Origin of the sequence: Oceanobacillus halotolerans (assembly GCF_010993955.1) — a bacterium.
Classification (GTDB): Bacteria; Bacillota; Bacilli; order Bacillales; family Amphibacillaceae; genus Oceanibacillus_A; species Oceanibacillus_A halotolerans.
On sequence record NZ_WIXL01000017.1, the window covers coordinates 1 to 57,574 of the forward strand.

The 57,574-nt window shown below is 37.2% G+C and carries 56 protein-coding genes and 1 pseudogene; 36 read left to right on the forward strand and 21 right to left on the reverse strand.

The window, feature by feature from the left end:
• Positions 1-273: 273 nt before the first annotated feature.
• On the reverse strand, positions 274-405 hold the full coding sequence (yhfH, locus tag GHC26_RS14570) for a protein YhfH (RefSeq protein ID WP_163971986.1): 132 nt from the start codon (positions 403-405) through the stop codon (positions 274-276).
• Positions 406-504: 99 nt separating this feature from the next.
• Between yhfH and GHC26_RS14575 the strand changes: the two genes are divergently transcribed.
• The 5 genes from GHC26_RS14575 to GHC26_RS14595 all read left to right on the forward strand — a co-directional run bounded on the left by GHC26_RS14575 (position 505) and on the right by GHC26_RS14595 (position 5,493).
• Positions 505-1,236, forward strand: a complete 732-nt coding sequence (locus GHC26_RS14575; protein WP_163971987.1) for an MBL fold metallo-hydrolase — start codon at positions 505-507, stop codon at positions 1,234-1,236.
• A 79-nt stretch (positions 1,237-1,315) separates the two neighbouring features.
• Positions 1,316-2,311: a lipoate--protein ligase gene (locus tag GHC26_RS14580; RefSeq protein WP_163971988.1), complete on the forward strand. Its 996-nt coding sequence runs from the start codon at positions 1,316-1,318 to the stop codon at positions 2,309-2,311.
• A 739-nt stretch (positions 2,312-3,050) separates the two neighbouring features.
• Positions 3,051-4,589, forward strand: coding sequence for a fatty acid--CoA ligase family protein (locus tag GHC26_RS14585; protein ID WP_163971989.1), 1,539 nt, complete (start codon positions 3,051-3,053; stop codon positions 4,587-4,589).
• A 104-nt stretch (positions 4,590-4,693) separates the two neighbouring features.
• Entirely contained in the window at positions 4,694-4,849 is a 156-nt protein-coding gene (locus GHC26_RS14590; protein WP_163971990.1) for a hypothetical protein, read from the forward strand.
• Positions 4,850-4,977: 128 nt separating this feature from the next.
• Positions 4,978-5,493, forward strand: coding sequence for a competence protein ComK (locus GHC26_RS14595; RefSeq protein WP_163971991.1), 516 nt, complete (start codon positions 4,978-4,980; stop codon positions 5,491-5,493).
• Here GHC26_RS14595 and GHC26_RS14600 read toward each other — a convergent pair.
• Positions 5,447-5,836, reverse strand: a complete 390-nt coding sequence (locus tag GHC26_RS14600) for a hypothetical protein (RefSeq protein ID WP_163971992.1) — start codon at positions 5,834-5,836, stop codon at positions 5,447-5,449. The genes GHC26_RS14595 and GHC26_RS14600 overlap by 47 nt on opposite strands.
• A 212-nt stretch (positions 5,837-6,048) precedes the next feature.
• Between GHC26_RS14600 and GHC26_RS14605 the strand changes: the two genes are divergently transcribed.
• From GHC26_RS14605 to GHC26_RS14675, 15 genes are all read left to right on the forward strand, one after another.
• Positions 6,049-6,687 (forward strand): TVP38/TMEM64 family protein, encoded by a 639-nt coding sequence (locus tag GHC26_RS14605; RefSeq protein WP_163971993.1) that lies wholly within the window; start codon positions 6,049-6,051, stop codon positions 6,685-6,687.
• Between the two features lie 311 nt (positions 6,688-6,998).
• Positions 6,999-10,502 (forward strand): helicase-exonuclease AddAB subunit AddB, encoded by a 3,504-nt coding sequence (gene addB, locus GHC26_RS14610; protein WP_163971994.1) that lies wholly within the window; start codon positions 6,999-7,001, stop codon positions 10,500-10,502.
• Entirely contained in the window at positions 10,496-14,218 is a 3,723-nt protein-coding gene (gene addA / locus GHC26_RS14615; protein ID WP_163971995.1) for a helicase-exonuclease AddAB subunit AddA, read from the forward strand. The genes addB and addA overlap by 7 nt, the downstream gene beginning before the upstream one ends.
• A gap of 825 nt (positions 14,219-15,043) precedes the next feature.
• Entirely contained in the window at positions 15,044-15,208 is a 165-nt protein-coding gene (locus GHC26_RS14620) for a hypothetical protein (RefSeq protein ID WP_163971996.1), read from the forward strand.
• Positions 15,209-15,224: 16 nt separating this feature from the next.
• A complete protein-coding gene (locus GHC26_RS14625) occupies positions 15,225-15,686 on the forward strand; it encodes a cytochrome c oxidase subunit II (protein WP_205599232.1) in 462 nt (153 codons plus the stop codon).
• 14 nt (positions 15,687-15,700) lie between these two features.
• Positions 15,701-17,368, forward strand: a complete 1,668-nt coding sequence (locus GHC26_RS14630) for a cbb3-type cytochrome c oxidase subunit I (RefSeq protein ID WP_163971997.1) — start codon at positions 15,701-15,703, stop codon at positions 17,366-17,368.
• Positions 17,369-17,680: 312 nt separating this feature from the next.
• Positions 17,681-18,313 carry an SCO family protein gene (locus tag GHC26_RS14635; RefSeq protein ID WP_163972040.1) on the forward strand — a complete coding sequence of 211 codons (633 nt, stop codon included), beginning with the start codon at positions 17,681-17,683 and terminating at the stop codon, positions 18,311-18,313.
• A 3-nt stretch (positions 18,314-18,316) separates the two neighbouring features.
• Entirely contained in the window at positions 18,317-18,874 is a 558-nt protein-coding gene (locus GHC26_RS14640; protein ID WP_163971998.1) for a hypothetical protein, read from the forward strand.
• 509 nt (positions 18,875-19,383) lie between these two features.
• Positions 19,384-20,565 carry a DUF418 domain-containing protein gene (locus GHC26_RS14645; RefSeq protein ID WP_163971999.1) on the forward strand — a complete coding sequence of 394 codons (1,182 nt, stop codon included), beginning with the start codon at positions 19,384-19,386 and terminating at the stop codon, positions 20,563-20,565.
• Positions 20,566-20,657: 92 nt separating this feature from the next.
• Positions 20,658-21,134 carry a helix-hairpin-helix domain-containing protein gene (locus tag GHC26_RS14650; RefSeq protein WP_163972000.1) on the forward strand — a complete coding sequence of 159 codons (477 nt, stop codon included), beginning with the start codon at positions 20,658-20,660 and terminating at the stop codon, positions 21,132-21,134.
• A gap of 18 nt (positions 21,135-21,152) precedes the next feature.
• Positions 21,153-21,749 (forward strand): DNA-3-methyladenine glycosylase, encoded by a 597-nt coding sequence (locus tag GHC26_RS14655; RefSeq protein WP_163972001.1) that lies wholly within the window; start codon positions 21,153-21,155, stop codon positions 21,747-21,749.
• Positions 21,750-21,950: 201 nt separating this feature from the next.
• Positions 21,951-22,904, forward strand: a complete 954-nt coding sequence (locus GHC26_RS14660) for an alpha/beta hydrolase (protein ID WP_163972002.1) — start codon at positions 21,951-21,953, stop codon at positions 22,902-22,904.
• Positions 22,905-23,074: 170 nt separating this feature from the next.
• On the forward strand, positions 23,075-24,409 hold the full coding sequence (locus GHC26_RS14665) for a CoA-disulfide reductase (protein ID WP_163972003.1): 1,335 nt from the start codon (positions 23,075-23,077) through the stop codon (positions 24,407-24,409).
• Between the two features lie 423 nt (positions 24,410-24,832).
• Entirely contained in the window at positions 24,833-25,063 is a 231-nt protein-coding gene (locus GHC26_RS14670; protein ID WP_264175962.1) for a helix-turn-helix transcriptional regulator, read from the forward strand.
• Positions 25,064-25,082: 19 nt separating this feature from the next.
• The gene (locus GHC26_RS14675; RefSeq protein WP_163972005.1) at positions 25,083-25,481 is read left to right on the forward strand and encodes a hypothetical protein; all 399 of its coding nucleotides are present in this window, start codon (positions 25,083-25,085) and stop codon (positions 25,479-25,481) included.
• Between the two features lie 816 nt (positions 25,482-26,297).
• Here GHC26_RS14675 and GHC26_RS14680 read toward each other — a convergent pair.
• A complete protein-coding gene (locus GHC26_RS14680; protein WP_163972006.1) occupies positions 26,298-27,494 on the reverse strand; it encodes an ornithine--oxo-acid transaminase in 1,197 nt (398 codons plus the stop codon).
• A gap of 177 nt (positions 27,495-27,671) precedes the next feature.
• Between GHC26_RS14680 and GHC26_RS14685 the strand changes: the two genes are divergently transcribed.
• Together GHC26_RS14685 and GHC26_RS14690 are read left to right on the forward strand one after the other, a co-directional pair.
• Positions 27,672-28,025, forward strand: a complete 354-nt coding sequence (locus tag GHC26_RS14685; RefSeq protein WP_163972007.1) for a YisL family protein — start codon at positions 27,672-27,674, stop codon at positions 28,023-28,025.
• Between the two features lie 378 nt (positions 28,026-28,403).
• Positions 28,404-29,870: an alpha-amylase family glycosyl hydrolase gene (locus GHC26_RS14690; RefSeq protein ID WP_163972008.1), complete on the forward strand. Its 1,467-nt coding sequence runs from the start codon at positions 28,404-28,406 to the stop codon at positions 29,868-29,870.
• Between the two features lie 114 nt (positions 29,871-29,984).
• On the opposite strand, the gene yppF is transcribed toward GHC26_RS14690, so the two are convergent.
• Together yppF and GHC26_RS14700 are read right to left on the reverse strand one after the other, a co-directional pair.
• Positions 29,985-30,170: a YppF family protein gene (gene yppF, locus GHC26_RS14695; protein WP_163972009.1), complete on the reverse strand. Its 186-nt coding sequence runs from the start codon at positions 30,168-30,170 to the stop codon at positions 29,985-29,987.
• 123 nt (positions 30,171-30,293) lie between these two features.
• Positions 30,294-30,695 (reverse strand): hypothetical protein, encoded by a 402-nt coding sequence (locus GHC26_RS14700; RefSeq protein ID WP_163972010.1) that lies wholly within the window; start codon positions 30,693-30,695, stop codon positions 30,294-30,296.
• 689 nt (positions 30,696-31,384) lie between these two features.
• Between GHC26_RS14700 and GHC26_RS14705 the strand changes: the two genes are divergently transcribed.
• The 3 genes from GHC26_RS14705 to GHC26_RS14715 all read left to right on the forward strand — a co-directional run bounded on the left by GHC26_RS14705 (position 31,385) and on the right by GHC26_RS14715 (position 32,630).
• Positions 31,385-31,756 carry a hypothetical protein gene (locus GHC26_RS14705; RefSeq protein ID WP_163972011.1) on the forward strand — a complete coding sequence of 124 codons (372 nt, stop codon included), beginning with the start codon at positions 31,385-31,387 and terminating at the stop codon, positions 31,754-31,756.
• 139 nt (positions 31,757-31,895) lie between these two features.
• The gene (locus GHC26_RS14710; protein WP_163972012.1) at positions 31,896-32,135 is read left to right on the forward strand and encodes a hypothetical protein; all 240 of its coding nucleotides are present in this window, start codon (positions 31,896-31,898) and stop codon (positions 32,133-32,135) included.
• Between the two features lie 210 nt (positions 32,136-32,345).
• Positions 32,346-32,630: a hypothetical protein gene (locus GHC26_RS14715; protein WP_163972013.1), complete on the forward strand. Its 285-nt coding sequence runs from the start codon at positions 32,346-32,348 to the stop codon at positions 32,628-32,630.
• A gap of 726 nt (positions 32,631-33,356) precedes the next feature.
• Here the strand turns inward: GHC26_RS14715 and GHC26_RS14720 are convergent.
• From GHC26_RS14720 to GHC26_RS14730, 3 genes are all read right to left on the reverse strand, one after another.
• On the reverse strand, positions 33,357-34,574 hold the full coding sequence (locus GHC26_RS14720) for a hypothetical protein (RefSeq protein ID WP_163972014.1): 1,218 nt from the start codon (positions 34,572-34,574) through the stop codon (positions 33,357-33,359).
• 326 nt (positions 34,575-34,900) lie between these two features.
• Positions 34,901-37,135, reverse strand: coding sequence for a beta-propeller domain-containing protein (locus tag GHC26_RS14725; RefSeq protein WP_163972015.1), 2,235 nt, complete (start codon positions 37,133-37,135; stop codon positions 34,901-34,903).
• A gap of 305 nt (positions 37,136-37,440) precedes the next feature.
• Entirely contained in the window at positions 37,441-38,301 is an 861-nt protein-coding gene (locus tag GHC26_RS14730; protein WP_163972016.1) for a DegV family protein, read from the reverse strand.
• Positions 38,302-38,442: 141 nt separating this feature from the next.
• Between GHC26_RS14730 and GHC26_RS14735 the strand changes: the two genes are divergently transcribed.
• Complete coding sequence (locus tag GHC26_RS14735) at positions 38,443-39,285, forward strand: YitT family protein (protein ID WP_163972017.1); 843 nt, start codon at positions 38,443-38,445, stop codon at positions 39,283-39,285.
• Between the two features lie 16 nt (positions 39,286-39,301).
• Positions 39,302-39,745, forward strand: coding sequence for a putative periplasmic lipoprotein (locus GHC26_RS14740; protein WP_163972018.1), 444 nt, complete (start codon positions 39,302-39,304; stop codon positions 39,743-39,745).
• A 200-nt stretch (positions 39,746-39,945) separates the two neighbouring features.
• Here GHC26_RS14740 and GHC26_RS14745 read toward each other — a convergent pair whose 3' ends face one another.
• The 4 genes from GHC26_RS14745 to GHC26_RS14760 form a co-directional block, all read right to left on the reverse strand.
• Positions 39,946-40,209, reverse strand: a complete 264-nt coding sequence (locus GHC26_RS14745; protein ID WP_163972019.1) for a NifU N-terminal domain-containing protein — start codon at positions 40,207-40,209, stop codon at positions 39,946-39,948.
• Between the two features lie 187 nt (positions 40,210-40,396).
• Entirely contained in the window at positions 40,397-40,606 is a 210-nt protein-coding gene (locus GHC26_RS14750; RefSeq protein ID WP_163972020.1) for a DUF3813 family protein, read from the reverse strand.
• 1 nt (position 40,607) lies between these two features.
• Positions 40,608-40,757 carry a hypothetical protein gene (locus tag GHC26_RS14755; protein ID WP_163972021.1) on the reverse strand — a complete coding sequence of 50 codons (150 nt, stop codon included), beginning with the start codon at positions 40,755-40,757 and terminating at the stop codon, positions 40,608-40,610.
• Positions 40,758-40,929: 172 nt separating this feature from the next.
• Positions 40,930-41,763, reverse strand: coding sequence for a Cof-type HAD-IIB family hydrolase (locus GHC26_RS14760; protein WP_163972022.1), 834 nt, complete (start codon positions 41,761-41,763; stop codon positions 40,930-40,932).
• A gap of 301 nt (positions 41,764-42,064) precedes the next feature.
• Here GHC26_RS14760 and GHC26_RS14765 point away from each other — a divergent pair, with 301 nt between their 5' ends.
• The 6 genes and pseudogenes from GHC26_RS14765 to GHC26_RS14790 all read left to right on the forward strand — a co-directional run bounded on the left by GHC26_RS14765 (position 42,065) and on the right by GHC26_RS14790 (position 47,334).
• A complete protein-coding gene (locus tag GHC26_RS14765; RefSeq protein WP_163972023.1) occupies positions 42,065-42,826 on the forward strand; it encodes an alpha/beta fold hydrolase in 762 nt (253 codons plus the stop codon).
• 261 nt (positions 42,827-43,087) lie between these two features.
• Positions 43,088-43,399 carry a metal-sulfur cluster assembly factor gene (locus GHC26_RS14770; RefSeq protein ID WP_163972024.1) on the forward strand — a complete coding sequence of 104 codons (312 nt, stop codon included), beginning with the start codon at positions 43,088-43,090 and terminating at the stop codon, positions 43,397-43,399.
• 82 nt (positions 43,400-43,481) lie between these two features.
• On the forward strand, positions 43,482-44,021 hold the full coding sequence (mobB, locus tag GHC26_RS14775) for a molybdopterin-guanine dinucleotide biosynthesis protein B (RefSeq protein WP_163972025.1): 540 nt from the start codon (positions 43,482-43,484) through the stop codon (positions 44,019-44,021).
• A 12-nt stretch (positions 44,022-44,033) separates the two neighbouring features.
• Positions 44,034-44,510: a molybdenum cofactor biosynthesis protein MoaE gene (locus GHC26_RS14780; RefSeq protein WP_163972026.1), complete on the forward strand. Its 477-nt coding sequence runs from the start codon at positions 44,034-44,036 to the stop codon at positions 44,508-44,510.
• Complete coding sequence (gene moaD / locus GHC26_RS14785; RefSeq protein ID WP_163972027.1) at positions 44,503-44,736, forward strand: molybdopterin converting factor subunit 1; 234 nt, start codon at positions 44,503-44,505, stop codon at positions 44,734-44,736. The genes GHC26_RS14780 and moaD overlap by 8 nt, the downstream gene beginning before the upstream one ends.
• Positions 44,737-45,970: 1,234 nt before the next feature.
• Positions 45,971-47,334, forward strand: a pseudogene (locus GHC26_RS14790) (IS3 family transposase).
• A 133-nt stretch (positions 47,335-47,467) separates the two neighbouring features.
• Here GHC26_RS14790 and GHC26_RS14795 read toward each other — a convergent pair.
• From GHC26_RS14795 to GHC26_RS14820, 6 genes are all read right to left on the reverse strand, one after another.
• Positions 47,468-47,770, reverse strand: coding sequence for a metal-sulfur cluster assembly factor (locus GHC26_RS14795; protein ID WP_163972028.1), 303 nt, complete (start codon positions 47,768-47,770; stop codon positions 47,468-47,470).
• A 19-nt stretch (positions 47,771-47,789) separates the two neighbouring features.
• Positions 47,790-49,028, reverse strand: a complete 1,239-nt coding sequence (locus tag GHC26_RS14800) for a hypothetical protein (protein ID WP_226376957.1) — start codon at positions 49,026-49,028, stop codon at positions 47,790-47,792.
• A gap of 4 nt (positions 49,029-49,032) precedes the next feature.
• Positions 49,033-49,248 carry a DUF2249 domain-containing protein gene (locus GHC26_RS14805; protein ID WP_163972030.1) on the reverse strand — a complete coding sequence of 72 codons (216 nt, stop codon included), beginning with the start codon at positions 49,246-49,248 and terminating at the stop codon, positions 49,033-49,035.
• Positions 49,238-49,492, reverse strand: a complete 255-nt coding sequence (locus tag GHC26_RS14810; protein WP_163972031.1) for a DUF2249 domain-containing protein — start codon at positions 49,490-49,492, stop codon at positions 49,238-49,240. Before GHC26_RS14810 ends, GHC26_RS14805 begins: the two co-directional genes overlap by 11 nt.
• Before the next feature lie 1,324 nt (positions 49,493-50,816).
• Positions 50,817-51,179 (reverse strand): hypothetical protein, encoded by a 363-nt coding sequence (locus GHC26_RS14815; RefSeq protein ID WP_163972032.1) that lies wholly within the window; start codon positions 51,177-51,179, stop codon positions 50,817-50,819.
• A 777-nt stretch (positions 51,180-51,956) separates the two neighbouring features.
• Positions 51,957-52,649 carry a Crp/Fnr family transcriptional regulator gene (locus GHC26_RS14820; RefSeq protein ID WP_205599233.1) on the reverse strand — a complete coding sequence of 231 codons (693 nt, stop codon included), beginning with the start codon at positions 52,647-52,649 and terminating at the stop codon, positions 51,957-51,959.
• A 393-nt stretch (positions 52,650-53,042) separates the two neighbouring features.
• Here GHC26_RS14820 and GHC26_RS14825 point away from each other — a divergent pair, with 393 nt between their 5' ends.
• Both GHC26_RS14825 and GHC26_RS14830 read left to right on the forward strand, forming a co-directional pair.
• Positions 53,043-53,285 carry a DUF2249 domain-containing protein gene (locus GHC26_RS14825; protein ID WP_163972033.1) on the forward strand — a complete coding sequence of 81 codons (243 nt, stop codon included), beginning with the start codon at positions 53,043-53,045 and terminating at the stop codon, positions 53,283-53,285.
• Between the two features lie 334 nt (positions 53,286-53,619).
• Positions 53,620-54,756: a TIGR04053 family radical SAM/SPASM domain-containing protein gene (locus GHC26_RS14830; protein ID WP_163972034.1), complete on the forward strand. Its 1,137-nt coding sequence runs from the start codon at positions 53,620-53,622 to the stop codon at positions 54,754-54,756.
• 181 nt (positions 54,757-54,937) lie between these two features.
• On the opposite strand, the gene GHC26_RS14835 is transcribed toward GHC26_RS14830, so the two are convergent.
• Together GHC26_RS14835 and GHC26_RS14840 are read right to left on the reverse strand one after the other, a co-directional pair.
• Positions 54,938-55,642 carry a Crp/Fnr family transcriptional regulator gene (locus tag GHC26_RS14835; RefSeq protein WP_163972035.1) on the reverse strand — a complete coding sequence of 235 codons (705 nt, stop codon included), beginning with the start codon at positions 55,640-55,642 and terminating at the stop codon, positions 54,938-54,940.
• A gap of 80 nt (positions 55,643-55,722) precedes the next feature.
• Positions 55,723-56,538 carry an undecaprenyl-diphosphate phosphatase gene (locus GHC26_RS14840; RefSeq protein ID WP_226376958.1) on the reverse strand — a complete coding sequence of 272 codons (816 nt, stop codon included), beginning with the start codon at positions 56,536-56,538 and terminating at the stop codon, positions 55,723-55,725.
• A gap of 137 nt (positions 56,539-56,675) precedes the next feature.
• On the opposite strand from GHC26_RS14840, the gene GHC26_RS14845 reads away from it, so the two are divergent.
• Positions 56,676-57,017 carry a hypothetical protein gene (locus tag GHC26_RS14845; RefSeq protein WP_163972037.1) on the forward strand — a complete coding sequence of 114 codons (342 nt, stop codon included), beginning with the start codon at positions 56,676-56,678 and terminating at the stop codon, positions 57,015-57,017.
• Between the two features lie 117 nt (positions 57,018-57,134).
• Here GHC26_RS14845 and GHC26_RS14850 read toward each other — a convergent pair whose 3' ends face one another.
• Positions 57,135-57,311 carry a YjzD family protein gene (locus GHC26_RS14850; protein WP_163972038.1) on the reverse strand — a complete coding sequence of 59 codons (177 nt, stop codon included), beginning with the start codon at positions 57,309-57,311 and terminating at the stop codon, positions 57,135-57,137.
• Positions 57,312-57,574 lie beyond the last annotated feature (263 nt).

Below are 57,574 nucleotides of genomic sequence, written 5' to 3' on the forward strand. Positions count from 1 at the left end.
CCTACGCTCCAATCAACTATTGTATTAGCATTAATGATGATATTAATAAGAAATAGAACACGAGCTAGCGTAGTGTTTTTCCGAAGCGGTGCAATGTGCATATTCTAGCTATTGCGCATAATCTATATTATATGCAAGACGGTTCATACTAGAAAGCTACAATCTCTTAGAGAACAGCCTCGTAGAATAGTTGAGAAAGATAGAAAGATAGGTGTTGTGTTATAGTACAGAGTCATCAAGTAGAAATACTTACATTTTTACGTTATACTAAGTTTAGCGTGCTGGATGGTCACATTCATCACATAGATTTCCATAGCAGTCTGCTTTCTCAAGCATGTCTTGGCCACATTGACTACATTTTTTGCTAGGCAAGTTACGGAAAAACTCAACGATACTAGTTAGCATGTAATACATCCCCCTTTGTATTAGTACACCTATTGTATTATAACAGTATGAAAAATGTCAATATTGTGTTACAACAATCTAACATTGAGGTGAAAAATAATGAAAATGACGGTATTAGGATTTTGGGGAGGCTACCCGGCTCCAGGTGGTGCAACATCTTCTTATTTAGTGGAGAAAAATGGGTTCACATTGCTCATCGATGCCGGTAGTGGGTCCTTATCAAAGCTGCAAAACTATAAACATGTCATGGATTTGGATGCAGTTGTTTTATCTCACTATCATCATGATCACATTGCAGATATTGGTGTGCTACAATATGCATGGTTGGTTCAATCTTATCTCCGAGATAAAAAGGAGATTTTATCCATTTACGGTCACACAGAAAATAAAGCTCGCTTTGAGTCATTGACCCATGAATGTGCAAAAGGGGTTGCCTATGATCCAGATCAACCCCTGCAAATTGGGCCATTTACCATCACCTTTATGAAAACGAACCATCCTGTCCCATGTTATGGCATGCGAATTACGGATGGTGAAGATGTGATCGTTTATACAGCAGATACAGCGTACAAAGAAGAATGGAAAAAGTTTGCCAAAGGTGCTGACTTACTCATTACTGATTGTAATTTCTATGCCGATCAAGACGGTTCAAAAGCAGGTCATATGACGAGTGTGGAAGGTGCAACCATTGCAAAAGATGCTGGTGTCAAACAGCTTCTACTGAGCCATTTGCCACAATATCGCGATACCAATGATTTAGTCCAAGAAGCACAACAAGTATTTAAGGGAGATATCCAATTAGCAACAGAAGGATATATTTGGAGGAAGTAGTACAGTAGTAGTCATTAATTGCGGTGAAAAATGATATAGGCTACACTTAATGTAGAAACAATGATAGGGAGGCTAGAATATGAAATTTATTGATAATAAAGGCATTACAGATCCAATGATCAACTTAGCAATAGAGGAATATATATTAGAAAACTTCGGGGAGAAGGATACATATTTACTATTTTACGTGAACAAACCTTCTATTATTATTGGTCGAAATCAAAACTCTGTTGAAGAAATTAATACAGAATACGTTGATAAGAATGGCATTAAAGTAGTCCGCCGACTTTCTGGTGGTGGTGCAGTATACCATGATGAAGGAAATTTAAACTTCAGTTTTATTACAAAAGATGATGGGGAAAGCTTCCATAACTTTGCAAAATTCACCCAGCCAATTGTGGAGGCGCTAAACAAATTAGGTGTTCCTGCCGAAATGCAAGGAAGAAACGACCTTGCAGTAGAAGGACGAAAAATATCTGGTAATGCTATGTTTTCAACCAAGGGACGCATGTTTAGCCATGGTACATTAATGCTTGATTCAGAAATTGAACATGTTGTTTCCGCATTGAATGTACGAAAAGAAAAAATTGAATCAAAAGGAATTAAATCAGTTAGAAGTCGTGTTGCTAATATTTCGGAGTATCTTGATGAAAAAATTTCGATGGATGAATTTAAAGAGCTGATCTTGCGCCATGTCTTCGATGTGGAAGATGTTAAGGATGTACCACAATACGAATTGACAGATGAGGATTGGGATCGAATTCATCAGATTTCAAAGGAACGATACCAACAGTGGGATTGGAATTTTGGAAAATCACCAGCATTTAATATCCAAGAATCACATAAGTTTGATGGTGGATTAGTTGATGTTCGTCTAGATGTCAAAAAAGGAGTCATTGAAAACTGTAAAATTTATGGGGACTTCTTTGGACTTGGAAGTATTAAAGATTTAGAAGAAGCACTAATTGGTGTTCGACATGAACGTAAAGCGATTGAAGAAGCATTAGCGGATGTGGATGTTTCCCATTATCTTGGACGCATTACCAAAGAGGAGTTTATTAACTTAATTTATTAATAAAATATTAGCTGCACCCCAATTGTTCCACTAATAGGGGTGCAGTTTTTGGGTCACTTCATAGCCATTGTGAAATATTGGATCAAACTATTCGTCGAGATTGATCCATGTTTTTTCATCTGTATTATACGGACAGGTCCTGGAGAGGTGTTAGTGGGTAACCTTTCATAAGGCTTTCGTTATGTCCTATAGATGTAAGGTTGTTTTCGCTATTAGCGGAATGAGGAACCGCCTACTTTCACGGGATGAATCCTCATTCCGTTATTTCCTGAAAAACCCCGTTTGTAGCATGGTCGCGGATCCATTATATGTATGTGAACATTGATAGCAAATTTATTCCCGTCGAAAGTGAACAACTTGTCCGAAACGGAAATCAACGACGCAATTTACGTCGCAATTTATATCAACTATTCATTAAAGTTTATATTTGAAAAAGCAACAATCATCTAGAAAACACCTTTTGGATATTCGTATATTAACATATAAATACAGAAATCTTTCTATCTAGCAAGTAGGCCTTGTTAACGCTTCCACTTGAAAAAGGTGTATATGGTGTCTTATACTAAAAGAAGGGTTAAAATTCAGAAGGGTTGGACAATATTCGATTCCATATCAGTATCACCTGGTTGCAATAGCTATTGTCTGTTAGGAATAGAGACGAATCCTTCCATAACCCTGCTAATTTTTCGCTATATAATGAATGACTATTCATTCACTATATTGTGAAGGGGGAGAGAATGTGAATTTAAGTGATCAATTGTCAATCACAGCTAAGAATCACCCAGATAAGACAGCATTAGTTTTTCAAGACAAAGAAACAAGTTATCGAGAATTAGAAGGCGCAGTAACTAAATTTGCATCAAGTTTATCAGAATTAGGATTTCAAAAAGGAGATCATTTGGCATTAGTAGTTGGAAATAGTCCTTATTTTGTTATTGGACTATATGGTGCATTGCGATTGGGTGCTGTTGTCATCCCGATTAATCCATTGTATACAGCACATGAAATGACCTACATTCTAAAAAATGGGGATGTGAAAGGTGTTATTACAATGGATGTGTTATTGGAGAAGTTTGAGGCGATAGCGGATAAACTACCTGGTATAAAGCATTACATATCATGTGAAAGTGGTGCGGATATTTCACTCGAGGATCATAAGCTTGCTCCGATTCAATCTTTTACTAAGCTCGTACAGGCTGGAAGTGTTGAATTTTTAGCACAAGTACCAACACTTGAACCAGAAGAAACAGCAGTTATTTTATATACGTCGGGTACAACAGGAAAGCCAAAAGGTGCTATGTTAACACATCAAAACCTGTATTCTAATGCAAAAGATGTGGCTGACTATTTAGCAATAAATGGTGAAGACCGTGTTATCGCTGCATTGCCAATGTTTCATGTCTTTTGTTTAACGGTTGCATTAAATGCACCACTTATGAATGGTGGGACAATATTGATTATGCCAAAGTTCTCGCCACAGGACGTGTTCCATATAACAAAAGAACAACAAGCAACTGTGTTTGCTGGCGTACCAACCATGTATAATTATTTATTACAAGCTGCTCAAAAGGAACAGGTTGATCTTGCGGGGATTCGCTTGTGTATCTCGGGAGGTGCGGCAATGCCTGTTGCATTATTAAAAGGATTTGAAGAGGCCTTTGATGTACAGGTATCAGAAGGATATGGTCTCTCAGAAGCATCTCCTGTAACATGCTTTAATCCATTGGATCGACCACGTAAGCCTGGATCTATTGGCCAAAACATTGTGAATGTCGAAAACAAAGTAGTGGATGAGTTTGGGGAAGAACTTCCAGTTGGAGAAGTTGGTGAACTAATTGTACGTGGTCCGAATGTGATGAAAGGCTATTATAAAATGCCAGAAGAAACAGCTGTTGCATTACGAGATGGTTGGTTATATACAGGGGATATGGCACGAATGGATGATGAAGGTTATTTTTACATTGTCGACCGTAAGAAAGATATGATTCTAGTTGGCGGCTATAATGTATACCCAAGAGAAGTAGAAGAAGTAATTTACCAACATCCAAGCGTCTCAGAAGTTGCTGTGATTGGAAAGCCAGATCCTAACACTGGTGAAGCTGTTATATCATTTATTGTGACAAATGACCCTATCAAGGAATCGGAACTAGCGGCTTATTGCAAGGAGCACTTGGCAAAATATAAAGTACCAACTGAATTTGAATTTTTAGACGAACTCCCAAAAAATACTACGGGAAAAATACTGCGAAAAAATTTACGTGAAAAAGTGAAAAGCTAGTAAAGATTAAGATGAGAAGTGTCCTTACGTTTTCGGGACACTTTTTCCATGTATTATACGAATCAATTATTGCCATACTAGTGAAAAGAAAGGATTGATTCGTTATGACACAATCTGATCGGACGCCAGAATTAGCGACATTTACTATCTTAAATCCAGACTTCCATATGATGGATGATGTGTTGAACATGAATCCCCCAATGGAACAATCTATAGAACAACATCACGCAGATCACAATGACTCAAAACGTGACCAATAGTCACATATATATGGATAAATTGTGAACTTTTTGAATATAGTAAATTTGTATTATCTTTTTATTTAAAAATTTGGTAAATTAGTACATAAGCCTCTTCCTTTTCATGTAAAATTGAAAGGGAGATTAAAATGTTCAAAAATTATTTTATTTCATCTTATGAAATTACACCAGTAACCTTAGCTGTCATTGCTCATGTTGATGCAACTGGAAACCATGTGTCATATGTTTTAGAAGAAGAGGGGGATTATTATGTGAGTGTATCCCCTACCAAAATTATAGATCATGCATGTAAATTCTTCGGTTCTAGTTTACGAGGAAGGCAGGATGGGACAAAAGAGATTTGTGGTATCACTCATAAGGCACCTATTTCCATTGATCCGATTAGTGGGATGTATTTTTTTCCAACCTCTTCTCCATCAAGTAATAAATGTTCGTGGATTTCCCATTCCCACGTGACACATGTAAAACCAAGAAATCAGAAAGGCACTGAAATTGTATTTAAAAATGGGAAAACAGCACTGTTGGAAATGTCTCATGGATCAGCGATGAATCAATTGCATCGAACTGCTGAATTTCGCTATCGACTGGATGCTCGGCTTAAGCATTTGCGGAAGCATAATCCTGATATGGTTGCAGAGCCTTAAGCATAAATTCATGGATGAGACTTTCCACTTTTTTACGAATTGCTGGATTAAAGTAATTCCGCTTTTCTTCTCGACCTTGACAAAGAAACAAAAAGGATGTAAAGGAATCATTTTTGTTTAACGTAATCACTTGGATGTCTTTGGCTTTCATTTTTTTACGTAATTGTTTTCGTTCCTCAGTTGCTTCTGTCGTCATCGTCCCTAACAGCTCCATATATGGTTCTTTAATTTTAAAAGCACCTTCTTGAATGTGTTGTGCATCTTGTTTCATTACAACAATTGCCATAGAAAGAAATAAAAATCGTGAAGCTAATTGTAATTCTTCCTCATTGAGATAACGCATAAGGGATTCCTCCTCTGTCGGTCGAACATAAGTTCTATAATTCATTATATGATAAATGGAGAAAAAAATACACTAAAAAAATGAATAGTGAAATGGAAGAGGCATTTATGACATTTGACTAGGCATATGAAATTATTTCGCTTAAAATAAAAGGGGATCGAATAAACTATAGAGAATACGTTTTTTACATATGGATGAGGAGAATAAACAGTATGTTTCTTTACAGCATCATTTCGAATTGGAGAATTATGTATGAAAAAGATCAATTAGACGAATACATTATGCAATTATTAAAGGACTATGAAGCGTTAGGCCCTTTACCTGGCATTATATTTCCTTTTACGGAGGCGTTTCTGCCGTTTCTCCCTTTAGTCGTCTTCGTATTGGTAAATGGTGCAGCATATGGCCCGTTTGAAGGGTTTCTCTGGTCATGGATTGGTGCTAGCGTTGGGGCGATTCTTGTGTTTTTAGTTATTCGTCGATTTCGAGACAAACGTTTTATTAAGGCTGTTCGTCGCAATAAGCAGGTACAGCGCGTAACAGCTTGGTTAGAACGACATGGGTTTGGCCCACTATTCTTATTAATGTGTTTTCCATTTTCCCCTTCGTCAGTCATTAATGTGGTATCTGCGTTGTCCAATATTAGTAGACAACAATTTATTTTAGCTGTTTTACTTGGGAAGTCCGTCATGATTTTTTCGATTGCATATGTTGGGTCTAGTATCGTGGAATTTGCACAGAATCCAGTGAAGACAATTATCGTTGGGATTTGTATTGTTTTATTTTGGGTCGTAGGAAAATATTTAGAAAAACGGTTGGAGAAACGTGCCGAAAAATCCACAACGGAGTGAGAGAAGACGTAAAGACTGTCATACATTGTAAATGTCAATATATGTCGCATAACTTCTATCTTTGGTAAAATGAAGAGATAGAAGTTTTTAATGTCTAAAATGATTTTAATGAGTAGCTGATGTAAAATGCGACGTAACTCACCGTTCCGGCAGAACACTTCGCTTTCACACAGCGTCGGTTTAGTGCTTACCTTATAAGGGATATGGAAAGAAGTCACATTAAAGTTACGACGCATTATATCTAAATTATCACAGGCTATTTGAGATATAAAGCAAGATTAAACTAATCGGAAACGTGAAAGGGGATTGTAATGGGGATCCGATTTATTACAGGAAGAGCAGGTACAGGAAAAAGTGGCCGTTCATTAGATGAAATCAAAGAAAAAATTATAGAGGATCCACAAGGTCCACCAATATTTTATATCGTTCCAGATCAGATGACATTTCAACAAGAAGCTGCTCTGTTTCATGATGAAGCATTAGAAGGGAGTATTCGAGCGCAAGTGGTTAGTTTTTCTCGTCTTGCTTGGCGTGTCCTGCAAGAAACAGGTGGGGCTACAAGAAAGTTTATCAGCTCATTAGGAATTCAAATGATATTACGTAAAATTATTGAAGAGCGAGAAACAGATTGGCATGTATTTCAAAAAGCGATAGAAAAACAAGGATTTTTAGAGCAAGTGGAAGGAATGATTACGGAATTTAAACGCTACGATGTGACGCCAGAAGTTCTTCGGGGACAAATTGAACAAATTAATCAGTTTGTCCATAAGGAAGCAGAAGAAGTGGCATTACACGATAAACTAAAGGATTTAGTTTATATTTATGATCGTTTAACGGCTCACCTGAAAGACCATTACATCGATAGTGAAGACCAGTTACAACTGCTGGCAGATAAGATAAAAGAAGCATCTTTCTTAGAAAATGCGGAAATCTACTTTGATGGTTTTCATCGCTTTACACCAAAAGAATTGCTTGTTGTGGAAGCACTTATGAAAAAAGCAAAGCGTGTTACAGTTACATTGACAGTGGATCAACCAGATCAGAGCGAATTATCGGAACTGGATTTGTTTTACCAAACGAAAGAAACGTATCAATTGTTAAAAACAGTAGCCAATGAGCATAATATAGCGATTGAAAATGACATCGTATTGGATGTAGAAAAGGGACGGTTTCAGGACAAACCAGCCTTTCTTCATTTAGAACGTTATTTTAATGAACGTCCTGCACCATCGTTTGAAGGACAGGTCCCCATTCAAATTGCAGAGGCAGTTCATCCACGTGCAGAAGTAGAAGGGGTAGCACAAGAAATTATTCGCTTAATTCGAGAAGAGAACTATCGTTTTCGGGATATGGCTGTTTTTATTCGACAAACCGATATGTATCATGACTTAATTGACACCATCTTTGAAGATTATGGTATCCCAGTTTTTATCGATGAAAAGCGGCCAATGTTACATCACCCATTAATCGAACTAATTCGGTCTGTATTAGATATTGCGGAAGGGAATTGGCGGTATGATGCGATTTTCCGTGTGTTAAAGACAGGCTTTATTCCCGCAACAGATTCAAATTTCCCACTAGATAATGATGCGATTGATGAACTGGAAAACTATGTATTAGAATATGGCATTCGTTCACGAACGAGTTGGACAAAGAATGGGGACTGGATTTTTCAACGATTCCGTGGGTTTGATCAAGCTGCTCAGACTGATGAGGAAAAACGCATACAAGAACGGATTAATGCATACCGGAAACAAGTTGTCCAAGCATTAAAGCCTTTTGATGAAGCCATACGCAATGTAACGACAGTACAAGAACGATGTGAAGAAGTATATTTATTATTAGAGCACCTAGGTGTACCAGAACGACTAGAGGGAATGCGAACATTTTATGATGATATTGGCCAATTAGAAAAAGGCCGTGAACAGGAACAAGTATGGGATGCAGTCATTCAACTATTAGATGAAATGGTTGAAATGGTAGCGGAAGAGGCCATGACCTTGTCCACTTTCCGTTCGACATTGGAAGCTGGGTTTGAATCATTGACCTTTTCCCATGTTCCACCAAGCATGGATCATGTCATTGTTGGTACGATTGATCGCTCCCGTATAAGTGGGGTCCGTAGTGCCTTTTTACTCGGTGTGAATGATGGGGTATGGCCAATAAAGCCACAATCAGAAGGGATGATTAATGAACAAGAACGTGAATTACTGCGTGATCATGGCTTACAGTTAGCTGAGAGTAGTAAACGACAATTATTAGATGATTGGTTTTATATGTATATAGCCTTTACAGCAACTAAGGATCGTTTGTGGGTTAGTTATCCACTAAGTGATGAAGAAGGGAAGGCAAAGATGCCATCTCAATTAGTGAAACGACTGGAGGATTTATTCCCAGTTTGCCAAGATCACTTGCTTTTACAAGACCCAGATGAGTTAGTAGATGCTGAACGCTTTATCACAACACCATTGAAAACACGTGCAGCGTTAACAGCACAATTAGCACGTGAACAAAAGGGATATCCAATCAAACCCGTATGGCGACATGTTTTAAACTGGTATGTGACACATCATGAGAAATATGATACAACCTATCGTATTTTACAAAGCTTATTTTATCAAAATCAGCCAGTCAATTTGGAAAAAGAAACAACAGAACAATTATATCCGAAACAATTAAAGGCTAGCGTTTCTCGATTTGAAATGTATCATCGTTGTTCCTATCAGCACTTTGCCAATTACAGCTTGGGCTTGGCAGAACGTAAAACGTATAAGCTTGACGCACCAGATATTGGTCAGTTGTTCCATGAAGCATTGAAAAAAATTATGGAATGGATTCAAGCGGAAGGAAGAGAATTTGCTAGCTTGACGAAAAAAGATACCAATCAGTATGCACAAAAGGCGATTACGAATTTAGCACCAATTTTGCAACACCAAATTTTACACAGTTCGAATCGTTATCAATATATTCAACGGAAACTACAGGAAGTCATTGCGCGTGCTACCTATGTGTTGAGTGAACAAGCAAGACATAGTGAATTTTCGCCAGTTGGACTTGAGCTTGGCTTTGGGATGAATCAACAAGATAGCCTACCACCAATTACCTTATCCTTGGCAAATGGCTATGAGCTTTTGTTACGAGGTAGAATCGACCGTGTTGATAAGGCACAGTATGAAGATAAGCTAATGCTACGAATTATTGATTATAAATCAAGTGAAAAAGACATTAATCTAGTGGAAGTATATTATGGACTAGCCTTACAGATGTTAACGTATTTAGATGTTATCTTAACACATTCGGAAACATGGCTTGGGATGAAGGCAACCCCAGCTGGTGTGTTATATTTCCATGTCCACAACCCGTTAATTAAGGGACAACCTGGAATGACAGAAGAAGCAATTGAAGACAAAATTAGAAAAGAATATAAGATGAAAGGGTTACTCTTAGAGGATGAACAAATTGCGCAATTAATGGATACCTCTCTTGCTAGTGGATCTAGTGATATTATTCCTGCGGGGATTAAAAAAGATGGTACGTTCAATAAAAACTCTAAGGTACAGGATGAAGCGACATTTGGTCGACTGCAGCAACATATTCATCACATTATGAGCCAAGCTGGAATTGATATCACAAATGGTGGGGTGCACTTAAATCCATACCAACATAAGCAAAAAATACCATGTACGTATTGTCCGTTTCATGCCGTGTGTCAATTTGACCCAACCCTTAATGACAATGATTACCGGAGACTGAAGGATTTGCAGGATGATGACATTTTAGAACGTGTCCAGAATGAGGGGGACAATGAATGGTAAATTGGACAGAAGAACAAGAACAGGCGATTTACACAGATGGAAGTGATATATTAGTTGCCGCAGCAGCAGGGTCAGGGAAAACAGCTGTCCTTGTGGAGCGAATTATCCAAAAGCTGTTGAATAAGGAGAAACCAGTCGATATTGACTCGTTGTTGGTTGTCACTTTCACCAATGCTGCGGCACAAGAGATGCGGAATCGGGTTGGATTGGCACTAGAACAAGCATTAGTGGATGACCCAACATCAAATCATTTAAAGAAACAATTATCACTATTGCAACGTGCATCAATCTCAACACTTCACTCGTTTTGTTTAGAAGTCGTAAAGCAATATGCCTATTTACTGGATATCGATCCTTCTTTCCGGATTGCCGATGATATGGAAGCTGATTTGTTAAAACAAGAAGTGATGGCAGACTTATTTGAGGATTGGTATGGAACAGAAGGGGAAGAACAAGAGCAATTTTTTGCTGTGGTAGATCGTTTTTCCAATGATCGTAGTGATACCGCGGTAGAAGAGCTTGTGCTAAATTTGTATACTTTTGCCATGCAAAATCCGCGGCCAGAAAAATGGCTTACCCAATTAGCAGACGTCTATGAGATCCCAACAGATTGGAAAGAGTCTGATCTCTCTTGGTTAGAGATCGTGAAAAAAGAGGTTGTTAGTAATTTAGATGCGATGGAACAAGAAATTGAATTAGCCTATAAGTTAACACGCGAAAGTGATGGTCCTTATCATTATAGAGAGGCATTGGATCAGGATTGGGAAATGTTACAACAAGCGCGACACAACTTGCATTCCTGGGATGCGTTACAAGAAGTGATAGCTACAGGTAAATTTGCAACCCTTTCACGTAAACGTGTTGACTGTGATAAAACGAAACAAGAAAGGTTCAAGGCGTTACGAGAAAACTATAAAAAACGTTGGTCAGAGATGAAGAATGACTTGTTTAGCCGAAAATTAGAAAGCCATATAGAAGACATGCGTACCCTAGCTCCTGTGGTTCGCCAGTTAGCAGAGTTAGTAAAACAGTTTAACGACCGTTTCACAGGTGAGAAGCGAGAGCGTGGCATTGTGGATTTTTCTGATTTAGAACATTTATGTTTAACGATTTTGATGGATGATTCATCAACAGATGATAACCCACGTCCTTCCGATGTCGCTTTGCAATTTCAGCAACAGTTTACCGAAGTGCTTGTGGACGAGTATCAAGATACAAATCTTGTCCAGGAAAGCCTTTTACGTTTAATTAGTGATCAAGAAGGTCCTGGAAATATGTTTATGGTTGGGGATGTGAAACAGAGTATCTATCGTTTTCGTCACGCGGAACCAACTTTATTTATTGACAAATACAAACGTTTTGCAGCAAGTGATCATCCAGCAACTCGAATTGATTTAGCACGGAACTTTCGTAGTCGGGAACATGTATTAATAGGTGCTAATTATATATTCAGACAAATTTTAGATGAGGATCTAGGTGAAATTAACTATGATCAAGATGCCGAATTAATCTATGCTAATCACATGTACGATGAATTGCCACACACAGATGCAAACCCAGAACTTCTTATTATTGATCGAGAGGCTAAGGAGGAACAAGAGGAATCAGAGGGTCAAAAAGAAAGCTTTGAGGATTTGGAAAAAGCACAGATAGAAGCACGTGCTTATGCTGCCAAAATTAAACATTGGATTGGACAAGGAACCGAAGGGCCAATGCAGGTTGTGGATAAAGCAACTGGATCGCAGCGGGATATCCAATATCGTGACATTGTGATATTACTAAGATCCATGACATGGGCGCCAACGATTGTAGATGAACTGAAAAAGCAAGGTATCCCCGTATATGCGGAGTTGTCAACAGGATATTTTGAAGCAATTGAAGTGAAGATTATGCTTAGCCTGCTTAAAGTAATTGATAATCCAAGACAGGATATTCCATTAGCCTCTGTGTTACGGTCACCTATAGTTGGGTTAAATGAGGAAGAATTAGCACAGATTCGCTTAGCTGATCGCAAAAATACGTATTATGATGCCTTGAAGAAATACCAAAAAGAACACACTGGGACACTTACGAAAAAAATTGATTATTTTATCGCGTTGTTAGAGGAATTTCGCCTAGCTTCTAGACAAGGTGCTCTCTCTGAACTGATTTGGGATATTTATCGCAAAACAGGTTATTACGATTTTGTAGGTGGGATGCCTGGTGGTCGCCAACGTCAAGCAAATTTAAGAGCATTATATGACCGTGCGAGAGGATATGAAGCAACCTCATTTCGTGGTTTATTCCGGTTCTTGCGTTTTATCGAACGGATGGAAGAACAAGGCGATGATCTTGGTGCAGCACGTGCCTTAAGTGAGCAAGAAGATGTGGTTCGAATCATGACCATTCATAAAAGTAAGGGTCTAGAATTCCCTGTTGTCATCCTTGGTGCCATGGCTAAAGAATTCAATTTCCAAGATATTAAACAGCGCTATTTGTTGCATAAGGATCTTGGACTTGCTACTAAATTTATTGATCCTGTCAAACGGATAACATATGATACGTTGTATTTGGAAGCAATGAAAAAAGAGAAAGAACGCGAACTGCTATCAGAAGAAATGCGTGTCTTATATGTTGCGTTAACAAGAGCAAAGGAAAAGCTATTGATGGTAGGAAATGTTGCCTCTATTGAAAAGAAACTAGAAAAGTGGCAGAGCATGGTCGATCACGCTCAATGGGTTCTCCCAGCATATTTTCGAAAAAAGTCGAAAACGTATCTTGATTGGGTAGGACCAGCCTTAATTCGCCATCAACAAAGTGATGTGCTACGTCATGATGAATTGAATGATGCTGTGTTAGAAGAAATTCGTATTGATCCATCCGAATGGCAAATTACAATTGCTCATGGTAGTGAATATACGAACCTATCGGAGGCGACCGAAAAGCCAAGTGAAACAATCGAAAAAACAATTCGAGATTGGGAGACGTTGCCAGTAGATGATGGGAGTTTAGATCAGTATGTTTCTGATCGACTTGATTATGAATATCCCTATCAAGAAGCAGCTAAATCCCGTGCAAAACAAACTGTTACAGAAATTAAGCGACAACGCGAGATAAAAGATGAATATAGTGCACAGGAATTATTTAAACCATTCCGCGCTCCGATTGTGAAACGACCACAATTTATGCAAAAGGAAAAAAAGATATCAGCAGCAGAACGTGGAACCGTCATGCATACTGTTATGCAGCATATTTCGTTTGAAAAGCCATTAAACGAACAAGAAATCCGCGAATTTCTAGAATCACTAGTTGCTCGTGAAATTTTAACAAGTAGTGAAGCAGATGTGGTGGATGCACAGGCCATTCAAGTGTTTTTTAAATCAGATTTAGCGATTGTGTTGCAACAGGCTACCACCATTCATCGTGAAGTGCCGTTTAGTCTGTCATTACCAGCAAAAGAAGTATATGCGAATTGGTCAAGTGACACAGATGAAAATGTATTAGTTCAAGGTGTCATTGATTGCGTAGTGCCAACAGATGATGGGTGGATGATTATTGACTATAAAACAGATGCGATTGATGAGGAAGTAACAGAGGAACTGAAGCAAAAATTAGCAAAACGGTATGAAACCCAAATGAAATTGTATCGCGAAGCCTTAGAAAAAATTTGGAAACAACCAGTAACAGCGTCGTTTCTATATTTCTTTGCCTTACAAGATAGTATTGAACTTGATTAATAGTTGGACTGAGCTTGACTGGTGCAAAGAGACCGAGCCTCAGCATATGTTAATAAGTAGCTCACTTATGATGGAGAAAATCTAAATTAACAATCGAAATGGTATATCAAATCACATTAGTGATTGGTATGCCATTTTTAGTTGATATAACAAAGCTTATTAATAAATAACCTCTCTTTTAACAGTAAAAATAGGACTCGAATTACATATTGCTAACAGGCGTTGGTAAAGTGGAAATTAGAATATATTTGTCCTTCATACAGTGTCAAGGTCAATTGCATCGAACAATGATAGGGAATCAGCCGATAGACAGGTTGTCAAGACCGATCGTATTTTGAGAAAGTTTTGTCCGTCATCACCCATCTTTGGCCCTTTGTTGGTAAAATCTTATGCTATTCGTTATGTGATTTATCGCTTCCTCCAAGGTAAGTGAACTACTTAATATGTTAGGGATGGTCTCTTTTTGCTCTTGTGGTTTTGGCACGTAGACTTAACCTCCGTGAACGACAACTGAACGTTGCCACGTGACAACCGAACCTCGCCTCACGATGACCGATTCTCATCACACAGGTAGACCAAGACTCGCTTTATACAAAATAATTAACTAAATGTGTCGATATCGTTACAAATTGTAATATTTATAAAAAGCGTTAAAACCTTGTCCTGACAGGGGTTCTAACGCTTTTATAATGTGTTTGTAGAAAAAAGCACTCTAAAATCTAAAGGGTGTTAGCAAAATCACACCCTGTTGTGATTGAATTCACTTCGATGAGAACGATTCCCAAATAAGATGTAAGTAAGAAATCTAAAGGGAGGTTGATTTTCATGGAAATGAATAAAGTTAACCCTGAAGAGCAAGTTGGCAAAAATGAGGAACAAGAGCATTCAAACAAAGGAGCTTTTGCTTCATCCATGATTTTTGTTGGAGGATTTATTTTTCTATTGTATATAGCAATTTATTGGTTGTATATGGCTCAAGTTAATATTTAAAAGGAGGAAGAAGATTATGCATCGTCATGAGAAAATATGGTTAACGTTAAGTACTGCAATGATTGTTGGATTTTTTCTAATCGCAGGCTATCAAACATTTGCATTAGAAATGGGACCGCCAAGTCACTCAGAAACCATTGATCCGCAAAAAGTAGATGAAATAGAACCATTTGATGAGCCTGGTGTCTATGAAGTAGGCGAGAATAAATATGAAGTAGTGATGACACTTCAAATATTTTCATTCACGCCAAATGAGATCGAGATTCCAGCAGGTTCTGAGGTAACATTTACAATGACATCAAAAGATGTAACACACGGCTTTCAAATTGCTGGCACAAATGTGAACGCAATGGTTATGCCAGGATATATTTCGAAAATTACGCAAACATTTAATGAACCAGGTGAATATTTAGTGCTATGTAACGAATATTGTGGCGCTGGTCACCAAATGATGTCTACGACCATTACGGTTAAATAAAGGAGGGAAGTCAGATGGCTTTAGCTGAAACAATTAAAACGAAAGCAAACGAAGCGATGGGTGTTAACCCTTTAGATGCTAAAATATCGAAATCATATTTTACTGTAACTTTTCTAGCATTATTAATTGGTGGTATTCTCGGTTTAGTTCAAGGACTGAACCGTGCTGGATTATTTGAATTACCATCATGGTTAAATTACTATCAAGTATTAACAGCACATGGACTATTGCTTATTCTCGTATTTACTGCATTCTTCACCATTGGCTACTTCTATGCTGGTTTATCCCACACATTAGGTGGATTACTACCGAAAGTAAGAAAGATGGTATGGATCGGTTTTTGGATGAAGATTGTTGGGTTCGTATTTGCAGTTGTTCCAATCATTATGAATGAAGCATCTGTTATGTACACATTTTACCCACCAATGGCAGCATCACCTTGGTTCTATATCGGATTAGTATTTATTGTATTAGGTGTATGGATGGCTGCATTCGGTGCATTTATCCAAGTTGCTAACTGGAGAAAAAATCATAAAGGGCAACATCTACCAATTCTTTCATTCTTTGCAACTGGTGTGTTTGTACTATTATTCTTCTCAAGTATTCCAGTAGCAATCGAAGTGTTCATGATTATTCCATGGGCATTTGGCTGGATGGAAACAATCAACGTTATGCTAAGCCGTACGTTATTCTGGGCATTCGGGCATACATTAGTTAACATATGGTATATGACAGCACTCTCAGCATGGTATGTTATCATACCTAAAGTTATCGGTGGTAAACGCTTTAGTGATACATTAACTCGTGTTGTCGTTATTTTACTAGTTGTTTTAAATATCCCTGGTGGATTCCACCATCAAATCATTGACCCAGGTATCTCTGAATCAGTTAAATATATGCACGTATTCATGAGTTTAGCAGTTGGATTCCCATCATTAATGACTGCTTATGCAATGTTCTCCGTATTTGAACGTACAGGACGTGCAAAAGGAGCTAAAGGCTTATTTGGATTCTTTAAAAAATTACCATGGGGCGATGTTCGCTTCCTAGCACCATTTATCGCAATGGTTGCATTTATCCCTGCTGGGGCAGGTGGTATTGTTCAAACAACAAACCAATTAGACCAAGTAGTGCATAACTCATTATGGATTGTTGGTCACTTCCACTTAACATTAGCAATGACAGTAGCACTAACATTCTTTGGTGTTGCATACTGGTTAATTCCACGGTTATCAGGACGTGTACTAACTAAGAAAATGAATAAAATAGGTGTTATCACAACAATCATATGGACAATTGGTATGTCCACTATGGCGATTGCAATGCACTTAGTAGGATTATTAGGATCACCAAGAAGAACTTCTTATACAACTTATGGTGATAATGCAACAGCATTAGGATGGGATCCATATTTAATCTTCTTAGCTGTTGGAGGCACACTCTTAATTGTTGCTGTAGTTATGCAAGTATATAACATGTTCCACTTAATGTTCCGTGCACCTAAAGGTGAGGAAGAATTTCCAATTGGAGAAGAAGAAGAGAATGCAAGTAAAACACCGTTCTGGACAGAACGCTGGAGTCGTACTATTTTAATTATGCTTATTATTGTAGCAATGGCTTACGTAATTCCAATAGTAGACTTCATCGGCGACCCAGGATCACCACCATTCAAAACATGGTAAACAGTAAAAGTTGCTTGCCCATCAATAGTGGTTCGTCGTACAACAAAAAGTGGTGACATTAGTCGAACATACTAAAAACGATTGTCATTAGATGTAATTTAAAAGCAACAAGGGATAGCTTATCTGCTCGGGCTATCCCTTTTTATTCAAATATATGTTCAAAGAGTCACAAGTTTAACACTATTTAGGATAATAAAACGAAAATAAATATCATCATCATTTATTAGACAGTTTTTTCCTGCAATTAACGTACAACATGGCTTTTTTAAAAGATATCATGAGGAAGCTAAGATTTTGAAGGAAGTGATTGTGATGATCAAAAACAGGCATAATACGATCGCGATAATCGTTGTCATCTTATTTGGTGTTGCGTTATTTTATATTGGCACAGATGGATTTCAAGCATTTACAGCAGAAACGGCAAGAACAAATGATTTACTCGAGGAACAACCAAAGTTTCCAGAAGTAACATTGGAAGATAGTAAAGAGCGCGTTTATCCGATTTCTGATTTTGAAGGAGATTATTTATTTATTACGTTTATGTACACATCTTGTACAGATGTCTGTCCCGAATTAGAGATGAATATGCTACAAGTTTATAAGCAGCTTCCTGAAAAATATATTGGAGAGGACATTAGATTCTTAAGTATTAGCTTTGATCCAGAGCGTGATGACCCCGAAACATTAACAAAATATAGAGGATACTTTGAAAGTGATGGAGAAACGTGGCGGATGGCGCGAATCCCTGATCAAACGGAATTAGATAACTTGTTAGAAGAATTCGGCGTTATTGTTATTCCTGATGATGCTGGAAATTTCACGCATAATTCTGCATTCTATTTAGTGGATCCCGAGGGTTATTTAATTGATGTGATGGATTATAAAGAACCAGACAAAGCAGCAGAACGAGTAAAGACGATTCTTGATCAAGAAGTGGGGGGATAATAGATGACACAGGTAATCGTAGGCCTTGTTTCTTTATTGTTTCTTATGCTTCCCCCTGTTGTAGATATATTAGAATCCATTATGATTATTCATATGCACATGCAAATGCCTTTATTGGTCATTACGGGAGCACTAATGGCACCATTTTTCCAAAAAAAATTTCCTGCGTTCTTTGCTAAATTTAATACAAACGGAATTCCAGGTATCTTGCTATTTATGATTATTATGTTTTATTGGACGATTCCACGGACAATGGATGATGCACTAACGATGCCATTAGTTGAGATCTTTAAATTTATTAGTTTACCATTTTTGGCTGGTGTACCTTTACGTGACAGCTGGAATAAGCTTTCAACAGTTTGGAAAAATGTAACATTTATTATATTTTTCATTCAATTTACAGGGATGGGGATTTTATATATTGTATCACCAGTTCAATTATGTAATAACTATTTGGTCATGGAACAAGTAACCCTGGGCTGGGGGTTTATTACCATGGCAGCCGCAATACTCATTTATTTAATTCAATTACTGTTCATTAATCCATCTGATTATGAATAAAGCGGATAGCTCCAGTTGGCGAGCTATCCTTTTTATTTAGCAGAAAGCATAAAAACTTTCCTACTGCATAAGTGCAATTTAAGGCTATCGCCGAAAAGGCTTGGCTTATGCTTGGCAGATAAGAAACTACTTACTGCATAAGTGCAACTAAGGCTTTCGCCACTTGGCGACAAGCCAAGTTTTCTAATCGGGGGTAATCAAGGCGCTTCTAGCTTTTGTTCCACGTTAGGAAAGTATAAAATTTTAGCTAAGAAGTAGACTCGACGTTGCTAAAATTTTAATGTCCCAGGATTACTTTTTTTAGAATAGATGTTTTGGACGCGTAGGCCATGCTTATCAGTGCCCGAATGAGCAAGAAAAATAGCAAGAAGGTAACAGAGAGGCTCGCTAACTGATTAAAAAGTTGAATAGACAGCCGATTTTTCCTTATAACTCTCTTACTAGAAGGAAGGAGCTCCATCCATGTAGAATAGATAGGGAAGAAATAACATGGAAGGGAATTTGTATACATGAGCTTATCGACACATCCAACAAAGGAAAAACAGCGGTATGAGTGGATTGACGCGAGTCGTGGATTTGCTGTCTTTGGGATTTTTATCGTCAATATCGGTGCATTTTCAGCTCCTTACTTTCTCTATGGTGGGGAATATGATGCTTGGACATCACCAATAGATCAAGTAACACTGAATGTGATTGATATCTTCTTTCAAGCTAGTTTTTATACCTTATTTTCTATTTTATTTGGTGTGGGATTTCAAATTTTAATTGATCGATTGAAAGTAAAACAATTAAATAGTTATGCCTTTCTAAGTCTGCGATTAGTCGTATTAATAGCGTTTGGCCTATTGCATGCCTTTTTGATATGGCATGGCGATATATTGTTAACGTATGGCATCATCGGATTAATGTTATTAGCTTTTATCCATGTAAAGGATCGTACGCTTATTGCGTGGGCATTAGCATTATTGTTAGGTAGTGTCGGATTATTGACACTGGCTATGTTTACAGTAAGAGATTATTTGCAAGTCTCCAATGAAGTGGCTATCCAAACGGCAATTTTTAATTATCGCAGTAATGATCTTTCTGTAATTCTATCTCAAAATTATACGGATTGGGTTTATGGGAATGGAGGACTAACCTATCTCTTATTAGTAGGCACGATTTTGCCGTTCTTTTTAATTGGCATGTATATTGCACGAAAACGGTGGCTTCACGATCCAGCACAACATAGGTCAATTCTTGTGAAAGTATGGATAGGAAGCTTGATTTTATTTGTTTTATTAAAAATGGGACCATATTTATATGGAAATCCACTATGGTTTTCGTACATGCAGGATAATATTGGTGGCAGTGCTTCGGCATTGTTTTATATTAGTTCCATTACGTTGTTGGCGCAAACAGGAATGGGAAAAACGCTTCTTACTCCACTTACTTATGTAGGGCGGCTGGCATTGACGAATTACATCACACAATCATTGCTTAGCTTTTTCTTATTTTATGGAATTGGTCTTGGGTTATATGGCTCTATTCGTCCGGTTGTGGGTGTAGGAATCGTTGGTGTCATATTTCTTACTCAAATTATGATAAGCAAATGGTGGTTACAACATTTTCAATTTGGTCCGTTAGAATGGGTATGGAGAAGTGCTACATACCTAAGGTTACAACCTTTACGGAAAAAGCGACTACGATGATGACTTAAGAGTAAGTAATTCGGATTCTGAGTACAAAATATGAAATAGGACATTAATGGCAATAATATTTAATAATAAAGGAGGGGAGTTTTTTGGCTTCAACTACCAAATTACCGCTAACACGTGAGGAAAAATTAAAACTTAGAAAAGCTAAAGTCAAAATAAGCGAACTACACACTTTTAATACAGAACAAATAGCTTATATGTTAAATATTTCACTAGAAAAAGCTAAGATTTATAACGGGTTAGCTCAATTTCAAACTGTTCCCTCTATTGGGTATCAATTAGCTGAAAAGTTGGTGTTTAACTTGAGTATTTTTTCATTAGCGGAAATAAAGGACAAGAGTGGTGCTCAAATTTTTGACCAATTAGAAAAACAATTAGGTGTATGGACTGATAGTTGTGTTGAAGACCAAATTCGTTGTGTGATTAACTATGCAAATAACCCCATGAGTAGTAAAAAATGGTTTGACTTCACTGATGAAAGAAAAGCATATCGAGAAAAAATGGGGTACCCAGAAAATAGACCAATAAAGGCTTGGTATGAGAAAGAGTCCAAATTGTCTTAAGAAAGTAGGGGTAGTGCTATGAAACGAACTAACGATTTTCAGCCACTCCCAAAAACGCTTTATCACAAACCAACAATAGAATTAGCCAAAAAACTGCTCGGCTGTCTTTTAGTGAAACGAACAGAAGAAGGAACAGCGTCTGGTGTCATCGTAGAAACAGAGGCCTATTTAGGAGCAGAGGATCAAGCAGCGCATAGTTTCCAGCGTCGCAGAACAAAGCGGACCGAAATCATGTTTTACCCAGCAGGACATGTATATACCTACCAGATGCACACCCACACCCTTGTGAATGTAGTGAGTGGCGAAAAAGATCAGCCAGAAGCGGTACTCATACGAGCTGTGGAGCCTTATACTGGTATTGATATCATGTTAAAAAGAAGGCCAGTGAAACAGTTTCAAAATCTGACAAGTGGACCGGGTAAACTAACAAAAGCATTGGGAATTAATATGGAGGATTATGGCGGCACATTTTTTGAACCACCACTATGGCTAGCAGAGGGAGTTGTTCCTAATCGTATTAAGCAAGGTAGGAGAATCGGAATTGATAATGCTGGAGAAGCAAAGGATTACCCATATCGATTTTGGGTACCAGGTAATCCGTTTGTTTCTAGATAAAGAGGATGACCAACCATTTGGGGGAATCCTGAACCTCGTGTTTAAAAACTGAACCTTGGACGAGAATTCCCGAATCCCTTGCCAGAAAACCTGAACACCCCTCTTGCGGAAAACACACTTATTAGAATGATAGTTTGATATAATAGGTCAAAATGAGAGTAAAAGAGTGTGTGAAAAAGATAGATAGCAGGGGGATATGAGATGAAAAAGAAAATACTTCTTATCCTAGGGAGTCTTATGACGATTGTCATCATCGCATTAGGATTTGCTGGGAACTATTTTTATGGAGAAGGGATTAAACGCGGAACCGAGGTTGAACTCCATCGGGAAGAATCGGATGTTAATGCAGAGGCTAGTAAGGAAGATCAAATGCTCTTGAAGGAAGCAAACGAATGGTTTGATGAGCAGGATACCAAGAACATAGAAATAACCTCTTATGACGATTTGGATCTAGTAGCACAATTCATTGAAAATGATGCTGCAGAACAGAAGGCGGTTATTCTGGCCCATGGTTTCCGGAGCACAGGTGATGATATGGGAAAACTAGCTAAGCTTTATTATGAGGAAGGGTTTGATATTTTGTTGCCTGATGCCAGAGGTCACGGGAACAGTGACGGAGATTACATTGGATATGGGTGGCATGATCGGCTGGATGTTGTCGATTGGATTGACTTTTTAATAGAAGAGCAAGAGGCAGACACGATTATCTTACACGGTAACTCGATGGGAGCTGCAACGGTTCTAATGACAAGCGGAGAAGATCTGCTAGAGCAAGTGAAGGGAATTATCGCGGATAGTGGCTATAATACAGTAAAAGAAGAGTTAGCACATCAATTGAACCATATATATGGATTACCAGGATTTCCATTGTTGGATGTAACGAGTCTCATCACACAAATTCGTGCGGGTTACTTTTTAGGAGAAGCCTCAGCTGTTGAGCAAGTGAAGCATAATACACGTCCGTTGTTGATCATTCATGGGGAAGATGATGACTTAGTGCCGACATCGATGGCACATGATCTTTATGATGCAGCAGGTGGAGAAAAGGAATTATGGCTCGTACCTAATGCTGGACATACGAAAGCATTTGATATTGTAACAGGAGAATTTCAGGATCGAGTAAAAGTATTTCTGGATAATGTTTTGGACGAATAGTCAGTGAGATGATTCGATAACAAGGGTGCAGTTCTCGTGATGGGCTGCACTTTTTTAGTATAGTAGATGTTCGTACACACCCAGATTTTCCATCACAACGTAATGTTCATATTTTTTCCATTGATTAACCAACTCGTAAGCGGGTATGGTAAAAGGAAGGAGGGATATTGATGCGTTATGTCATTATTGGTGGTGTAGCGGCTGGCATGAGTGCCGCAATGGAAATTATCCGGACAGACGGAAAAGCAGATGTGACGGTATTGGAACGTGGGGAGGATTATTCCTATGGGCAATGTGGGTTGCCTTACGTTATTGATGGTGTGATTCCTTCGATCGATAAGGTGATTGCTCGAAGTGTGGATACATTTCGGGAAAAGTATAACATCGATGCAAAAGTCAATACGGTTGTCACCCAGGTTGATGGCGAAGATCAGGTTGTCTATGGGATTCATACAGAAACAGCCGAGGAGTTCCAGCTATCCTATGATCGCTTACTGATGGCGACTGGATCAGACCCTATCGTTCCGTACTGGGAAGGTATTCATCTAGAAGGTATACATACATTAAAAACGTTAACAGACACGAAAGGTATCTTAAAGGATATTGGTGATGATATCAAGCATGTCACGATTGTCGGTGGCGGCTATATTGGCTTAGAAATGGCCGAAAGTTTTAGAACGCTAAAAAAGGAAGTGAGCCTTATTCAACGGGGAGACCAGCTTGCACCAATCTTTGATAAAGATATGGCATCCCATATTCATGAAGAAGCGACCAAACACGGCATCGACCTGAAGCTAGGCGAATCAGTGGAAGGTTTTTCTGGTAAAAAGCGGGTAGAAAAAGTGCTAACCGATAAGAGCTCCTATGAGACAGATTTAGTCTTGCTGGCGATTGGTGTTCGGCCAAATACAGGTTTTTTAAAGGATACTGGGATCCATATGAATGGACAAGGTGCGATTCATGTAAATGCATATATGGAGACATCCATTTCAAATATTTATGCTGCTGGGGATTGTGCGACTCATTATCACATTATCAAACAGCTGGATGACCATATTCCGCTTGGTACCACCTCTAATAAGCAAGGACGTATTGCTGGTGCCAATATGGCGGGTAATCCGTTATCTTTTAAAGGGGTTGTGGGAACTTCCATCGTAAAATTCTTTGATTTAACATTAGGACGGACAGGATTAACAGAAGAAGAAGCCAAACACTTAAACTTTCCATATGATGTGCAAACTGCCAAAGCCAATTCCCATGCAGGGTACTATCCAGGTGGGAAAACGCTGCATCTTAAGCTCGTCTACCACCAGGAAACAAAACAGCTGGTTGGCGGTCAAGTAATCGGGAAAAAAGGTGTCGATAAGCGAATCGATGTGCTGGCAACGGCACTGTATAATGAAATGACGATCCACGAGCTGCTGGATTTGGATCTGGCATATGCTCCGCCGTATAATGGGGTCTGGGATCCAATTCAGCAAATGACTCGAAAAGTGAAACGTTAATAATCTGTAACTGCATTTCATCAGGCAAAGGCTATCGATTTCGATAGCCTTTTTAGAAAGGTAAGAAACAACCATGGCTCGCCTTGAGCTAGCCACCATCTATCATGAAAATGGATCACTAACCTAAGGAGAGTATAGTATAAAAAGTTGGCCTCATTACTGCCTTTTATAGGAAAGCCCACGTCCAGCTTCGAGCGATTGACGTCCTAGTGCCGATAGACACAAGGACGCACGAGTTTTCATCGGCCAGCACCTACCCCCTCGAGGTCATAAGTGTAAAATAGATATTGTGAACGATTATACTTAAACTAACTAGGCAGGATTATGCAATAGCCGATATCAGATTTTTCAACGTGTATAATCTTTTTTGAATTTTTATGTATGGTTTACGCTACATTTTGTATATGATAATACACTTTTGAGGTGGGAAGTTTGAAAAGAGGAAAAGTTATAAATAATGTTCGAGTATTTCGAAGAACACTTGATATGACTCAAGAGGAGCTAGCCAACAAAGTAGGTGTGCATAGACAAACTATTATTTCTATTGAAAAACAAAAATATGAACCAGCAATAGGTGTAGTTTTGACAATATCAGAGGTTTTGAATAAACCAATTGAAAAATTATTCTACCTAGAAAAAGAAACGAATGATTAACTTTATATGAGGAGATTTTATGCGTTTAAGAAAGTGGATGCTTTTAATTGTTTATATATTTTTTTTCTTATCCTTTGGATATTTAAGTTTTTCAGAATTTATGGATAAGGACAGTTTCTGGGTTTTATGGGGATTAGTTACTCTTGGTATGGGATACCAAATAATCAGTTTCTTAGTTAAGAAAAAAGAAGATGGATGGAATAGTACCTATGTTGTTGCTGATGACCGTATTTTTCGCAAAATCATCAATTCACTTGCCCTTTCATATGTATTTATGCTGGGTTTCTTATTGATTGGAACAATTGGATTATATAATGGATTCATTTCGGGGCACCCCGTTAATATTATGGTGGGAGCAATTATTTCAAGTTTGTTAGTTTTTATGATTTCTCAAATTGTACAACGGTTTATAGGGTGAACTCAGATACTAAATTCGCTTCTTGGTTAACAAAGCAGGCTGTTCAGCGTCAGGAAAGGGGAAATGTTTAATATGACTAATAATAAAACAAATAAATTTAATTTATGGATTCCATTGTCATTATTATTTATCAACATTATCTTAATTTCTTTTATGATTGAAGAGTAGATGGGTACTGCTGCACCCATTTATGGAGCTTTTGCCTTTTTTACACCGATAATTGGTGAAGTTTCCCTGCTGTATATTAGGAAATATACAGCAAAATCCATAGCAATGACTCAGTTACGATGAATTTTTACTAGCTTGATTGGATATTCGTTTTATGATGTAACTCACTTGAGTAATACTTATTCTATGAGGCGAGGCGAACGTTCTGTAACGAAAATAGCTAGTTGACTATCGTTTCTTCCATAAGATAACTATCTATCTATAAATTCATAATAGAAAAGGTGAAGACCGACTCAACTTAGTCGGTCTTCTTTCTTGAAAGATAAGAATGTATAAAAATTTTGCTTTATTTTGTTCATATATAGGAACAGCCACGTCCAGCTCCAGTGCCTACCCCCTCGAGGTCATAAGTCAATCCTCTTTGTGGCAAAGAGCGCCACGTCGAGGCTTGGCTTAAACTTGGCAGATAAGAAAAACTTTCTTACTGCATAAGTGCAACTAAGGCTTGTCACCACTTGGCGACAAGCCGAGTTTTCTAATCGGGGGTGATCAAGGCGCTTCGCTTTTCTTACTGTTTATACTGATATTAAGTGTATAATTATTGTTGTTTTGTTTTTTATTGTTTTCACATTTTCTCGCTATCTGAACTTATGCTTCTAAAACAGATTTAATCTGGTTTAATGCCCAATCTAAGTCTTCTTGTTCAATAATGAGTGGTGGTGCAAATCGAATCACGTTTTCATGTGTTTCTTTACATAATAAGCCTTTTCCTTTTAGTTCCTCACAATAAGGACGAGCAGCTACAGTTAGCTCGACTCCAACAAATAGGCCTTTGCCGCGAACTTCTTTTATTTTAGGGTTGTTAATTTTACGAAGTTCGTCCATCATGTAGTTTCCAAGCTCTAAGGAACGGTCTGCCAATTTTTCTTCTTCTAGTACTTCTAAAGAAGCAACAGATACAGCACATGCTAATGGATTTCCTCCAAAAGTTGACCCATGGGAACCAGGGTTAAAGACGCCAAGGATTTCTTTATTTGCGACAACACAGGATATTGGGAAGACACCACCACCTAATGCTTTTCCTAAAATAAGAATATCAGGTGAAACATTTTCCCAGTCACAAGCAAACATTTTGCCAGTACGAGCTAGGCCTGCTTGGATTTCATCTGCCATGTATAAGACGTTATTCTCTTGGCAAATGTCATAAGCTTCTTTTAAAAACCCTTCAGGTGGCATTACAATTCCAGCTTCCCCTTGAATTGGTTCGAATAAGAATCCAGCTGTATTTTCTGTAATTGCTTCGCGTAAGGCATCTGTATCACCATATGGGATGATCTTAATTCCTGGAAGCATAGGCCCAAATCCACGCTTATATTCTGCTTCAGAGGATAGGGAGACAGCCGTCATCGTACGACCATGGAAATTGCCTTCACAAGCAATAATCTCTGCTTTATCTTCTGCAACACCTTTCACATCATATGCCCAACGACGTGCAGCTTTGACAGCAGATTCGACGGCTTCTGCACCAGTATTCATCGGTAATACCATGTCTTTGTTCGTTAATTTACAAACCTTTTCATACCACGGGCCTAATTGATCATTATGAAAAGCGCGTGATGTTAACGTAACAGCATCTGCCTGTTTTTTGAGTGCATCAATGATTTTGGGGTGACGATGTCCTTGATTGACGGCAGAATAAGCACTTAGCATATCCATATAGCGATTTCCTTCTGGATCCTCTACCCATACACCTTCTGCCTTTGCAACAACAACTGGAAGTGGGTGGTAATTCTTTGCACCATATTCTTGCGTTTGATCGATTATCTCTTGACTCGTATGAACCATACAATCCCTCCATATTATTTAACAATTTCTACTATTTATTATACCAGTTTTTTATCCATTTTACTGCTTACACCGTGAAAAGGTTTTTTATATGATTTTCGATTACTTCCATGGTATGATAACGATAGTAAATTTACAAAAAATATTGTTATAGGAAAAGATACAGGAGGTTGTAGAATGACACATATGCACATCACGTCATGGGCATTAGCTCTTATTTTGTTTATTATTGGACTTGTTATGTATAAACAAGGAAATAATAAGCCAGCAAAAATCATTCACATGGTGTTACGATTAATTTACTTATTGATTTTGTATACTGGTGGAGATTTAATTGCCAACTATTTCGGTGGCAGTGACTATATGGCAGAAGCGATTGTGAAAGGACTTGCTGGGGTTTGGGTTATCGCAGCAATTGAGATGATTTTAGTCAAAACGAAAAAAGATAAACCTGTGAAAAGCTGGTGGATTCAACTAGTTATTGCGCTAGTTATTACATTAGTTCTTGGGTTCTGGCGTTTGCCAATGTAATAGAAAAGCAGTTCATGAAAAGTTGTCTTCCGTGTAGAAGACAGCTTTTTTCTAATGTGCGAAGACTTGTTTGGCACATATGGTTAATTTCGATTTCGCTATATTTTATAGTGTGTGCAGAAGTCAAGATCGGACGTAAGAATGGCATAATACTGGTTTGTTGGGATATGTTGTAGAATGAGGGTTCAGAGGTGATGTAATACATGAGGGTACCTACTAGAAAACAAATGATAGAAAACAGCTATAGCAAAAGTTTTCCTTGTTCTAGTAGTGTTAATTATGAAGGAAAATCGACAATCTGTTATCCTGTATTGACTATTAAAAAAGATGGGGAATAATAGAGAATGGATTACTTTTTAAAAAGAGAGTAGGTTTAGTATGAAGAAAATAATGATTATTGTTGCGTTCCTATTGTTATGGGTACCTGGACCAATACATGCAGAGGAACAGCGTCAGGTACATGAAGAGATTATCTATGACATTTTAGTAGATCGTTTTAATAATGGCGATGCATCGATAACGGAACAAGTGGATTTAGATGATCCATTTGCTTATCATGGTGGCGATATACAAGGGATTATCGATAAGTTAGATTCTATTAAAGAATTTGGTTTTACCACGATATCCTTATCCCCAGTAATGGCAAATGCACCTGGTGGCTATCATGGGTATTGGATTGATGATTTTTATAAAGTGGACGAGCAATTCGGAACAATGGAGGATGTGAAACGCTTAGTAGCAGAAGCACACGATCGTGATATGAAGGTCATTTTAGAATTTGTCCCTAATTATGTAGCTAATACACATCCAATAGTTGAAGATCCAGAACGAGAAGATTGGATCATAGAAGGGGATAAACCAGCACATGCGTATTTGGACCAAGTGGTACGCTTAAATCATGAAAATGAGGAAGTACAGCAATTTTTAATAGATGCTGCAACGTTTTGGATAGAAGAGGCAGCTATAGATGGACTGAAATTACATGCAGCAGACCAAGCAGCTCCTGATTTTTTGGAAACTTTCACGCAAGAGCTTCGAGATGAATCGCCAGACCTATACCTTATTGCTGACGTACTAGAGACGAATGAGGATTTACAAACGATAGAGGGGATTGACTTAATTGAAAACCCTGGACTTTATGAAGCGATGACAGATGCTTTTTCCCAAGTGGATACGCCACTTACAGATCTCTTTGATGCGTTAGAGGAACAAGATAGAGGTCTACATTATGTGGATGATCCCTTTACGGAACGGTTCACAAAGGTTTTTACCGAAAATGGGAGAAATGCTGTTACTACTTGGAAATTAGCCTTAACGTTTTTATATACTACTCCTGGTGCCCCATCCATCTATCAGGGCTCTGAGCTACCAATGTCTGGTGAACCAGAAGCAGGGATGCAACAAATGGTCCAGTTTAATAGCAGTGATCCAGATTTAGAAGAAGTATATCATCGCATTGCAGCACTTCGTACGGAATTTCCTGCATTGCAATATGGGGATATGGAAGTAATTGCCTCAGAGGGAGCGATGAGTGTATTTAAGCGAACCTATGAAGGGGAAACGCTGTATATTGCGATGAATAATGGTTCTGAAACGAATATGGTCCCGATTACGGAACTAGAATCTGGAGTTGAGCTAAAAGGGCTAATGGAAGATGATATTGTTCGAGAAAGTGAGAATGGAGAATATCCACTCGTTCTCCCTCGCGAAACAGCTGATGTGTATGTTATTCAAGATGAAACAGGAATGAATTGGATGTTTATTGCTATCGTTGGTGGTATATTTCTAACCTTTGTCATAGCCGTAGTGGCTTTAACGAGGAAGCAAAAAAAGAATACAAAGTGATAAACATGCTTATCGGTCACAAATGAGTACCAAAGGGGTCGAATCAAGCCAATCATTCAATACAAATTACACAAAAAGAAAACCCTAATGACGATCGATTATTAGGGTTTTTTATTATACATATTCATGTGCGGAAACGGCACCTTTTGAATGGAGCAGGTAAAAAATTTTCCGGTATTCGTTCGCATCGATTTCACCTGCTACATATTTCATTTGATAAAAATCGAGCACATGGTGAATTGATTCTGGTTCCTGTTTTCGTTCATCTACATAGTACACAAACAATTCTTTTTCCTGCATGATACGTCCCCCTATATCCAGATTAGTGAAATGATCTTTTTATGGAATATATGAAGACAATCTGTAATCTATGATAACTTGGCACATTTTTTATGACGTGTTTATTGGTAAGAACCCCCCACATCAAGACTTCTTTGTCACAAAGCCAAGTAACCCAAGTGATAGTTGAATGAAGCTTAGTAACCAAAATAATGCTGTTGGCAGGTACCATTCTCCTACTAAAAGAACTGGAGTTAGCGCACTTAGGAAAAGCAATAGTCCCATCGTGATCGTTAGTAAAAAGAAGGTTTTATGGGTGCCTTTTTTCGTTATAAATCCATAAGTAGAAACAAAGGCATTGCCAATTCCAAAAATGATTATTCCAACTATAGCTAAACTTGACCAATTCGTAAATGGCATGGTACCGATCCATTCTGGCGGAAATGTAGCAAAAACACCACTTCCTAAAAACATCAGTATCCCGACATAAAGGGCTCCAATAGCCAAAAGTAACTGATACAAATTTGAAATGGTTTTTAATCCCATTTTTCTCCTCCTCATCAATCATGCAGTATCGTCTTTATTTCATTCATGTCATCTTTAGCCTAGTAAATGACCAATGAAGCTAATATAGGTTAAAAACACGGCTAATCCCAAAGTGAGTAGGATAGTAGCTACACTCCTACACATTCCTTTCCAACCTTCAATTCCCGAAAACCCTAATACACCTAACACGAATGTGATCAATGTACTACATAAGACTAGATTTAGAGGGTGTATCCCGAAAATCGAATAATCGATTGGACCTGAGAGGAAAATGATCCAAACGAATAGGATACAGCCTATGGAACCATTAAAAGCCTAAATGTTCAGCTTCTTCTTCATTTCAGCACACCCCTGATACAACAGATAAGCAACTCGTTAAACTGTTCGGAAATCACTACAATAGATATCAGTGGGGGAGGAGATGAATCCCAACTGATTGACGTTCACTTTATAGGTAGAGTATAACACAACATTCTTGTATAGAGAATATTGCGATAATAAATATTTCCCTATGAACCTAAAACATCACATAGTAATGTCAATAGCTGTTGTGAATGTGAATGATACTTGCTATGCTGACTTTTTAAACCAAGAGGATAATTGGTAATGTATGTTAACATAAATATAGAGTTTGTGAAAGAACGTACTTAAACTAGGCAGGTATGTTGAATAAAGTATCGTGAAAGGGAGTGGTCATCATTGGATTTTCAATGATATTTTTAATGATTATAGGCATTATTGCATTTTTAACGTTAATCGTTACTCCATTTATAGCTGTTAGAAAAAATAAGAAAGGGAAACCACCTCGAAAAATTTCTTATGTAATATTAGGGCTGTTGGTTTTGCATTGGTTATTTTTCTTAGCTAGCGGTTACGCTTTATTACCAACGAATATTGCAGGTGCCATATTTATGCCTATATGGTTAGTGTTATGTGTAGCAGGTTTGTTCATAGCTATATATGAATTTAAAAACAACAAAGGTTTTGCCATCCCAGTTGCTGGGTTAACAACAATTAGTTTATTATTTAGCATTTTCATTAACGGAATATCGAAAATGTAAATATCGCTTTCTACTCAATTAACGGGTGCGATGCTTTAACAATGGTATTCCTTGTTGAATTAAAGGGCAGAAGAGTTGAAGAAAGCTATGATACAATTTAAACAAAAAGAGAAATAAATGTGGAAGGTAAGGTGGAGATGTGAAAAAATATTATCTTGCTGTGACATATGATGTTTGTGAACATAATGATTTGTTTGAGGATATGAATGAATATCACTTAATATCACTGGATAATTTAGATAATTATGTAAAGTATTTAGCAAAAAAAGATATTGCTCCAGTAATAAAAGTCTATGTATCTGATACAAGTGATTTTAAAGAATTAAGACTATATAAAGAATTTAAATTCACGGAATATGAATGTGGATGTGTTGATTAGTTTTGAGCTAACGGCGTTTCTGGAACAAGCAGGAACACTTTTTCATTAAAGGAGCTGATTTGTTCAATAAGAAATCACAAAAGGAATGAGCATTTACTGTGAAATAAGATTTGACGTATTAATGTCTAATAAAAAAGTAATGAAAAAAATTGAGATGAAGCACATTAGCATTATTACAGGACATAAATAAAAATATATCGAGGTGTAGTTATGTGGGTAATATTAGGCGTTATTGCTATAGTAGCAACTTTTATAAATCTTTATATGTATACAGCAGGAAAGGATTATAAGCTAGCTATGGCGATGGGATTATCATTTACAGCATTAACACTTTGTGCAGAATATAGTCTTATATCTCGGTGGGTAAAAGTGGAAGATTGGGCAGCTTTATCGGATGTAGTACCTGGTATGGAAAAGGCATTATGGTTTTTGACAATTGTTTCTATCTTACTAAATATAGCACCTATATTTTTAGAACTAAAAAGTAAGAAATAATTACTTATTGTCACTTCATTTATATAATATGCAATTAATGTGTAGGTCTTTATGTATAACGAACGGTGCTCTAGTGGAAGAGGCATTTTATTTTAACAGAGAGGATAATTATATGAGTTATACATTTTATAAATGGATTGGGATAATTACTTTGGTATTTATTGGCATACTTCGTTTATTTGATTTATCTACAACAAACAGAATTATTGTAGATACTATTTTATATGCAGTCGTTATTATTTCTTTTATAGTGTATTATCGAAAGAAATTTAAGGCCGAAGACAAGTAAGAAATATTTTAGGAAAATGATATTAAACAATCGGGGTGCTTATCTTCAAGAAATAACAGCACCTTTTATCGGGGGAATTAATTGCTAGGATATGATTGGTGTCTGAAACAATAAAATAAAAAGAGAGGCGGTGAAATGATGAAATGGTCAGAGTGTAGAGAATTATACCCTAATCAATTTGTAAAGTTAAAAGTTCTATCGTCTTACATTGAAAGTGGACAAGAGTTTATTAAGGATATTGAGGTTATTAAACCTGTGTCAGATGAGTGGCCACTAAACATTTTCACAGCCAAAACCGCTTGGATAATATGATCCAAGCGGTTTTGAATGTTTATATTGTTATTGATGGTAAATGTGTTTTCGTCGGTTAATTCATCTGTTTTTTTTCGAATATTCCCCACGGTATCGGAACTACTTTTGACTGATTGACGGTGTACTTACACTTTTGTTCGTTTGCTAGTGGTATACCACATAATCAGTATGCCAAAAGCTAGAAGTGTACTTGCGACTAAAAGCCCTTCTGTATAAAACGGAATGCTTGGCAAATACATCCATTCCCATAGCCCGTCTACAAACAGTAATGCCTCATTTAAACAAAAGCCAATAAAGAAAATCATAAATCCTCGGTAAGCCAATTGAGATCTAGGAATGTAGCCTAACATACTAAAGAGGCTAAGGATAAAAATACTGACAAATCCTAATAAAGTTAAATGTAGATAGCCAATGATAATGCCTCTTGTTTCATAAACCAAATCTGCTAAATTCGGCAATATTAAACCTAACTCCATGGTACTTTTCGCTACTAATAATAGAAGTGTAATCGAAAGACTAATAGCAGCTAATTTTGGGATAGTCTTTTGAATGAAATGAAAACTCATCCAATAAGCTATAACGATAGATAAAACGGCAATCCACTGCCCAATACTTCCGATAGTTGCTAACATATGACTCCAATTCCCTAAATCAACCCATAGAATGGATAGGAAGTAGCCAGGGAACAAAGCGATGAAATATAGCCAAAATCCTGTTTTTAACAGATTATTGGATAAGGTGATTCCTTTTTTACGCAGGATGACAGTGAAAGTTCCAATGAGGAATAAAAAGAGCCATCCATTGTATTGAAAATGCAAATAGAAATAAATTGCCATATCAAAGAGATACGTATCCTTTAGCCCATTTGCAGAAATAAATCCTAATGCAAATGGCCCAATTGACGAAATAACGAGCGCAATTAAGGCACCCTTTATATACAAGGCATCTAGTCTATGGATGAATGAGCGCTTTTTTACTTGGCGATAAATAAAAATCGCTGCCCAATATTCAACGAAGATATGCACTGTTGACATAATGATTGAAAAAACGTCGTATCCCTGATAGATGAATGCCATAAACATAACAAGAGATGTGATAAATAGGGTGATCACGAGTGCAATAGCTTCTTTTTTCTGTTTTAATGATGACCATATAATAGTTAAAAAGACAAGTAATCCCCCAAGGAAAGCCCATCCTAATATGGCTAAATGGGAATGGCCATGAAGTATATTGGTATATTCAATAGCGATATTAAGATTAAAGGGAAATAACCGCATCCATACCCCTGATAAAGCGGAAATCATAAAAAAGAAAAAGGTTAGGTGTATAACTATTCTTGGCATGCTGTATACCTCCATCTGACAACTATTATTATCATGACGAATAAGTAAAATTTGTGCAATAGCATTTAAAAATTGTCATGAAACGATAACAAAATTGTGTCAGAAATATGGATGATTGTAGATGGAGGTCAGCAGTCACCAAAGTGTAGTGACCCTGTATTAATAGATGCTAAGATTAAGGTATATTCGCTGGAGACTGTGAAAAAGGCGCTGAAGTTATCCCGAAGTTACTTAAGCTTGAACAGCAGTTACTAAAGTTGCAACGCCTAAAAGCCACCCAAACAAGAAAACCCTAGGCGGAGGCACTAGAGTTTTCTACTTTCCATTTACCATTCTGGCATTTCAGGTAGTTCAACGGTCTTTACAGTGGATTCGGTTTCTATGTCATATACCTTCATCAGATCAAAAGATAGGGTGTATAGATAATCATTAACAGAAACCATTCGTTTTATTTGTGCTTCCCACTCAGGATGTTCGATATTATCATTCTGATGGGTAATCGTATCTTTTAGCGTAATCCCTGCCTCCGATGACAGCTGATAGAGAAAAGCACCTTCATATACAAAGGATTGCCGTTCATAGGTAGCATCTCCCTGTTGGACCATTTTGGTTTCATACAATTGTGCTGGGAATCCAAAGATATTTTTACTTGGATGTTGATACAATGCTTTGTGATTATGATTTAGTTCTGAGTAGGATCCACCTTCTCCGATAATTTCCGTGAATTTTTCTTGTGGATTCGTTGGATCGCTCACATCAAATATCGATAGCTTTAATCCAGCTGTACGAACAATCGGTTCAGGTCCACCAGTTTCTTCGAGTTCGGTGTGCTGTCCAACCCCAATAACATGGTTCTCATCTAACGGGTGTAGATAATTACTAAAACCAGGGATTTTTAATTCACCAAGTACCTCTGGATTTTTTGCATCTGCTAAATCAATGACATAAAATGGGTCTACTTGCCGGAATGTCACCATGTACGCCACATCATCCATAAAGCGTACACTATAGATACGTTCTCCTTCTGCTAAACCTTCAACAGCTCCAAGTGGATTTAAATCCAGATCAAAGGTATAGAGATTATTAGTGGATGGCTCATCATCTCCCCACATTTCTCCTTTTGTGGTAGCAACACGGAATGTATCATGGCGCTCATCCATGGCAAATTGATTAATTAACGTTCCATTAACTACCGTGGAAGCATGATGAGCGATTTCGCCATCACCTAGTTTAAATTGAATAATCTCGGTATTGGCAGGTTGTGTGACTGCCAATTCCGTATCATCTGATTTGGTTGATTCTGGCGTATTGTAATGGCGCGAAGCTGTATAGAGGTGGTTTTCTGACATATAAACTTGGTTGGATGCACCTAAATAGGATTCGATTGTCGCCTCTTTTTCCATATCGTTTAAATCAATGGTCGCTAACAACATAAAATTCTCACCATCACTTTCAGGGAAAAAGTACATATCGTTAAAATCAATTGGTTCTGCTTTTTTACTTGTTGCGGTATCTTTTATAAGCGGACGTACTTCGCCATTAGACGATTCTTCCTCTAAAATGTGATAGGGAGGGTGGTTGTTTGCGACTAAGAATAATTGCTGATCCATTTTACGAGAAGCCGTTAGTGATCCCTCTAGGGAAAATTCTCTAACTTTCTCTGGTGTAGATTGATTAGAAATATCATACATGTAAACGGTCGTCTGCATGTTAAGGGACGGTGGATAAATAGCCATATCAGCACGAGATGCATTCGGTTGTTCTGTTGGTTCTTCTACTTCCCGAATTGGTTTATGCTGGAATCCGATAGCAATCAATAGATCATCTTCTACAAATAATTCCTGTGTTTGAAAGGCTTCTTCTTTAATGCTACTGACTACCTTACTGTTAGATTGATCTGTTTTGGCAATAATAATATCCCGATCCCTTGCAAAATAGAGATACTCCCCATCTGTTTTCACAATATCGCCTTCATCGATTCCATCGACTTGTACATTGGTATCAGATGTTGAAGATGCCTCTGAGCCAGCACTATCATTTAGACTAGCTGTTTCATCACCCGCAGTATCAGCACTTTCTGCGTCTTCAACTGTTACCTCTCCTTGTTGTCTATTTTGTTTCATTCGCTCTTCTAGTAGTGTTAATAACTGCGTTTCATCCTCAATCCGAGGTACGTCTTTTACAGCCGTGAAATAGTGTGTATAGGGTTTCGATAAGTTTTTCCCTGATGCTGTTTCGACCTTGTTGGAAATTTGAATTTGGTATTCATCCTCAATGGTGTACCCATCTTCTGGAGGTAAAATGGTCAGTACGGTATGCTCTTCATTCCATTCGAACGTAACATCTACTGCGTTATTTTTATTTTTTACAACTACGGTATTTTCGGTAAATGTTTCTGGATTCATGCGATGGGAAAAATGAATGGTCCAATTTTTAAAAGTTGGTGCATAACTAGATGCTGAAGGAATTTGTGCGGTTATATTTGTCGAAAAAAGGGTAAAGAGCACTATACTGATCCCAACGATACTGATTACGCCTATGGTCCAATAAACTTTTTTCATTTCGTTTTCACCTCTTTGGGTTTAGGAAATAATGTTGCTTTAGTTGGTTAGACGTGGAAATTACTTTTTTGTTACATAAATGTAATAAAACAAATAAAAAAACTGTTTCAACGAAAGGGGTTGAATCAGTTTTTGGTCTACGTCTAAATATTTATCCCGCATGTGACGGGCAGTAAGACCCCCACTTCAAGATTACGAGGAGATCCAAGAAAGATAAGTGGGGATCAAACTGCCCGTATATGTCCGATCGTCAACTAACAATCAGTGGGGGAGGAAAGGAATCCCCCACTGAATGAAGTTTCACTTTATTTGTACGGGCTATTTAGGAAAAAGAGTGCAATTGTGCCAGGTCCAGCATGTGCACCAATTGTGGAACCAACCATTTCAATTTCAATAGTGTCAGCACCGAATTTTTCCTTAATCATATCGGCTAACTTCTGAGCTGTTTCCAAATCATCACCATGACTAATGCCGATTGTTTGGTTTTTGAAGTCAGTACCTCGCTCTTCCATTAGGTCAAGCATACGTTTTAATACCTTTTTGGAGCCGCGTACCTTTTCAAGTGGAATGAGTTTCCCGTCCTCAACATGGAGGATCGGCTTGATTTTCATCAATGTTCCAACAAAGGCAGCTGTTTTACTGACACGGCCACCACGACGTAAGTATTCTAGATCATCCACAGTAAATATATGCTCCATGTGTTGAGCGTGATAAGTCGCGATATCGATAATTTCATCGACAGTTGCGCCTTTTTTGGCCAACTGAGCTGCACGTAGTACCACTAAGCCAAGCCCGATCGAAGCACACTTGGTATCAATAACATGAATGGATGCATCGGGATACTCTTCTTTGACTTCCTGTTCCATCATTTTTGCTGTCTGATAGGTACCAGATAATTCTGAAGATAATGCCAAGTATACTAACGGTTGATTTGACTTAGCATAGGATGTAAATACCGCTTTAAATGTCTGCGGAGCAACCTGTGATGTTTTTGGACTTTTTCCTTCACGCATCGCATCATAAACCGTTTTAGGAGAGATGTTTTTTCCATCCTCATAATCTTTATCGTCTAACTGAACAGTTAATGGTACCATTTCAATGTCAAATTCGTTATAATGTGTTTCTGACAAATCACATCCAGAGTCAGCAAGAATTTTAATCGTCATTTTATCACCTTCATTATTAATACGTATTTTCTTTTAGTTTAAATCTATCACATGTGATAGTCAAAGTATATTTTATTAATATTTCAAAGAATAAAAAAAGTGCACTACGATTAATTAATTTATTATGCAAGGAGGTTCGTGATGTTTTTAGTAGAAGCGAAACGTATTATTGTAGTTATATTTGGTGCCTTGTTAAATGCCATTTCCTTAAATTTTTTCTTAATTGGTGCGAATGTATACGCAAGTGGATTTACTGGTGCAGCACAACTTATGTCCAGTGTGTTTAATGATTTTATTGGTATTGGAATCAGTACTGGTATTATATTATTTATTTTGAATATACCAGTTGCCTTATTAGGTTGGTTTAAGGTAGGGAAAGGTTTTACGATATATAGTATCATATCGGTTATTTTTACGACGGTATTCTTAGAGATATTACCAATTGTAACACTTTCTGAGGATATTATTCTTAATGCTGTTTTTGGTGGTGTTATTGGCGGTGCTGGTGTCGGTTTAACATTGAAATTAGGTGCTTCAACTGGTGGGATGGATATCGTAGCTATGGTGCTATCTCGTATGAAGGATAAACCAATTGGTAGTTATTTTTTAATGTTAAATGCTATAATCATTGCTTTAGCAGGAATTTTGTATGAACCAGAAAATGCGCTTTATACGTTGTTAACGTTATATGTGACTACACGCATTATTGATGCCTTACATACACGTCATGAAAAAGTAACGGCAATGATTATTACACATAAAGCAGATGAGCTCCAAAAAGCAATACATGATACAATGGTGCGTGGGATCACCATCTTGCCAGCTAAGGGTGCCTATACAAAGACAGACAAACATATGTTATACCTTGTTATTACACGTTATGAGCTATATGATTTAGAACGCATAATAGGTGAAGTGGATCCAAATGCATTTACAAACATCGTTCAGACAACAGGAATATTTGGATTCTTCCGGAGAGATTAATCGGAGGGGATGAAAGATGAAGAAATATTTGCTGCTACTGATGAGTGTTATTTTTTTAATGGCTTGTAGTGATGAAGGTGCAGAGAAAGAACAACAGGATGATTCATCTCAAGAAACAGAAGAGGATGTAACGGAATCATCAGATGATGGCACTACCGCTATATTTCAAAATATCGATATCCGTATTGTAAATAAGCAAAAGGTGTCGGTTACAGCAGAAGCGAAAGCAACAAATGATGTAATTTATTACAAAGTAGAGCATGATGGCAAGGATATTATCGAGGAAACAGAAGTCACCCTTGAGGAAGAATGGCAGGAATTTAACATATCGATCACCTTACCAGACGATGTTGTTGAGACAGAAGTGGTCCCAGTCCTTATGCTGTATGGGAAGAACGAAGCAGGGGAAATGGTCAATCCAAATTATGTTCCAATCGATTTTATTCGTCAAAGCTATTAGGGGAGTTGTTGCGCGTGTTTACTGGTTCATGTGAAAACTGAACCAAGTTGGGTAAAAACTGAACGTTACACCGAAAAAACTGAACTATGGCTTGATATTACTGAACCTTGCCGTTTGGTGCCTGAACCAAAGTAACTTAATTTATTAAGACCCAAAAAAAGACAGCCTGCAAAGCTGTCTTTTTCCATTTATTCTATGTATTAATACCCATAGCTTTCGATTACTTCGATTACTTTTGGAGAAAGTTCATCCCATTCGACATCAAACCCTTTATTAACCGTAATGAAATTTTGATAACCAAATACATTTTCCACTCCATCTAATTTCATTAAATCGTTTAAGATGTCATGTTCACTTGTATCGCCAGGCATAACAGAAATACTGTTGTCTCCTTCAAAAATTAGTTTATCTGTTGTAAATTTTAATGCATTTGGATTAGGTGTACTTTCGGCACGAATACTCATTAAATTCCCTCCTATTTGTATACATACTTATATATATCATAGCAGAAATCTATATGAGAAAAAAGAAAAATCCCCTCCCCTATCTATAAAAGTGGGGAGGGAAACATAGCTTGATCAACAATCCTCTTTCATCACATGATGTTTGATGAACTAGTAATTTCTATCACAAGCTAATTGATGCGAATCCTTAGCTTAGCTGATTGTGTTGTCTTAGTTGCTGTTCAAGTTGCTGTAGTTCTTGCTGTTCTTCTGGAGTTGACGCATCATTATAAGCAGACTGAATAGCTGCTTGTGCCGCTTGTTGGTCTTGTTGGTTTGGATTCCCTTGACCATTTGTTATACGTTGTACTGCTTGACGTGCTTGTTCAAATAAGTTGTTGTTGTTATTGTTTGCCATGTTAAAAACCTCCTACTGTGTGGTGATCCGCTTCCTCACGTTTTCGTTCCTTATCACTAAAGCGTGATTTATACGGAAAACGCTCAGCATGCTTCTGTACTGCTTCAGCACCTTGATGGGTTAATCGCTTGGACTTACTACTTTTCCCCATGATGCGGATTCCTCCTTAGAAGAACTAAAGGCTCGAAAAACAAGCACAAGTTCTTAGGGTAAAAGCTGCAAACAAATTAGGAGCAATATAACAAAAAGTGAACGCGTTTTGTTGCGTTCACTAGTAGTATGAGCAGGCTTCAATAAAATATAAAAGGAATTTTTGGGTAATGTTATCCAGCATTTACTTGAAGTTTTAAATATTCCTCTAAGAATGTTCCAACTCCATTTTCTTCATTTGTCTTTGTAATATGTTTAGCAATGGATTTTAATTCGTCAATGGCATTTCCCATGGCAACTCCAACACCAGCGTAATCAATCATTTCTAAATCGTTATCTTCATCACCGAAAGCAATAATTCGATCTTTTGGGATACCATAATAATAAGCGATTTTTTGTAAACCAACTGCTTTATTCATGCCTTTTTTGACAATTTCAATGATATTCCATGGTGCACCCCATTTGCGATGCTCGATTAATTCAGCATGATAATTATCTAAATGGGATCGCAATTCGTTTATATGATCTTCTTTCGGATGGATCAACAACGATGTTGGATCTTCTTGTAACTTACTCTTTAAACTGCCAATTGTGAATGGCGCGTCTTGTGGTGTTGATTGGAAGATCTTCATAATTTCTTCATCGTATTGATCAAGGTACACATTGTCCATTACTTCGGCAAGTAAATTCTTCACATTTAAATCGTAGCAAGCATCGACGATTTTTAATGCCGTACGGTTTGGCATTGGATTATGCAGTGCATCCCATTTCTTGTCAGTTGGATGGTGAAGAAGTGCTCCATTAAAGTTTACCATTGGGGTTTTTAACCCAAGATTATGGTAATAATGGATACTTGCGCGATGTGGCCTTCCAGTTGCAATAACAACAATGTGTCCTTCATCCATCGCTTGTTGTAAAACTTGGCTTGTTTTTGCTGTTATTTCTTTATTATCTGTTAACAACGTTCCATCTAAATCTAATGCAATTAAGTGTCGTTGAATTGTCATTTTTTTCACCTCGTATGCCATTAGTTTATCACGTCCTAACTGGCAGTAAAACCCCCACTTTAAGACTTTGACATTCAAAGAAGTGTAAGTTGAGGATAAACTGACAGTAAAGTCCTGATACTAACATTCAGTGGGGATGAAAGTCCAACTAAGATCATCACGTCAATCGCAACGCCAGTACTAGCACGTCCTGTCGAGTCGGAACCCACTGAGGGGTTATATTGTTTGTAATTATAAATGAATATTACTAAAATAGTAATAATAATACTTAGAAAAATTTCACATGAGAGGACCAATAAATATGATTTCCATCTATCATGAATCAATTGCAGATATTCCAAGCTTACATATTGTGCATGATTCAAATAAAAATGAGCAATTACCAGTTGTAGTTTATTTTCATGGATTTACAAGTGCTAAAGAACATAATTTACCAATTGCCTATTTATTAGCAGAAAAAGGGTATCGTGTTATTTTACCTGATAGTATACATCATGGTGAACGGGAAACAGAGATATCTGCATTTAAAAAACAAATCGCGTTTTGGGATATTGTTATCCAAAATATTAACGAACTAAAAGGAATTTATGAAGATTTATATGAACGGAAACTAATTCTAGAAGATCGTTTTGGTGTTGCTGGAACAAGTATGGGGGGAATCACAACTGCAGCTGCGCTTACACAATATTCATGGATCAAGGCAGCAGCCATTTTAATGGGATCTCCAAAAATGCGTACATATGCTGGTATGCTAGTTGATAGCTTTCGGAAAGCAGGGGAATTACCAGTGAGCGAAAAAACAATTACCGCATTATTTGATCAGCTTGATCATTATGATTTATCCCAACAGCCTGAGAAATTAAATGGACGTCCATTACTCTTTTGGCATGGTGAAAAAGACCCTGTTGTTCCATTTGACCATTCGTATACATTTTACAAGGAAGTGGAGAAACAATATAAAAGTCGTGATAAAATTCACTTTGTAAAAGAAAAAGACCGTGGACATAAAGTTACTAGACCTGCTATTTTAGAAGCAGTGAAATGGTTTGAAACTTATTTATAAAGTGAAATTTCTATCAGTCGGGGGTTCGATGTACAAGATGTACTAGTGCCGACAATGTACCAGGACAAGGAAAACTACGTCGCATGAAGCAAAAGTACTTTTCCTTTTGCGAGGAGGTTACGTTTATGTCGGCCAACCATTTACATGCGGGATAAAGTGGTTGTGGCAGAATGGTGAACAAGGTGAATAAGTGAGTTATATCATTTAAAAATAGTGAAAAATATGTTTAAATATAAGTAACAATGAGAAGGAGGTAAGGTCATGGAAGAAGCGTTAAAAGAGAATTTAATGGGCGCACTTGAAAATGTGATTGACCCTGAACTTGGTATAGATATTGTTAATCTTGGCTTAGTATATGATGTTGAATTAAATGATGAAGGTATATGCGATGTGACGATGACATTAACTGCAATGGGGTGCCCGCTATCAGCGCATATTGAACAAGATGTTCGTCGCGCGCTAGCAGATATTCCGGATATTAAAGAGATCAATGTTAATATTGTTTGGAACCCACCTTGGAACAAAGATATGATGTCTCGTTACGCAAAAATTGCATTAGGTATTCCAGATTGATCAAAACGAAAGGTTGATTCATAATTGGATCGACCTTTTTGTATATTAGAAAGATTATATTTTTAATAGGGAGTCTGCTTCTATGAAGAATGAGGATTCCGTTCCAGTATGCCAAATTGTTGGGCATAAAAATACCGGAAAGACAACCTTAATGCGGAATTTAGTTGAATATTATGATAGGGTGAAAGGTTTTCAAGTAGGTGCATTAAAGCATCATGGACATGGCGGAGAGCCTGACATGGTGAAAGGGACAGATAGTCATCGCCATTTCCAGGCAGGAGCAACGATTAGTGCTGTTCAAGGTGAGACAATCATGCAAATGGCTTTCAATCCAAAACAGACTTGGGATCTAGAAACGATTGTCACCTTTTATCAGCAGTTTCCACTAGACTTAATTTTAGTGGAGGGGTATAAAAAAGCAGCATACCCTAAGATAGTGGTCATCAAGGATGAGGAAGAAATGGAATGGAGTAAAACGTTATCAAATGTTATAGCTGTTACCTCTCAAAATGATTTACTATTGGATCAAATACAGCAACAAACATTTTTATTGGATGAAAAAGCTAATTATTTACCACAATTAGCTGATTGGATCATGGAAAATGTAGGAATGGAAAGGTGAGATACAAAACGCATGAAGAAGCAATTTTGGATTACAAACGATCCAATTCAGATCGATGATGTTGTAGATAAAGTTGTTCGGCCTGAAGCTGGTGCTATTAATACCTTTATTGGGACGGTTCGGGAATTTACGAAAGGAAAGCGGACATTATATCTGGAGTATCAAGCATATATTCCAATGGCTGAGAAAAAATTGCAGCAAATTGGAGCAGAGATCGAACAAAAATGGGGAGATGCACAAACAGCAATTGCGCATCGGATCGGTCATTTGGACATCTCTGATACTGCTGTTGTGATTGCAGTTTCTACCCCTCACCGACAAGACGCATTTGAAGCCAGTCGGTACGCGATCGAACGGATTAAGGAAATTGTGCCAATATGGAAAAAAGAACATTGGGAAGATGGAACAAGTTGGATCGGGGATCAGAAGGAACATCAATCATATGAGCATCATCCCCCAACAGAGGAGGAAATGAAAAAATATGATTAACGTTTTATTGTTTGCTGAACTACAGGAATCACTCGGCCGTGACAAGCTATCGATTGAAGCAGCAGGCATATCTATAAAGGAATTAAAAGAAAAGCATTTACAAGCATATGAGCTACCTAATCTTGATCAAGCGATGATTGCGGTAAATGAGGAATATGCAGATGAAACAACCGTATTAGAAGATGGCGATGTTGTGGCGTTTATCCCACCAGTAAGTGGGGGATAACGCGGTATTTTTTTAGGATGAAAACTCGAAAAAACTACTAGATCGTGCTTGTCAGTGTCTGAATTAACAGGGGAAGCAGTGAAAAGGTAATAGAGGCAGCTCGTCAGTGACCAGATAAGCATATGAAATCATAAACAAGTAACAGAGAAGACTTCTCAGTTCCCATTTCGAAAAGAAAAGTAGCAAACAGGTAACAGAGAGAGCGTATCAGTGTCCGAATTAACGGGTAAAGTAGTGAAAAGGTAATAGAGATAGCTCCTCATTGTAGGAATCCGTATAGAAGATTGAAAAAGCGAATCGAGGAAGCTCCTCGGTAAAGGAATCAGCACAGAAGATTAAAAAAATAAATCGAGAAAGCTCCTCAGTGCATAAATCAGCAAGAAAAGCTCAAAAAAGGTATTGAGGCGACAATCCCAAATCGCTCCAATCTAACATCCTCACACGTTATAATCAATGTAACGGTTCGGACTTGAATTACAAAATATGAAATAGCACACTTATGATAAGACCAAATCGCATATGATTTAGTCTTATCTTTTTCTTTAAAAGCGCACTCAAACAATGGATATAGATATATTGAAGACGTAGTAATTATAGACAGATTCGAAAATTCCTTAGAAGCAATGGATCGATATGAGGAATTACGAAAAGATCAACCTCAACGTGAGTATTGTTTTTTCCATACTTCCCGAGAAAATTTAGTGGCTCGTGAAAGGTATGTGGGAATTCGAGGTTTAAGATGAAAATTAAGGCTTGGTTATAAAAAATAGAGCTGAGTCTCTTATTTTCAACTTACAAAATAACAGGCACTTTAGCACACAAAATGGCAGACTAGGTATCTATTCCCAATCTGCTAATGTATATGTGATTTGTTATACTATATTAATTGATAAAATACAATAAACGCCGATAAATCAACAATTGCAAACACCTCAAAGTGGTTGTGAATTAGACAGCTATTTCAATTACTTAATGTATGTTTTGCACCCGAAAAGAGACCCCGTTAAGAATATCCTGTGTTGCTCCTTTTTAAACTAAAAATATTTTCTGAAAAAATCTTGTCGGAATCTTCCACTCAATTGAGCATAGATTCGAGTTGTTTCACTTTTCTTGTGTATAACATCTAAAGGAGCACCAAAAGCTAACGGGTTGCTTTAGTTGAAAAACGCTCAGATTCTAAATTGAACTGCACCCCAATTGTTGGACACACAACAACTGGAGGTGCAGTTTTTATATGGCTAAATTTACTGAAGAAGATAAAATAAATGCAGTTCAAAGCTATTTAGAAGGAAAAGAGAGTTATCAGTCTATCGGAAGATCTATTGGGACGTCTTCAAGTGTGGTAATGAACTGGGTAGCACAATATAATCTTCATGGTATAGAGGGGTTATTAAAGAAATCCTATACAAGTTACTCGGAACAGTTTAAACTAGACGTACTTAATTATATGAATGATAATGGGACGTCACCAAATGAAACAGCTGTTATTTTTAATATCTCTTCTCCAAGCATGATTAGAAAATGGAGAATCCTTTATGAAAAAGGAGGATTAGACGCCCTTAAACCGAAGAAAAAGGGGCGTACACTCATGAAAAAAGAAAATAAGAGAGAAACAAAAAAACAAGTACCAGCTGATAACTCTATTGAAGCTCTCAAAGCTGAAGTAAAACATCTTCGAATGGAGAATGAGTATCTAAAAAAGTTGAACACCTTAGTTCAAAACAAGGAAAAATCACCAAACAAGACAAAGCGAAAGTAGTCTATGAACTAAGGAATGACTTTTCGGTGAAAGCACTTATAAAATTGGCAGATATTCCACGTAGTACGTACTATTACTGGGTAAAAATATTCAATCGTCCAGACAAAGATGCAGAATTAAAATCATTGGTTGAAGAGATATATCATGATCATAAAGGGCGTTATGGTTACCGCCGTATTAAAGATGAACTAGAAAACCAAGGGCATAAAGTGAATCATAAAAAAGCTCAGAGGTTAATGAAGGAATTAGGGTTAAAAAGTATGGTTCGTATGAAGAAATACCGCTCGTATAAAGGGAAAGTAGGTAAGACGGCACCAAACATATTGGACCGTAACTTCAAGGCAGAGAAGCCAAATGAAAAATGGGTAACGGACATAACAGAATTTAAATTATTTGGTGAGAAACTCTATCTATCTCCTATTCTAGATTTATTTAACGGTGAAATCATTACGTACACCATTGGTACCAGACCAACCTACTCTCTTGTCTCAGAGATGTTAGAGAAGTCTTTTGAGCGAATATCAGATAATGATGAGTTAATTCTACACTCGGATCAGGGATGGCATTACCAAATGAAACAGTATCGTCACGTCTTAAAAGAACATGAAATAACACAAAGCATGTCACGTAAAGGAAACCGTTATGACAACGCCGTTATAGAGAACTTCTTTGGAATTATGAAATCTGAATTTCTTTACCTAAATGAATTTGAAAGCATTGAACATTTTAAACAGGAACTTGAAGAATAAATGTTTTATTATAATAACAAACGTATAAAGTCAAAATTAAAAGGCAAGAGTCCGATACAATTCCGAACTCTTGCCCAACAAGCTGCTTAATAAAATTATCTGTCTAACTTTTTGGGGTCACTTCAAATCTGAGCGTTTTTCTTTTACCAATTGTAATGTTATTTAGTTTGGTAAACAATATGCTAATTCTGTTTCTATTTTCCTTCTAAATGAACACCATTCATTAATACAATAGCATTTCTCTAGCACGTTCACTCATTTTATTAGGTGTCCATGCAGGCTCCCAGACAAGATCAATTTTCACTTCTCCAACATCTTCTACATGCTGCATAATCTGATATTTCGCACCTGAAGTGATACTATCGTGAAGTGGACAACCAGGTGTCGTTAAAGTCATTGTGATAGTGACATTTTTATCTTCATCTGCTTGAATATCATACACTAGGCCTAAATCCATAATATTAATTCCTAGTTCTGGATCAATTACTTCAAATAACGCTGCACCAACTTTTGTTTCTAATGACATTGTGCAACACTTCCTTTCTTTACATGAAAAGTATTCGTACAATCGATATGACATAAGCGATTGAAGCGATCGTTAGCAAGGCTTGGAATAGCATAACAAGCAGTGCGACTTCTGCTAAAGCTCCAATCGTTAAACCAACCACACTAATGACAAATAATACAAAAATAGTGACACTTAATTTCTCGTTAATCATTTCCTTTAACATTGGTACTTTCGTTTTCCCAACTTTATCAGAATACTTATGGGTCCACCATAAAAATGGGACGATTTTATTTAAATATCCAAGAATACTAAAAATAATCCATGTCATGACATATAAGAAAATTAGCCAGCTCCAAAGTTTCGCATTCGCATTATTGAAAAGGCTCAATAAAAATGCGAGGACATGGATCACTAAGCCATTTGCAATCGCGAGTAAAGCAAACGTAAATGGTTTATCTAATTTTTTCTTAAGACGTTTTGTTAAAATTTCCTTTATATCAAGAACAAATAAACTAAACCCGACTAATAAGACTAACCAACCAATTGTTTGGATGAAAGAAGCGACAAGCCAAAATCCACTAATGAGAACTAGTAAACCAGCAATATAAGAAAAGAAAGCAGGCTTAGCAAATTTCATCGAAAACCCGTGGGAAAGGCTAAACATTGGTACGAGCTTATAGGAAAAACCAAATATAAGAAGTGTAAACCAACCAGCAACTCCCATCACAATATGGGAATACAAAATCGTATTATGGCTGGCAATTCCACCATACGCTAGATTCCAAGCGAGAAGAAAGCCAAAGCCGATGGTGATGAAAAAGCTGACTAATGCACCAACGACAAAATAAGTCATCGTATTTTTTGTTTGTTGACTGAGGATGGTTTTGAGCATCTGGAAAAGAAACATCAGAACGCCTAAGATGGCTAACATTCCTCCATAGATCGCGCTATCTGGTTTAAAACCTAAAAGGATAGAAAAGGCGGTAATTCCAACGGCTGTCACTCCAAATTGAATAAAGCCAAATGTTTCGTTCCAAATGGGGGTTAAAAAGGCGACAGGGACTAGCTGATACATGGCACCCATCACGATCATGACTGCCCAACCTAATAATAAGAAATGTGCACCCATCCAAATGTCAGGGATTCGAAACTGTCCTGCTACTAACGCGTCATTGCTTATAAAAAGAATGACTTGGGACAGAACGAGCGCGACTAATCCATATAATATAAAAGAGAATGGTAGTTTAATGTTCGTTTCTGTTTTCATTTGAGGCATCATGCTAATCACCAGTTTTCGTTATCGTTATTTTAAAGCTTCCGTCCTCCTGTGGTTCGGTTTCATGTGAATAACCAAGCTCATCTAATTCTTCATATAAAAACATTGGTCTTCTATCATTAATAATGGCTAATGTTTCACCATTGTTCATTTTTTTTAACGCTTTTAAGGTTCGCATCATTGGTTGTGGTGGCTCTAATCCACGGTTATCAATTACCATTTGAGGTTTCCTCCTTTTTCGTGTAAGTCACTTTCCAATGTTTTTTCTCCACTTTTTCTACTTCATATTCAAAGCCTTTTCGCCCTAATACTTTGTGTAATGGAACTGGGTTAAATGGTGCATGGAGTACAAATGCTTGTCCTGGCTCCAATGATTTAACGGTTCCCATGATTTTGTCAAAAGGCTCTTTCTTTAATCGCAAATCTTCACGTACATCTAATTCAACGATATGTTCGTTTGTCATTTGATCACCTCTACTATATATGATTTTATATATTGTCTGCACTTATATGATAATCATTTTCAATTAATAAAGTAGTGACCTTCATCACATGAAAAGCAAAAAACGAGACACCATTTGCTGGTTATCTCGTTTATATAGTAGATATGATATTTTCGAATACATGGCCTGACACATCGAATAGGCAGTCTATACAACGCTAAACGTGTGATGTCGCTTTTAATGTTAGGCTCTTTTCGCATACGTTGATATCTTTTCTACTATGCATAATCTATATAATGCGCAGTAAAATAGTGAGGTTGATTTTTGCTCCAGACAGTCGCTTTCACCAGGGGCATAAGTGCGACATCTGTTCAAACTATTCGTTTTCACAGTGTCTACTTTACCGCGGGGGAGTGGTGAGCCTCCATGTTTTTCCTCCGTTAAGTGTTCTACACTAATTTTTATCATTACTATTGTCCATTCAACTGTGAATTAAACAAATACTAGGCTTATTCAATTTACAGCGTCTTTTTACTTTTGTAGAAAATGATTCAAAGCTGTGGAAAATGCGAGACTACTACTGGAAAAGGAACAGTCGAAGACCCCACAGCGAACGCTTTTTGCTCGTGATGTCTAACTTCGACGGACAGGACGTCCTAGTGTCGATGGAGCCACAGGACGTGGCGTTCTCATCGGCCAGCGCCTACACCCTCGAGTTCTTAAGTCAATCCTCTTTGTGGCAAAAATCGCCAAGCCGAGGATTGGCTTAAGCTTATCGAGTGTGACCAAGGAGCTTACGTTTTCTATGATGGAGGTTGAAGCGTTCTCCGATGTGAAAGAAAACACTGTGTAAACGACCGTTGGGAGTTGGAAGAAATGTCGCACTTGTGCCCATGGTGAAAGTGAGTATTTTCCACAGCGTGGGTTTAGCACTCACTTTATAAAGAAAAGTAAACATCATCCATCTAATGTGCAAAATGTTTTCTAAAAGCAATCTTTTCCAATAAGTAGTTCCGTTAACGCAGAGAAAACAAGAAATAACAATTAAATTAACAGGCATTTTAGCAATTGTTTTAGCATCCACTTTTTTGTTGATATAAAGCCATTGAATACTATTTAACAAGGCAAATGACACTGCTATTAGAAGCACAAACAGCAGGGTGACAATTTTTATTGTCTTACGTTTAAAAATGGTGCGAAAACCGTTGTTAATACCTTTGTTAATTTAGTGGTTAGAAGTAAAGAAAAAGGCATTGCTACTTTTAGCAATGCCTTTTAGTTATGTGTGTTAAATTTTTATCGAGCATTCTTCAACTAAAGCACCGAATCGTTGAATAACAGGTCATTAAATTTTCTTCCTCAAAATTTCGTCAACTAACCAGAATATAAGTGCGGCTATTATTGTTACTCCAACAAGAAATAAACTCTCAAATAAGAAAGAAATCACTAATCCAGCTATTAAACCAAATATACTATGAATAAATAATGCCTTTGTATTTCTTTGTTTTCCGTTTAAATTTTTTGTTAGATAATCAGATAAGAAAGATACAGGTACCCCAATTAAAAGTACAAATGGAAAAGCACCTGTAAGAAGAAGTCCAATAGCTAAGAAACTTGAGCCTTCTGTTATCGCAAAAAGAAAAGTAAGAAATATTCCAATTAACAAAGTAGTTAAAATAAATCCCAGAAATTTCCTTAAAAGTATCAAAATACCCCCCCTTATTATATTAAAAGATTTGATTTATCTTGTTGAATAATCCTGATTCGTTAGTTAAATAAGTTATATATAAATTTTAACATAAAAACCATTCTTCCCTTCCCTGCATGAATATTCTATCTTTTATTAACTACTTAGCATGTTAAAATTATTGCGATTAAGCATATAAAAAGGGAGTATTTTGCCTCCCCAAAGTTCTGCAATTTACATTGTTGTTTATACTGTTTTTTGCGATTTTCTCTTCAATAACGGAACTACTTACTTTTCCAAAGGCTGTTTTTTTAAAAGATTGCTTTTAGGTATGAAACGTCATGCATATAAGATGGATGATGTGACGTGAACTTGTAACCTATGAATAACATTAATGATCACTGATTCAGAACAAACGGCAATAAACTCAAAGAAAAAGTCCATTAGACTGTCTCTAACGGACCGAAGTAAACGTTAAACCACTGAAAAAGTCCATTAGATTGTCTCTATCGGACTGAAGTAAACGTTAGACCACTGAAAAAGTCCATTAGACTGTCTCTAATGGACCGAAGTAATTGTTAAACCACTGAAAAGTTCTATTAGACCGCTTCTATTCGACCGATTTATACGGGGAAAGTCACCATAAAGCCAATAGAAACTCAAATGATCCAACGTATACCTACGAAAAATTGCATACGTCTAAAAATAACGGTACAAGGTTACTGCCCATCATATAGCTTATGCGTCATAGAAAAACAACAAAGGATGCGAAAAGAGCCTTTCTAAAACAGACTAATGTTAAAATAGTTCTTCTTCTAGGTCTTCTACGCTTAGGATGATGTAGCCTGACTTGTCGGTAGTCATAAGGCTTTGTTTTTTTAGTTGTGTTAATGTACGACTTACGGTTTCACGACTAGATCCAATCATATTGGCTAATTCTCGGTTCGTAAATTGCGTGGTAAGTTTAGTACGGTAGTCGTCCGTTTCTTTTCCATAATGCTTTGCTAGTCGAATGAGCAGCATTATAATCTGTTCATAGGTGTTGTGTAAAATTTGTTCTTCGAGGCGCCCTTGTAAATCAACGATCTTATCTCCAAGTACACGGAATAGCTTTACACAAATCTCAGGATGAGTGATTAAGAAGTTTTCAAATGAATGGATCGGAATATAAATTAAAATTGCATCTTCAATAACCTCTGCATGTGCAGGACAACTATCCTGTCTAAAGAACCCTTGGTGTGGAAACATGTCACCAGGCTGCAGCACATTGACGATTTGTTCCTTCCCATGGAAATCCGTCTTATATATTTTCACCTTTCCTTGATTAATGAAATAAACATTTGTTAATGGATCACCTTGCATGAAAATGTGTGTCCCACTTCGATATAGACGATGTTTCGCCAAATCAACGATTGGTTCCATTTCATAGTCTGTTAAATCTTTGAAGAGTGTAAAGCTTTGTAGTAACTCTTTTATGGATTGTGTATTCAATAGGAATGACTCCCTTCTCTATCTAAAAAAGCGTTATCGCTGTATCGTTATCTAGGGTGTTTTCGCCCGCATGTAACGGGCAGTAAGACCCGACTTCAAGATTTCTCAGGAGATCCAAGAAAGGTAAGTGTGGGTTCAAACTGCCCGTAAATGTCCGATTCGTTCAACTAACCATCAGTGGGGAGGAAAGGAAACCCTCACTGATTGAAGTTTCACTTATAGTGTTATTTTACCATGTTCTAGCGTGTTTTAAATGGATAAATGTGAATAAAGTTTGATAGCGTGATATAAATCATACTAAAAGGGTGTTTTGACTCACAACATAGACCTCCATTTCGTTTTATCCTATAGATAGTTAACATTAACAACTCACCACACAGGAGGTTTTTTATAATGAGTGAAGTAATTTATACAGAAAAAGTACACGCACCAGATATTGAACCGAGAATTCGTCATCCAAGAATTTTTGAAGTATTTGATAGCCTAAAATCTGGAGAATTCATGGAGTTAACAAATGATCATGATCCAAAACCATTACAATATCAATTTATGATGGAACGCGGCGATGATACATTTTCATGGGAATACCTTGAAGAAGGTCCTGAATTATGGCGCGTTTGTATCGGCAAAAAATAAGATAGTTCATGTGATAGGCCTCTGGTGAATTTGCCAGGGGTCTATTCTAGTTGTATGGGAGACGCTTTTACATAGCATCGATTTACTTATGTTGAGGTTTCTCGCGGGGTCTTGCACCGATATTTCGGCCTATTTGTACACTAAGAATACTATCTCGATTCACTTTCGATAGCAAAACATGCTCAATTCTCTATTGAGCAGACCATTTTCACTCTCTATTTTAACCAAACAAATATGTCGATTTCGTGACGTTATGGACAATAGTGAAGTAAATCACATCTTTTACAACATGAGCGTATTACAATTAAATTAGTTATTCATTAGGAGGGGTACTATGTTTCCACAAGATTATAATGAAAACCCGTTTATTGTTATATGGGAGCTAACACGTGCATGTCAGCTTAAATGCTTACATTGCCGTGCTGAGGCACAATACCATCGTGATCCACGCGAATTAACGTTTGAAGAAGGTAAGAAATTAATAGATGATATATATGAAATGAACAATCCAATGCTTGTGTTTACAGGTGGAGATCCATTGGAACGTCCAGATGTATATGATATTGCAGAATATGCAATTAAAAAAGGTGTACGTGTTTCAATGACACCATCTGCAACACCAAATGTAACAAAAGAAGCAATGAAAAAAGCAAAAGATGTTGGATTATCAAGATGGGCCTTTAGTATTGATGGCCATAATGCGGAAATCCATGACCATTTCCGTGGAACATCAGGTTCATTTGACCTAACGATGAATGCAATCAATTACTTACAAGAGTTGGAAATGCCATTACAGGTTAATACGGTTATTTCCCGTTATAATGTAGACTACTTAGATGAAATGGCAGAAATGGTTGAAAAATTAGGAGTTGTATTATGGAGTGTGTTCTTCCTTGTTCCAACAGGACGTGGGAAAGAGTCTGATATGATTTCACCAGCCGACCATGAGCGTGTATTACGCTGGTTGTATAAATTATCGAAACGTGTTCCATTTGATATTAAAACAACAGCTGCCCAACACTATCGTCGCGTTGTTATTCAAAATAAAATGCGTGAAAAAGTAGCAACAAGTGATACAGACCATATTAATTATGAAGATGCGCTTGTAAAAGGGGACACTGGTAAAATTGATGGACTAGGACGAGCACCAAAAGGCGTAAACGATGGTAATGGCTTTGTCTTTATTTCACATAAAGGGGACGTATTCCCAAGCGGGTTATTACCAATTAAAGCAGGAAATGTCCGTCAGACTCCACTAGCGAAAATTTATCGTGAGTCGGAAGTATTCCAAAACTTACGTAATCCAGATAAATATAAAGGAAAATGTGGTGTTTGTGAATTCCGTCATGTATGTGGTGGATCCCGCTCACGTGCTTATAACGTAACAGGAGATTATATGGAGAGCGAACCATATTGTGTATACATTCCAAAAGCAATGCGTCAGAAAAAGAAAAAAGCACAAACAAATTAAACAAAAACCTTCTAGCAAAAATGGCTAGAAGGTTCTTTAAAACAAAAGGACCGTATATGTTTCCAGCATACGAAAAACGAACCCATTCGATAAAGACGTACGATGGGTTCGTTTTTCTTCGTGTAGGTTATTTTTCAGTTGCTTGGATAAACCTTCAACATGGCAGAAAGCAACTGAAGTCTTAATGAATGCTACAAAGGACAACTGGACAGTTTTCACAATTAATTTCTGTTCGTAAATAATCAAGATCATGAATGATAATACGGCCTTTTATCATGGAAATAATGTCATTTCGTTTTAGATCATTTAACATTCGATTCACACTCTCACGGGAAGTACCACAGAAATTTGCTAACTCCTGGTTCGTCAAGGCAATATCAATATAGATGCTGTCATCTTCTTGCTTTTTTCCATAACTATTGGACAATCGAATTAAAGTAGAAAAAAGCGCACCTTTTTTTCCATGTAAGACAAGGTCACGAAACCGTGTTTGATCACGACGAAAAAAGTCATTCATTAACTTCATAAATTCAATGGCTAGTCCACTATTGAGTAGTAAACTCTCTTCTAATTGGGTTTTATGAATAATTGCTACTTCACTATCTTCAATTGCTTTTGCATTTAAAATATATTTCACGTCTTCGGAATACAACGAAAGCTCCCCAACAATATCTCCTCGGTTACAAATACGTAGAGCAAGCTCTCTTCCGTCTGGTGAGAGTTTTCCTACTTGTATTTTTCCAGAGCGAATAATGTAAAGTTTATCTGCAATTTGTCCTTCCGAAAAGAGGTTAGCCCCTTTTTTAATTGTTTTTACCGTATCAGCGGAATCAAAAAGTTTTTTTAACTCAGGGGAAATCTGAAATTTACTTATATCATTTTGCATGATATCCCCTCCTTAATGGGTAGTTCTATTGCTATTGTAAGCCAATATGGATGATTGGTCGAGTATAAAGTTATTCTCATTTATGCAATGAAAAAGATAACGATAAGGCCTACGATTAAGCAATAGAATGAAAAGTATTTTAAGTTTCCACGAGCCATTATGTTAATGAACCATTTCAAAGCAAAGAAGGAAGCGACAATGGATGCCATAAACGCCAGTAAATAAGGGATTGTATACGCATCAAAGTGTTCATCATTTATAATGTCTCCTATTGACAAAATACTGATTCCTAAACTAACAGGGATATATAATAAAAATGAAAAGCGTAATGCGGTTTCCTTTTTCATGCCAACGAGCATTGCTGCAACAATCGTAGCACCAGATCGACTAATTCCTGGGACAAGTGCAGCAGATTGTGCTAGTCCAACAATAAGTGCATCTTTCACGGTTAGTTGACTATCATTTTTTCTTCCTTGTAAATTACGTATAATCCATAGTGCGACACCAGTAATGAGTAACGTAATCCCAACTACACGAACAGTACTTAACTGATCACTAATAATATCTTCTAGTAAAATGCCTAAAATACCAGTTGGAATCGTCGCGACGACTAAAAATAAAATAAATTGAAAGTCGCTTTTTGCATCTTGTTCTCTAGTTGCTATAAAACGGAATCCATTTTGAATGAGACGGATAATATCGTTGCGATAAACGAGTAATACAGCAATTAAGGAACCGAAATTAACAAATATTTCAAAGGAAAGCCCTCTAATTTCTAAATTTACTAATTCCCGTAGTATGACAAGATGACCACTGGAAGAAATGGGAATTGGCTCGGTTACCCCTTGAAAAAGACCCAAGAAAACATATTTTAATAACAATAATAAATCACTCATAAATTCCATTAAATCCCTCCACCTTTAGCTTGGCCAATGAAACCATTTGAAATTAGCTAATTTTTGTAATGAATTTTTCCAACCTATCACCAACCTATAGGCAAATGAATAGTCTAATTGGTGAGGAGGTTGAAAATATGAAACACGATTATAAACATATGTACGATCTATGTAAGAGTCATATGCATTCTTATGTGTTAATAGAAACTGTTGACGGGAACAGTGTAGATGGGATCATCACTGGATTAGATGATGAAAATGTTTATATGGCAGTACCACTTGAGCCTCATGAGCAACAAATGGCCCCAGCTGTAGGTTTTGCAGGACGCCAATTTTACGGCTATCCTGGTTATGGTGGCTATCCAGGTTACCCAGGATTTGGAGGCTATCCTGGATATGGTGGTCCCCGTCGTCGTTTTAGAAGATTAATATTACCACTTACTGCTTTAGCGGCATTAACAGCACTACCATGGTATTAAAATAATAAAATAAGGATAAATCTTTACCAATTACTAAAAATAAACCCTTGCCAATACATCCTTATCGGCAAGGGTCCCCTACACGTAAAAAGACCTATTTGATTGTACGTACCTTTACTATTCTTCTTCGGTTTTAATTGCACCATCACCTAAAATAAAAATAGCGATGGAGAAAAGAGCAGCAAGAATTAATGTATTTGTTAAATTAAATGGCTCACTTCCCATGCTGGAAAGTACATAAGAAAGAACGCCACTTATTAATACTGCCCAAATAATCGTTGCTATGTATCGCATGTTTACACCTCATTTTCGATATCATTCCACATATAGTTTACCAAAATCATTAAAAAAATAAAAGCATTACTTTTTAGCAACACTCCCTACATACATATACTAAGAATCTTGCTATTCAGGAAATACTTTATTTATGTCGCATAATCTATATTATGCGCAGTAACTTGAGGTGATGGTTGGAGCATTTACCCGCTCCGGAAATACACTTCGCTTTCACCATGGGCATAAGTGCGACATCTGTTCAAACTTTACGTTTTCACAGT

Bases quoted from the DNA above. Each gene is read 5' to 3' on its own strand.
- yhfH (WP_163971986.1), bottom strand. From the start codon at position 405: ATGCTAACTAGTATCGTTGAGTTTTTCCGTAACTTGCCTAGCAAAAAA.
- GHC26_RS14575 (WP_163971987.1), top strand. From the start codon at position 505: ATGAAAATGACGGTATTAGGATTTTGGGGAGGCTACCCGGCTCCAGGT.
- GHC26_RS14580 (WP_163971988.1), top strand. From the start codon at position 1,316: ATGAAATTTATTGATAATAAAGGCATTACAGATCCAATGATCAACTTA.
- GHC26_RS14590 (WP_163971990.1), top strand. From the start codon at position 4,694: ATGACACAATCTGATCGGACGCCAGAATTAGCGACATTTACTATCTTA.
- GHC26_RS14595 (WP_163971991.1), top strand. From the start codon at position 4,978: ATGTTCAAAAATTATTTTATTTCATCTTATGAAATTACACCAGTAACC.
- GHC26_RS14600 (WP_163971992.1), bottom strand. From the start codon at position 5,836: ATGCGTTATCTCAATGAGGAAGAATTACAATTAGCTTCACGATTTTTA.
- GHC26_RS14605 (WP_163971993.1), top strand. From the start codon at position 6,049: ATGTTTCTTTACAGCATCATTTCGAATTGGAGAATTATGTATGAAAAA.
- addB (WP_163971994.1), top strand. From the start codon at position 6,999: ATGGGGATCCGATTTATTACAGGAAGAGCAGGTACAGGAAAAAGTGGC.
- addA (WP_163971995.1), top strand. From the start codon at position 10,496: ATGGTAAATTGGACAGAAGAACAAGAACAGGCGATTTACACAGATGGA.
- GHC26_RS14620 (WP_163971996.1), top strand. From the start codon at position 15,044: ATGGAAATGAATAAAGTTAACCCTGAAGAGCAAGTTGGCAAAAATGAG.
- GHC26_RS14625 (WP_205599232.1), top strand. From the start codon at position 15,225: ATGCATCGTCATGAGAAAATATGGTTAACGTTAAGTACTGCAATGATT.
- GHC26_RS14630 (WP_163971997.1), top strand. From the start codon at position 15,701: ATGGCTTTAGCTGAAACAATTAAAACGAAAGCAAACGAAGCGATGGGT.
- GHC26_RS14635 (WP_163972040.1), top strand. From the start codon at position 17,681: ATGATCAAAAACAGGCATAATACGATCGCGATAATCGTTGTCATCTTA.
- GHC26_RS14640 (WP_163971998.1), top strand. From the start codon at position 18,317: ATGACACAGGTAATCGTAGGCCTTGTTTCTTTATTGTTTCTTATGCTT.
- GHC26_RS14645 (WP_163971999.1), top strand. From the start codon at position 19,384: ATGAGCTTATCGACACATCCAACAAAGGAAAAACAGCGGTATGAGTGG.
- GHC26_RS14655 (WP_163972001.1), top strand. From the start codon at position 21,153: ATGAAACGAACTAACGATTTTCAGCCACTCCCAAAAACGCTTTATCAC.
- GHC26_RS14660 (WP_163972002.1), top strand. From the start codon at position 21,951: ATGAAAAAGAAAATACTTCTTATCCTAGGGAGTCTTATGACGATTGTC.
- GHC26_RS14665 (WP_163972003.1), top strand. From the start codon at position 23,075: ATGCGTTATGTCATTATTGGTGGTGTAGCGGCTGGCATGAGTGCCGCA.
- GHC26_RS14675 (WP_163972005.1), top strand. From the start codon at position 25,083: ATGCGTTTAAGAAAGTGGATGCTTTTAATTGTTTATATATTTTTTTTC.
- GHC26_RS14680 (WP_163972006.1), bottom strand. From the start codon at position 27,494: ATGGTTCATACGAGTCAAGAGATAATCGATCAAACGCAAGAATATGGT.
- GHC26_RS14685 (WP_163972007.1), top strand. From the start codon at position 27,672: ATGACACATATGCACATCACGTCATGGGCATTAGCTCTTATTTTGTTT.
- GHC26_RS14690 (WP_163972008.1), top strand. From the start codon at position 28,404: ATGAAGAAAATAATGATTATTGTTGCGTTCCTATTGTTATGGGTACCT.
- yppF (WP_163972009.1), bottom strand. From the start codon at position 30,170: ATGCAGGAAAAAGAATTGTTTGTGTACTATGTAGATGAACGAAAACAG.
- GHC26_RS14700 (WP_163972010.1), bottom strand. From the start codon at position 30,695: ATGGGATTAAAAACCATTTCAAATTTGTATCAGTTACTTTTGGCTATT.
- GHC26_RS14715 (WP_163972013.1), top strand. From the start codon at position 32,346: ATGTGGGTAATATTAGGCGTTATTGCTATAGTAGCAACTTTTATAAAT.
- GHC26_RS14720 (WP_163972014.1), bottom strand. From the start codon at position 34,574: ATGCCAAGAATAGTTATACACCTAACCTTTTTCTTTTTTATGATTTCC.
- GHC26_RS14725 (WP_163972015.1), bottom strand. From the start codon at position 37,135: ATGAAAAAAGTTTATTGGACCATAGGCGTAATCAGTATCGTTGGGATC.
- GHC26_RS14730 (WP_163972016.1), bottom strand. From the start codon at position 38,301: ATGACGATTAAAATTCTTGCTGACTCTGGATGTGATTTGTCAGAAACA.
- GHC26_RS14735 (WP_163972017.1), top strand. From the start codon at position 38,443: ATGTTTTTAGTAGAAGCGAAACGTATTATTGTAGTTATATTTGGTGCC.
- GHC26_RS14740 (WP_163972018.1), top strand. From the start codon at position 39,302: ATGAAGAAATATTTGCTGCTACTGATGAGTGTTATTTTTTTAATGGCT.
- GHC26_RS14745 (WP_163972019.1), bottom strand. From the start codon at position 40,209: ATGAGTATTCGTGCCGAAAGTACACCTAATCCAAATGCATTAAAATTT.
- GHC26_RS14750 (WP_163972020.1), bottom strand. From the start codon at position 40,606: ATGGCAAACAATAACAACAACAACTTATTTGAACAAGCACGTCAAGCA.
- GHC26_RS14755 (WP_163972021.1), bottom strand. From the start codon at position 40,757: ATGGGGAAAAGTAGTAAGTCCAAGCGATTAACCCATCAAGGTGCTGAA.
- GHC26_RS14760 (WP_163972022.1), bottom strand. From the start codon at position 41,763: ATGACAATTCAACGACACTTAATTGCATTAGATTTAGATGGAACGTTG.
- GHC26_RS14765 (WP_163972023.1), top strand. From the start codon at position 42,065: ATGATTTCCATCTATCATGAATCAATTGCAGATATTCCAAGCTTACAT.
- GHC26_RS14770 (WP_163972024.1), top strand. From the start codon at position 43,088: ATGGAAGAAGCGTTAAAAGAGAATTTAATGGGCGCACTTGAAAATGTG.
- mobB (WP_163972025.1), top strand. From the start codon at position 43,482: ATGAAGAATGAGGATTCCGTTCCAGTATGCCAAATTGTTGGGCATAAA.
- GHC26_RS14780 (WP_163972026.1), top strand. From the start codon at position 44,034: ATGAAGAAGCAATTTTGGATTACAAACGATCCAATTCAGATCGATGAT.
- moaD (WP_163972027.1), top strand. From the start codon at position 44,503: ATGATTAACGTTTTATTGTTTGCTGAACTACAGGAATCACTCGGCCGT.
- GHC26_RS14795 (WP_163972028.1), bottom strand. From the start codon at position 47,770: ATGTCATTAGAAACAAAAGTTGGTGCAGCGTTATTTGAAGTAATTGAT.
- GHC26_RS14800 (WP_226376957.1), bottom strand. From the start codon at position 49,028: ATGCCTCAAATGAAAACAGAAACGAACATTAAACTACCATTCTCTTTT.
- GHC26_RS14805 (WP_163972030.1), bottom strand. From the start codon at position 49,248: ATGGTAATTGATAACCGTGGATTAGAGCCACCACAACCAATGATGCGA.
- GHC26_RS14810 (WP_163972031.1), bottom strand. From the start codon at position 49,492: ATGACAAACGAACATATCGTTGAATTAGATGTACGTGAAGATTTGCGA.
- GHC26_RS14825 (WP_163972033.1), top strand. From the start codon at position 53,043: ATGAGTGAAGTAATTTATACAGAAAAAGTACACGCACCAGATATTGAA.
- GHC26_RS14830 (WP_163972034.1), top strand. From the start codon at position 53,620: ATGTTTCCACAAGATTATAATGAAAACCCGTTTATTGTTATATGGGAG.
- GHC26_RS14835 (WP_163972035.1), bottom strand. From the start codon at position 55,642: ATGCAAAATGATATAAGTAAATTTCAGATTTCCCCTGAGTTAAAAAAA.
- GHC26_RS14840 (WP_226376958.1), bottom strand. From the start codon at position 56,538: ATGAGTGATTTATTATTGTTATTAAAATATGTTTTCTTGGGTCTTTTT.
- GHC26_RS14845 (WP_163972037.1), top strand. From the start codon at position 56,676: ATGAAACACGATTATAAACATATGTACGATCTATGTAAGAGTCATATG.
- GHC26_RS14850 (WP_163972038.1), bottom strand. From the start codon at position 57,311: ATGCGATACATAGCAACGATTATTTGGGCAGTATTAATAAGTGGCGTT.